We start from the raw sequence: 56,130 nt of genomic DNA on the forward strand, positions 1-56,130 counted from the left end.
CATGCTGCGGCTGCGAGAACGGTTCCGGCTGATACACGTGCTGCGGCTGCGCGATCGGTTCCGGCTGATAAGCTGGCTGCTGCATCGGAGACGGCTGCGGCTGGTACGCATGCTGCGGCGGTGTCACTGGTTCGGGCTGATAGACTGGCTGAGCGTCGTACCCTGGCAGTGGTTCAGCCCATGCCTGTGGAGCAGCGGTATCCTGCGCGGCCACTGCTACCGGATCGGCAATGCTATGGCCGTTCAACAGCGGATCGTATGGGTCAAAATCGCCAGGGCGTGCCGCGCTGACTCCGGAGAACAGAACGTCATCGGCATTGGCCGGACGCGCTGCGCTGGAACCAGAAAAGAGCACATCATCAGCGGCAACAGGCGCACCGCTGGCGCTATACTGAATCTCATCTTCCGCATCATCCATCCGCTTACCGGAGAACAGAGCGGCATCAGTTTTACGCCCCATCGGGTTAGCGAATTTTTCGGCCAGGCGCTGGCGGCGGGCTAAGGCGCTGCGTAGAATCCGCGCGCGTCGAGAACCTTGCGGCCTGGCGGGTTCATCATCGTCATATTCTTCTTCATCATCTTCATATTCCCCTTCATCAACCCAGGTGTCGTCACGACGGGTACGGTTGCTGGCAAACGTGAGAACAGAGAGAATCACACCGCCGATTTTTTCGGCAATGCTGACCCAGGACCAGCCGGTAAACAACGTCAATCCGGCCGCCCAGATGCAGAGCAGCGCGATTGTGCCGCCGCTGCTGTGCAGCAGAGGTTGCAGGGTGGTGCTCAGCAGACTGCCGATCACCCCGCCGGAGGCAAAGTACCAGATATCATCAGCGTTGATAGCCGCCAGCCCACAGGACGTGAGAATCAGCGCCAGCGCACCGATCAAACGCAGCGAGACGGCGAAATAATCGATGTACTCGTCGTTTTCCTGATGACGCCAGGCAAACCAGCAGCCGCCGATAATAATGACCGGAATGGTGTAAGCCATTACGCCAAAAATGAAAAATAGCGTATCGGCTAGCCATGCTCCGGGCGTACCGCCTATGTTATGAATAGGCTCGTGCCACGCCGTTTGCGACCAGCTAGGATCCGAGGGATTAAAGCTGAGTAAGGCCGCCATCAACCAGATGGCAAAAAGGGAGCAAAGAATGAGTAATGCCTCAAGGAGACGGCGCCCGCTACTCAGCTTTGTGAACTTGACTTCTTTGTCTTCGGTGTATTCCTGGCTCAAGAAAGGCTCTCCAGGTATCAGGCTGTTTCCTGCCTTCAGCTAAAACGGACAACAGTGCCGGGTCTCCCCGGCACTGTTGCTGTATGGATTAACAGGAGTGTAATCAAACTACGTCGATTTTGCACCTGTTCCGTGTTAGCGCGTCTTAATTACCAGACGATTACTTTGCTTGACTTCTTCCATTACCACATAGGTACGGGTGTCGTTTACGCCCGGCAGGCGCAGCAAGGTCTCGCCCAGTAGTTTACGATACGCAGACATATCCGGCACACGGGTTTTCAACAGGTAATCGAAATCCCCGGAAACCAGATGACACTCTTGAATTTCTTCAAGTTTTTGCACAGCGGAGTTAAATTGCTCAAACACATCCGGCGCGCCACGATTCAGAGTAATCTCAACAAATACCAGAAGTGATGCATCCAGATAATGCGGGTTGAGCAGCGCTGTATAGCCCTGAATAAAACCCTGTCTTTCCAGTCGACGCACGCGCTCAAGGCAAGGCGTCGGAGAAAGTCCCACCCGTTTAGAAAGCTCGACGTTGGAAATACGCCCGTCTTTTTGCAATTCATTCAAAATATTACGATCAATGCGGTCGAGATCTTTGCCAGGGCGCTTCTTGCTATCTACCATTATTATTGTCTCTCTGTATTCCTTCCCTACTCCTGTTCCGACTCTGAGCCTTCACTGCCAGAGTCCATCCTGTCATTACCCTTACGACGATGGGTAACCCAGGGGTACGTGAGAAGCCCGTTGCCTGACGGCAGTCACCGACATCACGCATGGCGTCTGTCCACACCATGCGTAGATTTCGCTAACCCGGATAAAAATGGCATTTGCGTGCATTAAAATTCGCCACACGCTAAACACTGCTTTTCTTCTTCCATGAATGTTTTCGCAAAAGCACAGGGGATTGTCAAAGCAAAACATCGATTTTTAGTACAAGATGCCAGATATTCATTATCCTCCCCCGTTGATTCTCATGTTTTCCTCTTATAATTGTCCCCCTGACAGTAGAATTAGTTATATTCTTCGTTCGTTAAATCGCCAATTAATCGGCAGCTTCTATTACACATATCGTTAACAAAACTGCCACACTCTTTTTTTACGTCCACAAATTCCCTACAATCCAGCGCATGTATGCTAATAAATTACGAGGATCTCATGGGCACGGCCAAACACAGTAAACTGCTTATTCTTGGTTCTGGACCTGCGGGATATACCGCTGCGGTCTACGCAGCGCGCGCAAATCTGCAGCCGGTACTGATTACCGGAATGGAAAAAGGCGGTCAACTGACCACCACCACTGAAGTGGAAAACTGGCCAGGCGATCCTAACGATCTGACCGGACCGCTGCTGATGGAGCGCATGCACGAACATGCCACCAAGTTTGAGACCGAAATTATTTTCGATCATATCAACAGCGTCGATCTACAAAACCGTCCGTTCCGCCTGACCGGCGACAGCGGTGAATACACCTGTGACGCCCTGATTATCGCCACCGGCGCATCAGCGCGTTATCTGGGGCTTCCATCAGAAGAGGCATTTAAAGGCCGCGGCGTTTCTGCCTGCGCCACCTGCGACGGTTTCTTCTATCGTAACCAGAAAGTCGCCGTCATCGGCGGCGGCAATACGGCTGTTGAAGAGGCGCTGTATCTGTCCAACATCGCTTCCGAAGTCCATCTGATCCACCGTCGTGACGGCTTCCGCGCGGAAAAAATCCTCATCAAACGCCTGATGGATAAAGTGGAAAGCGGCAACATCGTGCTGCATACCAACCGCACCCTCGAAGAAGTAACCGGCGATCAGATGGGCGTGAGCGGCCTGCGCTTGCGCGATACGCAGAATGCTGACAATGTTGAATCCCTGGACGTTGCCGGGCTGTTCGTTGCTATCGGGCATAGCCCGAACACGGCGATTTTTGCCGGTCAACTGGAGCTGGAAAACGGCTACATTAAAGTTCAGTCCGGCATCCACGGCAACGCCACCCAGACCAGCATTCCTGGCGTCTTCGCTGCGGGTGACGTGATGGACCATATCTATCGTCAGGCGATTACCTCTGCCGGAACAGGCTGTATGGCTGCGCTGGATGCAGAGCGTTATCTGGATGGTTTAGCCGACGCTTGCAAATAATCTTTACAAGTCAGTAACAAAGGTAAAGAAGGCGACGAAAAGTCGCCTTTATTTTTGCCCCGTTGTAACATTGCCGTGCCCAAAAAACTCATAACTACACCTGCTAAGCGCGCAATGAATAAAACCCGTCAACAAGAGTTAACCCGTTGGTTAAAAGATCAAAGCATTATCTCCCGTCGCTGGTTGATGATTTCCCGTCTCCTGGGCGTCGTTAGCGGCCTGCTCATCGTTGCTCAGGCCTGGTTCCTGGCGCGGATCCTTCATCGCATGATTATGGAAAATATTCCCGCCACGGCGCTGCTGCTGCCTTTTGTGTTACTGGTGCTGGTCTTTGTGCTGCGCGCCTGGGTTGTCTGGTTGCGTGAAAGAGTGGGTTTTCAGGCGGGCCAGCATATCCGCGTTGAGATTCGCCGCCAGGTTCTGGATCGCTTACAGCAGGCGGGGCCTGCCTGGATACAGGGGAAACCCGCAGGCAGCTGGGCCACGCTGATCCTTGAGCAGATCGACGATATGCATGACTACTATGCTCGCTATTTACCGCAGATGACGCTGGCGGCCAGCATTCCCTTACTGATCGTCATCACTATTTTCCCCATCAACTGGGCCGCAGCGCTGATTCTGTTGGGCACAGCGCCGCTTATTCCTCTGTTTATGGCGCTGGTTGGCATGGGAGCGGCCGATGCCAACCGACGTAACTTTCTCGCTCTGGCGCGCTTAAGCGGCCATTTTCTCGACCGCCTGCGCGGTATGGAGACGCTGAGAATTTTTCATCGCGGTCAAGCAGAGACGGAAAACATACGCGAGGCTTCTCAGGATTTCCGTCAGCGAACAATGGAAGTGCTGCGTCTGGCGTTTCTCTCCTCCGGCGTGCTGGAATTTTTCACCTCGCTCTCGATTGCGCTGGTAGCCGTTTACTTTGGCTTTTCCTATCTGGGAGAGCTCAACTTTGGCCACTACGGCGCCGGTGTGACGTTGATGGCCGGTTTCCTCGCGCTGATTCTGGCCCCCGAGTTTTTCCAGCCGCTGCGCGATTTAGGCACCTTTTATCATGCAAAAGCGCAGGCTATTGGCGCCGCTGATAGCCTGAAGACCTTTATGGAAACGCCGCTGGCGCAGCCAGAACGTGGGGAAAAAGTATTAAGCGATAATGAAATGATTAGCATCGAAGCCCGCGACCTGCTGATCAAATCCCCTGAGGGTAAAGTGCTGGCCGGGCCGCTGAATTTTTCCCTACGCGCTGGCGAGCGCGTGGTGCTGGTTGGGCAAAGTGGCTCCGGCAAAAGCTCGCTACTGAATACGCTAACGGGTTTTCTTCCCTACGAGGGCTCGCTCAAGGTCAATGGCGTTGAGTTAAAGAGTCTGGATGCCGACCGCTGGCGCCGTCTCCTGAGCTGGGTAGGGCAAAATCCGCAGCTGCCGGCGGCAACGCTGCGTGACAACGTCCTGCTGGCCTGCCCTGATGCCACCGAAGCACAGCTACAGCTTGCGCTGGATAAAGCGTGGGTCAGCGAGTTCCTCTCCCTTCTGCCGCAGGGTATTAACACGCCTGTCGGCGATCAGGCCGGTCGCCTGTCGGTCGGGCAGGCTCAGCGTGTCGCCGTCGCGCGGGCGCTGTTGGTACCCTGCCGCCTGCTGCTGCTGGACGAACCCGCAGCCAGCCTGGATGCCCATAGTGAGCAGCGCGTGATGCAGGCGCTGACCAATGCATCAACGCAGCAAACCACGCTAATGGTTACCCACCAGCTGGAAGGCCTTGCGAACTGGGATGCAATCTGGGTGATGCAGGATGGTCAAATTGTTGAACAAGGCAGTTATTCGCAACTGGCGACCGCAGGCGGCCCTTTTGCAACCCTGCTTGCTCATCGTCAGGAGGAGATTTAAATGCGCGCATTATGGCCTTACCTGGCGCTGTACAAACGACACAAATGGCTGCTGCTGCTCGGTATCGTGCTGGCGATCGTTACGCTGCTGGCCAGCATTGGCTTATTAACGTTATCCGGCTGGTTCCTGTCGGCATCGGCCGTTGTTGGCGTAGCGGGCATCTACAGCTTTAACTATATGTTGCCAGCCGCGGGCGTACGCGGCGCGGCGATCATTCGCACCGCTGGCCGTTATTTTGAGCGTCTGGTCAGCCATGACGCAACCTTTCGCGTCCTGCAGCATCTGCGGGTATTTACCTTCAGCAAACTGCTACCGCTCTCCCCCGCCGGGCTGGCGCGTTTTCGTCAGGGTGAACTGCTTAACCGGGTGGTTGCAGATGTCGATACCCTGGATCATCTCTATCTGCGCGTCATATCGCCGCTGGTAGGCGCGCTGGTGGTAATTCTCGTCGTCACCGTGGGGCTGAGCGTACTGGACGTTACTCTGGCTCTGACCCTGGGCGGTATTATGCTACTTACCCTGCTGGTGATGCCGCCGCTGTTCTATCGCGCCGGTAAGCCCGCCGGTGAAAGCATGACTCATTTCCGCGGGCAGTATCGCCAGCAGTTGACCTCATGGCTGCAGGGGCAGGCGGAGCTGATGCTGTTCAACGCCAGCGATCGTTACCGGCAGCAAATGGTAAAAACCGAAGCGCATTGGCTGGATGCGCAGCGTCGCCAGGCGGAACTGACGGCCCTCTCCCAGGCGCTGATGCTGCTGATTGGCGGAGTGGCGGTTATTACTATGCTGTGGCTCGCCTCAGCAGGCGTTGGCGGCGATACTCAACCGGGCGCGCTGATCGCGTTGTTTGTCTTCTGCGCGCTGGCGGCGTTTGAAGCGCTGGCGCCGGTAACCGGCGCATTTCAGCATCTGGGGCAGGTGATCGCTTCCGCAAAGCGCATCACGCAAATTACCGAACAAGAGCCGGAAGTCGCCTTCACTCAGGGCGAAGGCCAAAAGCTGGATCGCGTTTCGTTAAGCTTAAATCAGGTTACCTTCAGCTATCCGCAGCAGCCCTCCTCTGCGCTGGAGAAAATTTCATTGCAGATCGAGGCCGGAGAGCATATCGCCATCCTGGGACGAACAGGCTGCGGTAAATCGACGCTGTTACAGCTGCTGACCCGTGCCTGGGATCTGGCGGAGGGAGAGATATTACTCAATGATCAGCCGCTGACGCAGCTTAACGAAGCGACGTTGCGCCAGGCGATGAGCGTCGTGCCGCAGCGCGTACATCTGTTCAGCGCGACCCTGCGCGACAACCTGCTGCTGGCTTCCCCGGGGGCCAGCGATGCCCGGCTTGCAGAAACGCTTGAACGCGTCGGTTTAGCCAGGTTGCTGGAAGATAGCGGCCTGAATAGCTGGCTGGGAGAAGGTGGTCGTCAGCTTTCCGGCGGCGAGCTGCGCAGGCTGGCTATCGCTCGCGCCCTGCTTCACGATGCGCCGCTGATGCTGCTGGACGAACCTACTGAAGGCCTTGATGCGACGACCGAAAGCCAAATACTTGATTTACTTGCTGAAGTTATGCGTGAAAAAACCGTGCTGATGGTAACTCATCGTCTGCGTGGGCTGGCGCGGTTTAATCAGATAATAGTCATGGACAACGGAAAGATTATTGAGCAAGGTAGTCACGCAGAATTGCTGGCTGAACAGGGGCGTTACTACCAGTTTAAGCAGCGTCTGTAGGCTACTATTGAATCATTGCCTGATGCGTTGAGGTAAAAATGCGGCTGGTTCAGCTCTCTCATCATTCCATCGCCTTCCCCTCCCCGGAAGGCGCTTTGCGCGAACCTAATGGTCTGTTAGCGCTGGGCGGCGATCTTAGCCCGGCGCGGTTACTGATGGCCTATCAGCGCGGTATTTTTCCATGGTTTTCGCCCGGTGACCCAATTCTCTGGTGGTCCCCCGACCCGCGAGCGGTACTGTGGCCGGAGAAATTCCATCTCAGCCGCAGTATGAAGCGTTTTCATCAGCGCTCCCCGTATCGCGTAACGTTGAATCACGCCTTCGGTCAGGTTATTGAAGGCTGCGCCGATCATCGTGATGAAGGAACATGGATAACGCAGGGTATTGTTCAGGCATACCATCAGCTACATGAGCTGGGGCACGCTCATTCTGTTGAAGTGTGGCAGGGAGAGGAATTAGTGGGTGGCATGTACGGTGTTGCACAGGGGGCGCTGTTTTGCGGAGAATCAATGTTCAGCCGAGCCGAAAATGCCTCCAAAACCGCACTGCTGGTCTTTAGCCAGGCGTTTATGCACGATGGTGGAAAATTAATCGATTGCCAGGTGCTAAACAAGCATACGGCTTCGTTGGGCGCAGTGGAAATTCCTCGCCGCGATTATCTCGACTATCTCTCCGTACTGCGGACGTATCGTCTGCCGGAGCGGTTCTGGGTGCCAAGGGTGCTATTTGCAGGAGAAGCATAAATGTTTTCAGCACATTTTTTGTCGGGATGTTATAATTGCGCGGTAGAGTAGCTTCTGCCCGTTGCCCCGCCGCCGTTTGGGAATAATAAGAGTCAGATAACGCCCATCGTTCTGTCACTCCCCCTTTACGTTTGCGCCTGTCGCCCGGTTTATCCGCGTGAATTACGGGCAATGCGCCAAAACTACTTCGGCGATTTGACGTAAAACTTTACATACTTGCTGAACTTCGGCATTATCTTGCCGGTTCAAAACTACGGTAGTGATACCCCAGAGGACTAGATGGCCAAAGAAGACAATATTGAAATGCAGGGCACCGTACTTGATACGCTGCCTAACACTATGTTCCGCGTAGAACTGGAAAACGGTCACGTGGTAACTGCGCATATTTCCGGTAAAATGCGTAAAAACTACATCCGCATTCTGACGGGCGACAAAGTGACTGTTGAGCTGACCCCGTACGACCTGAGCAAAGGCCGCATTGTCTTCCGTAGTCGCTGATCGTTTTCGCGCTTAACGCGCCAGATGCTGAAGGCCGGGATAATTCCCGGTCTTTTCATTTCTTTTATTCTCACGCCGCTTCCCTCTTCGGCTTTGACGGCCCTGTCTCTGCGCCCGTAAAATAATAGCTGGATTGTCCTGGCGAGAAAGGATACCCAAATGAGCGCCCTGCAAATTATCTATCCCAACGATATGCTTCATCCGTCACAACCTGACGAGATGTTTTTAGCTGAGTACACTTATGCCTGCCAAAGCAGTATTACCTGCCTGTTACTCTCATCAGAGGCTGCGGCGCTGGGCGACTACCGCTTTTCATCCAGTTTTTCAGCCAATATGCCGGTACTGTGGCGCGGATGGATGCTGCACCCGGATGAGTACGAAAGTTTATCCCGAGCGGTGGAAAAGCGAGGCGCTCGCTTATTAACGTCATGCCAGCAATATCTTCAATGCCACCATTTGCCGGGCTGGTATGAAAGTTGTCGGGATCTCACGCCAGAAACCATCGTGACTAGCGAAGATGCTGACTTTGCTGCCCTCACTAATGAATATGGTTGGCCTGCTTATTTTGTGAAGGACTATGTAAAGTCGCTCACAACCTCCCGCGGCTCAATCGCTCGCAATGCGCAAGAAATTGATGAAATCATCACATTGCTTAAACAGTTTCGCGGTGAAATTGAAGGAGGAGTTTGCCTGAGACGCGTGGAGAAATTTGATACATCCAGCGAAAGGCGATTCTTTGTTCTCGATGGCAAAGTTCATGCCGCAAACGGCGATATTCCTGCCAGGGTTAGCGAAATCGCCGTACGTATAAACAGCCCTTTTTACTCTATAGATGTTATCAATGATGAAGCTGGTGCTTTGAGGCTCGTCGAGATCGGTGACGGCCAGGTATCGGATATCAAAGAGTGGTCCGTTGAGCGTTTTGTGAAAATGCTGAGTGACTATGCGGTAAGTCAGGAAATTTAAGGATGGAATGCTGCATTTATGGCAGTGAACTGGGCAAACCGCACCCCATCATATTGTTATTATTGAAATTAAACAATAAACCTCCTCTGCCATATTATTTTTAACCGGTTTTTTATTTCTTTAAAATCAATATGTTAAAAAAGCGAATAAGAGGATTCAGAAGAAAGGCATAAAAAAACCGGCCCTGAGGCCGGTTTTGACGTTTCACGCAAGCGACTTAATGTGCCGCTTCCGGTTTGTGCTTTTGCGCACTCTGGAAGGCATAGGTCAGCGCGTTTTTCTCTTTGTCCAGCTCAACGATCACCTGACCGCCGTCAACCAGTGAGCCAAACAGCAGCTCGTTAGCCAGCGGTTTTTTCAGGTTGTCCTGAATCACCCTCGCCATCGGACGCGCGCCCATGGCCCGGTCGTAGCCTTTCTCGGCCAGCCAATCGCGGGCTTCCTGGCTTACTTCCAAAGAGACGCCTTTCTGATCCAGCTGGACCTGCAGCTCAACGATAAACTTATCCACCACCTGGTGGATAACCGTCGTGGACAGGTGATCGAACCAGATAATGTTGTCGAGGCGGTTACGGAACTCCGGCGTAAAGATCTTTTTGATCTCATCCATCGCATCCGGACTGTTGTCCTGATGGATAAGGCCAATCGATTTACGCTCGGTTTCACGCACGCCGGCGTTGGTGGTCATCACCAGCACCACGTTGCGGAAATCCGCTTTGCGGCCGTTGTTATCGGTCAGCGTACCGTTATCCATTACCTGCAACAGCAGGTTAAAGACGTCCGGATGCGCTTTTTCAATTTCATCGAGCAGCAGTACCGCGTGCGGATGCTTAATAACCGCATCGGTCAGCAGCCCGCCCTGATCGAAACCGACGTAACCCGGAGGCGCGCCAATTAAGCGGCTGACGGTATGACGTTCCATATATTCGGACATATCAAAACGCAGCAGCTCAATACCCAGCGACTTCGCCAGCTGTACAGTAACCTCGGTTTTACCCACCCCGGTAGGCCCGGCAAACAGGAAAGAGCCGACAGGTTTGTGCTCATGGCCAAGCCCGGCGCGCGCCATCTTGATCGCTTCGGTTAAGGCCTCAATCGCTTTATCCTGGCCAAAGACCAGCATTTTCAGGCGATCGCCAAGGTTCTTCAGCGTATCGCGGTCGCTGCGGGAAACGCTCTTCTCAGGAATACGCGCAATTCGCGCCACCACGGACTCAATATCCGCCACGTTGACCGTTTTCTTACGTTTGCTCACCGGCATCAAGCGCGCGCGCGCCCCGGCTTCGTCAATCACGTCAATCGCCTTATCCGGCAGATGACGATCGTTAATGTATTTCACCGCCAGTTCCACCGCCGCACGTACCGCTTTCGCGGTGTAACGCACGTCGTGGTGCGCTTCATACTTCGGCTTCAGACCGTTAATAATCTGCACCGTCTCTTCCACGGAAGGTTCGGTGATATCAATTTTCTGGAAACGACGCGCCAGCGCACGATCTTTCTCAAAGATGTTGCTGAACTCCTGGTAGGTCGTCGAACCGATAACCCGAATTTTACCGCTGGAAAGCAGCGGCTTAATCAGGTTAGCGGCATCGACCTGCCCGCCGGAAGCCGCGCCCGCACCAATGATGGTGTGGATCTCATCAATGAACAGAATACTGTTGGTATCCTGCTCCAGCTGCTTAAGCAGCGCTTTAAAGCGTTTTTCAAAATCGCCGCGGTATTTAGTGCCTGCCAGCAGCGAGCCAATATCCAGTGAATAGATAGTGCAGTCGGCCATCACTTCCGGTACGTCGCCCTGCACGATACGCCAGGCGAGACCTTCGGCAATTGCGGTCTTACCGACGCCGGATTCCCCCACCAGCAGCGGGTTGTTCTTGCGACGGCGGCACAGAACCTGAATAGCACGTTCCAGCTCTTTCTCGCGGCCGATCAGCGGATCGATACCGCCTACGCGGGCAAGCTGGTTGAGGTTGGTGGTGAAGTTTTCCATACGATCCTCCCCGCCTGCTTGCTCTTCACTGCTGCCAGGCTGGCTTCCGCTGTTATCGGAAGACTGGCTCGGCTCGTCTTTGCGCGTACCGTGAGAGATGAAGTTCACCACATCAAGTCGGCTGACTTCATGTTTACGCAGCAGGTATGCCGCCTGAGACTCCTGTTCGCTGAAAATCGCGACCAGAACGTTGGCGCCGGTCACTTCGCTTCGACCGGATGACTGGACGTGGAAAACAGCACGTTGCAGCACGCGCTGGAAGCTCAGCGTCGGCTGAGTGTCGCGCTCTTCTTCCGTTGCAGGCAGTACGGGTGTGGTCTGTTCGATGAAGGCTTCAAGTTCCTGACGCAGCGCGACCAGGTCCACTGAACACGCTTCAAGCGCTTCGCGGGCCGAAGGGTTGCTAAGCAGCGCCAGCAACAAGTGCTCGACGGTCATGAACTCATGACGGTGCTCGCGCGCTCTGGCGAAAGCCATGTTTAAACTGAGTTCCAGTTCTTGATTGAGCATAGGCACCTCCCCCAAGTTTATTGCCTGCATTCAGGCTTTTTCTAGCGTACACAACAACGGATGTTCGTTCTCCCTCGCGTATTGGTTCACCATCGATACTTTGGTTTCCGCGACTTCAGCGGTAAACACCCCGCAAATCGCTTTACCTTGATAGTGAACCGTCAGCATCAGTTGCGTTGCACGTTCAACATCATAAGAAAAGAATTTTTGTAACACGTCAATAACAAACTCCATTGGAGTGTAGTCATCATTGACTAATATCACTTTATACATAGATGGCGGTTTTAGCGCATCTTTAACTTCGTCCTCGATTAGCTGATCGAAGTCCAACCAGTCTCTCTTACTCATCGTCAGTGTTCATCATCGGTTGCTGTTGCCAACAGGCGGTGGCCTGTCGATGACCAGAGGCTATGCACATCACAAATCTACAATAGATCATAGATAATTATCATCTATTACTTCCATCCGCGATGTCTGTCACATTCCCCGGCAATAGCGTTAACTGCTTCAAATTTTGACGCATTTTTCACCGTCCCCGGTCGTCAATCGCTTGACGCATTTCCTGATTTCTCTAAATTGTAGTGGCGAGAGTTGGCGAGCAAATGAACAACTCGTCACTCCACTACCGGTTCATTCCATCTTACTTATAAGATTTACGAAGGATGTCGAAGTATGGAAATGGGTACTGTTAAGTGGTTCAACAATGCCAAAGGGTTCGGTTTTATCTGCCCTGAGGGCGGCGGCGAAGACATTTTCGCCCATTACTCGACCATCCAGATGGATGGTTACAGAACGCTAAAAGCCGGACAAGCGGTTCGGTTTGATGTTCACCAGGGGCCAAAAGGTAATCACGCCAGCGTGATCGTCCCTGTTGAAGCGGAAGAAACAGAAACAGCCGCATAACTCTTTTGCTTCATTGTGTACATCCTGCCAGTAAAATGCCAGTCCTTCTGACTGGCATTTTTTTATCGCTACTCCCGTGCCAGGGCGTCGACCGGGTCCAGACGAGCCGCATTGCGCGCCGGGAGCCAGCCAAACAACACTCCGGTCAGCGTCGAGCATAAAAATGCGGTCAGCAGCGCCAGCGGCGAAAAGCCGATTTCCCAGCCGGGCAAAAACAGCTGCAGCACGAAGGCAATCAGCAACGAAAGCGTCACGCCCAGCGCCCCGCCGACCAGGCAAACCAGCACCGCCTCAATCAAAAACTGCTGCAGTACGTCGCTGGCCCGCGCCCCGACAGCCATACGGATACCGATCTCTCGCGTGCGTTCGGTAACAGAGACCAGCATAATATTCATCACGCCAATCCCGCCGACCACCAGCGCAATCACCGCCACCAGGGTCAGAAACAGCTGTAGTGTATGTGTGGTCCGTTCCGCCGTTTTCAAGATGCTGTCCATATTCCAGGTGAAAACATCTTTCTTACCGTGGCGCAGTTCCAGGAGACGTAACAGCTGCTGCTCGGCAAGCGCGCTGTCGTAACCTTCATTGACCCGGACGGTGATGGAGTTCAGCCACGACTGCCCCATAACCCGGCCGGCCATCGTGGTATAGGGTAACCAGACGCGCAGAATTTTGCTGCTGCCAAACATCGACTGTTTTTCATCAGCGACGCCGATGACCGTCGCGGGCATGTTGCCGACAAGAATCACTTCGCCAACGACCCGCGCTTTGTGCGGAAATAGCTGTCGACGCGCGTTGCTATCGAGCACCACCACCTGCGCGCGGCTATTTAGCTGGAGTTCGTTGAAGGTGTTGCCTTCGCTAAAAGTCATACCGTAAACGTTAAAGTACTGCGCCCCCACGCCCTCAGCGCTAGCGGCAACGTCGATATTATCCGCCCGCAGACGCAGGCTTTTGGAGACCGCAGGGGTCGCCGAGCTGACCCAGGGCTGTTTCTGAATAGCAAGCAGATCGTCGTACTTCAGCGACTGCTGATAGCGGGGATCGTCATCGCCGAAATCCTTACCGGGATAAACATCAATGGTATTGGTGCCTATGGCGCGGATATCGGCCAGCACCATTTGCTTCGCGGCATCGCCCACCACCACAATCGACACCACCGATGCAATGCCGATAATTATCCCGAGCATCGTCAGCAGCGTGCGCATTTTATTCGCCGCCATGGCGCGCCAGGCCATGACTAGCGCCTCGCGAAAACCGCTACTGAACTGACGCCATGCCGACGGTTCGGCCGCCGTGCGCTGGCGCAGCGCGCCGCCTTGCGCGGAGCTCAACACGGGCGGGTTACGCACGATCTCACCGTCGTGTATCTCAATGACCCGCTCAGCCTGAGCCGCCACCTGCGGGTCATGGGTGACGATAATGACCGTATGTCCCTGCGCTTTCAGCTGGTGAAGGATCCCCATGACCTCTTCGCCGGAGCGGCTGTCCAGCGCACCGGTAGGCTCATCCGCCAGAATCACTTCCCCGCCGTTCATCAGGGCGCGGGCGATACTCACCCGCTGCTGTTGGCCGCCGGAGAGCTGTGAAGGTTGATATTCTGCCCGGTCGCCAAGCCCCAGTCGTACCAGCAGCTCATGGGCGCGGGCCAGCCGCGCTTTGCGCTCCGCTCCGGCATAGACCGCCGGCACTTCCACGTTCTGCGCCGCGGTGAGATGCGATAGCAGATGATAGCGCTGAAAAATAAAACCGAAATGTTCCCGCCGCAGGCGCGCCAGCTCATCGCCGTTGAGACGTGCCACGTCGGTTCCGGCAACCCGATAGGTGCCGCTGGTGGGTTTATCCAGACAGCCGAGAATATTCATCAGCGTGGATTTCCCTGAGCCGGAGGCCCCGACAATAGCCACCATCTCGCCGGCGGCAATGCTCAACGTAATACCTTTCAGCACCTCAACGTTGCCATCACCGGAGGGGTAGCTGCGGCGAATATCACGCAGTTCAAGTAACGCCGTCATTTCGCTGCTCCGGCCGCACCTTCGCCGATAATGACTTCATCCCCCTCTTCCAGCCCTTTCACCACCGCCACATCGATGTCATTCCGCGCACCGATAACGATTTCACGCTCTTTAACTTCACCGGTACGTAGCAGACGCACGTGATAGCGGTTATCGCCGATGGCCTCTCCCAGCGCGCTCAGCGGGATGGTGATGACGTTTTTGACTTCCGAAAGCTGAATATGCACCTGGGCGGTCATCTCCAGGCGCAGGATGCCCTGCGGGTTCGGTACCTCAAAGCGGGCGTAGTAGAAGATGGCGTCGTTAACCTTTTCAGGCGTCGGTAGAATATCCTTCAGCGTCCCTTCATAGCGCGTCAGGGGATCGCCCAACACCGTAAACCAGGCCTTTTGCCCCGGCTTGAGATGGATGACGTCCGCTTCCGAAACCTGCGCCTTCACCAGCATGGTGCTGAGATCGGCAAGGGTCAAAATATTCGGCGCCTGCTGGGCGGCAATCACCGTCTGCCCCTGCAGGGTGGTGATTTGCGTCACTTCCCCGGACATCGGCGCCAGAATTTTGGTGTAGTCGAGGTTGGTTTTAGCCGTATCCAGGGTGGCCTGATTGCGTTTGACCTGCGCTTCAATCGTGCCGATTTGTGCCTCTTTCACCGCCAGGTCGGTTGCGGCGGTGTCCAGGTCCTGCCGGGAGACCAGCTGACGCTGCGCCAGCTGCTGCTGGCGAGCTAAAGTCGCCGCAGAGAGTTTACGCTCCGCGCGCGCCTGGTTGAGCTGCGCCCGCAGCTCCATCAGCGTCGCTTCAACTTCCTTAATCTGGTTTTCCGCCTGCTCCGGGTCAATAACCCCCAGCAGCTGGTCTTTTTTCACTTTGTCGCCAATCTCGACGCGCAGCGTTTTGAGCTGTCCGCTCACCTGCGCCCCGACATCCACTTTTTTTAACGCATCCAGCTTACCGGTCGCCAGCACGCTCTGCTGCAGGTCCCCTTTACGTACCACCAGCGTCTGATATTGCGGCAGCGGCGCATTCAGTATTCGCCATCCCCAGACGGCGAGGGCCAGCACGACAATCGCCAGCAGCCACCAAATTTTCCTGCGCTTTCCATTTAATTTCATAACCATTCCTGATGTTTTAATCCGCAGAACCGGCGTCAATTCTATCTAAATGCGGTAACAGAATAACGTTCATTTTTAGCTGCGCTTAATTTTTGTTTAACTGAGGTTGAGTGACGTGCAGATGCAGACGCGCCGGAATCGCTCCCGGCACGAAGAGATAAACGTTTGTCGCCGCTAATCCGCCCGCCCGCGCGCCAGCCATAGCACGCGAGAAAACATTTTTTTCAACAGCGTCGGAATGGCGTCAACGCCGCGACGTCCGGCCTCCATCGCCACTTCAATCGCCAGGTCTGGCTTAGACGAGCGATGAATCGCTTTGGTGATCACCCGCCGCATATTCATAGGAATATTCATCGGCAGCTGCGCGACCCGATGATAAACATCATCGAATCCCTGACGATACATAAAATGTTCCATATCCATCGCCGGTAGCGCGGTGAGATGGTCTCGCTCCAGCATTTTATCGTCATTCAACAAACTGCGAACGGTGGCGGCGTATTTCTTCCCGGCTTCATCGCCATCCACCAGCACGTGCCACTCAATGCCCATTCGCCGGGCGAACTTAATCAGCGGTTTTAAACCCGACTGGGCAAACTCGATCACCTTCACCCCTTCCGCATCAAAGTGATGGCCGCACTGGCGGGCCAGTTCGTTGATAACCCAGGTTTCCGTCTCGCCTTCCACCAGCAGCCAGCAGCGGGCAAACAGCGATGAAGCGCGGTTAAAACGAATATGAAATGCGATGCGTCGACTGTCTTCTGCATTCATTCCACCAGGCCCCAGCCGCCAGGCCGACACTCGTGACGATTCACGCACCAGTCGGCACACATGCTCGACGGGCGTTAGCGACAGCAGCTCGCCGGAGTTCGTCGTCGTCACCCGCTGCAGCGGCAGCAAATTGAGCAAATGCCAGGCCACGGATAGCATAATGGGGTGCAGTCGGGTTTCCGGATCCTCAATTAACAGCAGCGGCCGCGCATCGCGATCGAGTCTGACGTTCCCTTTCGCCTGCAACAACGTGGAAAAGAGTCCCAATAAAATCACCCGATGGCTACGGCCGCCGGGTTTGTCGATCATACGGTTGATGATGTCCAGATAGCGCCAGCTGCGCTGTTCATCATGTGAATGGCGGCGCATCAGGCGGTGACGAGATTGCGCGCTGCTCTGCTCGGCAAAATAGTGCTCCAACAGCTGCACCATGGCCGACAGCCCCTGCCTGATTTGCCCGTCGGTTAAATTTTGCGGATGGTGCACCAGCTCGCGGGAGAGAAAATCGAGCTGGCGGGCGGTAATTTCGATCTGCGGCGAATGCGGCACGGTACCGTTATGGATCCGCCGCATAAAACGGGCATCGCGCAGGCGCAGCACCGGCATCAGCCGCACCAGGTGACGGGCGAGCTCATCAATATCTTCAAGCTCCAGCGCTTCCCCTTCGCCGTTAATAAAGCTGCGCAGAGTCATCACGCTATCATCATCGGCAAGCTCCCCCTCCAGGCGGTAGAACACTCGCTGATAGCCATCGTCGCAGGGTACCCAGCATTTGCTGAGCGGCCGATAGCGGCGGACCCGATGGCGGCCCGGTTCATTTTCACGGAAGGTCAGAATAATATGCAAATGACGTTCGCGCCCCTGAATATCCCCGGGTGGAAACCAAAAATCTTCCCGAACAAAATGATAGAGATCGAACTCAGGCGACAGGAGCAGCGTCAGGGCATCCAGCAGGCTGGATTTACCCCATGCATTTTCGCCAATCAGCACGTTATTTTGCTCCAGCATCAACGATAACCGGTTGATGCCGCGAAAGCCTACTATTTCGACGCGCTCAAGATGCATATCCCCTCCGCTCGGTGGCTACTTTCTCCTTCAGTTATCAGCAGTATAGCGAGGTGGGGAGGAACATGACACACCCGCTACTCCGCGCTGCAGGATAAATCTTAAGCGTATGTATCCGCACGGTGACTATTCAGTTTGCAAATTACTTACCGGGTTGCCAGTTTTTTAATTTGTTCTGTTCTACACTTCAACTCGGTAGACATTACTGAAGGAATCACATCACCTTGCCCTAAATCAAGTTACCTCGATTTATATTGCTAGTGCGACAATGTTGAACGTCCATAAAATAGCGGCGCTTTATTTTTATCGTCGTTATTTATATCGATAAATAAAGACCGGCGCGGTTTTCCGCGCTCGTAACATTATTTTATTGAGGTGGTTATGTTTAGAAAATTAGCAGCAGAATGCTTTGGTACATTCTGGCTGGTGTTTGGTGGTTGCGGCAGCGCCGTTCTGGCGGCGGCCTTCCCGGAATTAGGTATTGGTTTTGCCGGCGTCGCGTTAGCATTCGGCTTAACGGTATTAACCATGGCGTTTGCCGTCGGTCATATTTCCGGCGGCCACTTTAACCCGGCAGTCACTTTAGGCCTGTGGGCCGGCGGTCGTTTCCCGGCTAAAGAGGTGATTGGCTATATTATCGCCCAGGTTGTCGGCGGTATTATTGCCGCCGCTATTCTGTATATCGTCGCCAGCGGTAAAGCGGGCTTTGACGCCGCCGCCAGCGGGTTCGCGTCGAACGGTTACGGCGAACACTCACCGGGCGGTTTCTCCATGCTCTCCGCAATTGTGATTGAGATTGTCCTGACCTGCGGCTTCCTGTTGGTCATCCACGGCGCCACCGATAAAAACGCTCCGGCGGGCTTCGCCCCTATCGCCATTGGCCTGGCGCTGACCCTTATTCACCTGATCAGCATTCCGGTCACCAACACTTCTGTCAACCCGGCTCGTAGCACCGCGGTAGCGATTTTCCAGGGCGGCTGGGCGCTACAGCAGCTGTGGCTATTCTGGGTGATGCCGATTATCGGCGGTATTCTCGGCGGCGTGCTCTACCGTACTCTGCTGGAAAAACGCAGTTAAGCACCCTCGCTTCTCTGAAGGCCCGGTTTCCCGGGCCTTTCTTTTTTTCGACTACTTTACTCAGTCCGGCGATTTGGGTAGTGTCAGGGACGCTATTTTCACTCTGCAAGGACCACGTCGTTCATGTTTTCGGGACTATTAATCATTCTGCTGCCGTTAATCGCAGGCTACCTTATTCCTCTCCATCGGCCGTCAGCCCTTAAACTTATCGCACGACTTCTGAGCTGGATCGTTTACGTTATTCTCTTTTTTATGGGAATTAGCCTGGCGTTCCTCGACAATCTGGCCAGCAACCTGTTGTCGATACTTCATTACGCAGCGGTCAGCGTCGTCATTATCCTGCTGTGTAATATTGCGGCTCTGATGTGGCTTGAGCAGAAAATGCCCTGGCAAAATCATCATCGCCAGGAAAAATTACCCTCGCGTCTGGCAATGGCGCTGGAATCCCTTCAGCTATGCGGCGTAGTCCTTATTGGTTTTCTTATTGGCCTGAGCGGCCTGCCTTTTTTACAACACGCCACCGAGGCCAGTGAATATACGCTGATTTTCCTGCTGTTCCTGATCGGTATTCAGCTGCGTAATAATGGCATGACCCTGCGGCAAATCGTTCTGAATCGCCGCGGAATGATGGTTGCGGTGGTGGTGATGGTGAGCTCACTGCTGGGCGGAATCATTAATGCCTTTATTCTCGACCTGCCGCTAAAAACCGGCCTGGCCATGGCCTCCGGCTTTGGCTGGTATTCGCTTTCCGGCATCCTGTTAACAGAATCCTATGGCCCGGTGATTGGTAGCGCCGCCTTCTTTAACGATCTGGCACGAGAGCTGCTGGCGATTATGCTGATCCCGGGGCTGGTACGCCGCAGCCGTTCAACGGCGCTAGGCCTGTGCGGCGCAACATCGATGGATTTTACGCTGCCGGTGCTGCAGCGCTCAGGCGGCGTGGAGATCGTGCCGGCAGCTATTGTTCATGGCTTCATTCTCAGCCTGCTGGTACCCATCCTGATGGCCTTTTTCTCCGCTTAATACCTCTCAGGCGGTAGCCCTCTGCCGCCAATTTTGCGCTAAATCAATCTCCCTGTAAGTTGTATCAGAAATACCTTTTCTCCTCACGCGCTCGGGCATAACCTTAAACATGTATATTAAATATAACTTTAAAAGGTGTGACCATGTTTTGTGTGCAATGTGAACAAACCATCCGTACTCCGGCGGGAAACGGCTGCTCTTACGCGCAGGGTATGTGCGGGAAAACGGCCGAAACGTCCGATCTGCAGGATCTGCTGATTGCCTCTCTGCAGGGCCTCTCCGCCTGGGCGCTTAAAGCTCGTGAATATGGCATCATCGACCACGACGTCGATAGCTTTGCGCCGCGCGCTTTTTTCTCTACGCTGACTAACGTTAACTTCGACTCCCCGCGTATCGTTGGCTATGCGCGTCAGGCTATCGCCATGCGTGAAGCGCTTAAAGCCCAGTGCCTGAGCATTGATGCCCACGCGACGGTTAACAATCCGATGGCCGCTGTGCAACTGGCTAGCGACGATCTGGGCGACCTGCAGCGTCAGGCGGCGGAATTTACTCCGAACAAAGACAAAGCGGCCATCGGCGAGAACATTCTCGGCCTGCGCCTGCTGTGCCTGTACGGCCTGAAAGGCGCTGCGGCCTATATGGAGCACGCGCACGTTTTGGGCCAGTACGATAACGACATCTACGCCCAGTACCATAAAATCATGGCATGGCTGGGTACCTGGCCTGCCGATATGAACGCTCTGCTGGAGTGCTCAATGGAAATCGGCCAGATGAACTTCAAAGTCATGAGCATTCTGGACGCCGGTGAGACCACCAAATACGGTCATCCGACCCCAACCCAGGTCAACGTTAAAGCGACCGAGGGCAAGTGCATCCTGATCTCCGGCCATGACCTGAAAGATCTCTATAACCTGCTGGAGAAGACCGAAGGCACCGGCGTTAACGTCTACACCCACGGGGAAATGCTGCCGGCGCACGGCTATCCGGAGCTGCGTAAATTCAAACACCTGATTGGGAACTACGGCAGCGGCTGGCAGAACCAGCAGGTGGAGTTCGCCCGTTTCCCGGGGCCGATCGTCATGACCTCTAACTGCATCATCGACCCAACCGTCGGCGCCTATGACGATCGTATCTGGACCCGTAGCATCGTTGGCTGGCCGGGCGTGAACCATCTGGAAGGCGAAGATTTCGCCCCGGTTATCGCCCAGGCGCAGCAGATGGCAGGCTTCCCGTACAGCGAGATCCCGCATCTCATCACCGTAGGTTTCGGCCGTCAGACCCTTCTGGGCGCTGCTGATACCCTTATCGATCTGGTGAGCCGGGAAAAACTGCGCCACATCTTCCTGGTTGGCGGCTGCGACGGCGCGCGGGGCGAGCGTAATTACTTCACCGATTTTGCCACCAGCGTACCGGACGACTGCCTGATCCTGACCCTGGCCTGCGGTAAATACCGCTTCAATAAACTCGATTTCGGCGATATTGAAGGCCTGCCGCGTCTGGTCGATGCCGGTCAGTGCAACGACGCTTACTCGGCGATTATCCTGGCGGTGACCCTGGCGGAAAAACTGGGCTGCGGCGTCAATGATCTGCCGCTATCGCTGGTGCTTTCCTGGTTCGAGCAGAAAGCGATTGTCATTCTGCTGACCCTGCTCTCACTGGGCGTGAAAAACATCGTAACCGGCCCGACCGCGCCAGGCTTCTTCACCCCGGATCTGCTGGCCGTGCTCAATGAGAAATTCGGTCTGCGCTCTGTGACCACCGTAGAAGAAGACATGAAGCAACTGCTGAGCGCGTAAGGAGCTATCCATGACCATGCCAACCTCACAATGCCCGTGGCGGATGCAGGTGCATCACATCCATCAGGAAACGCCGGATGTGTGGACCATTTCATTGCTCTGCCATGACTATTATCCGTACCGTGCCGGGCAGTACGCGCTGGTGAGCGTGCGTAATTCGGCAGAGACCCTGCGCGCTTACACTATTTCGTCCACGCCGGGCGTCAGCGAATATATTACGTTGACCGTTCGCCGTATTGACGATGGCGCGGGATCACAGTGGCTCACCCGCGACGTAAAGCGCGGCGACTATATCTGGCTGTCCGACGCGATGGGGGATTTCACCTGCGATGATAAAGCGGACGATAAGTTCCTGATGCTGGCCGCAGGCTGCGGCGTCACGCCGATCATGTCGATGCGCCGCTGGCTGGCAAAATATCGCCCGCAGGCTGATGTGCAAGTGATTTTTAACATTCGTTCGCCGCAGGATGTGATTTTCGCTGAGGAGTGGCGTCAGTATCCGGTGACCCTGGTGGCGGAAAATAACGCTACCCACGGTTTCGTGGCAGGACGTTTAACGACTGAACTACTGCAAAGCGTGCCGGATCTGGCATCGCGCACCGTGATGACCTGCGGTCCGGCGCCGTATATGGATCTCGTCGAGCAGGAAGTGAAAGCGCTGGGCGCGACGCGCTTCTTTAAAGAGCAGTTCTTTACGCCAGTCGCCGTCGCGGCCACCAGCGGTCTGAAGTTCACCAAACTGCAGCCGGCGAAAACGTTTTATGCCCCGGTCGGCACCACGCTGCTCAAAGCGCTGGAAAGCAATAAGGTGCCGGTTACCGTCGCCTGCCGCGCGGGCGTTTGCGGCTGCTGCAAAACGAAAGTGGTTTCCGGTGAATATACCGTCAGCAGCACCATGACGTTAACCGATGCGGAAATCGCTGAAGGCTACGTGCTGGCCTGCTCCTGCCAGCCGCAGGGAGATTTGGTACTGGCTTAATGTTGTTGCTGGCCATGCTACGCGGTAATCGTCGGGTAGCATGGCTCTTACTGATCTGCCGGAACGGCAGTGAACCAATTCAAAAATGCCGATACGATCGGTCATCCTTTCTAAGCTGCCTGTACGGCAGTGAACAAGCCGTGGTTTCGCTCTGGCAACAGACGGCAATTTCTAAGCTGCCTGTGCGGCAGTGAACACTAGCCCGGCGCACCTGCCTTATTGTTTTATCATGCAATAATCAATAAAAGGCCCTTTTACCTTTTTTTAGGCAAGAATAAAAATATTAAAAAAATCATTTTCTTAAAATAACACCCCAAAAAAAAGGGTCTGAAAAACGAGCGGCGACACCCCGCCAAACAGGATGTGGCCAGGGTGAGGCAGAAAACACTGGTGCACTTACCGCCAGGCCGAGTTTCCACCAATGGAATAGCGCCCTGCCCCGAGGAAGGCAATCGCCAGCGCGCCAACAAAGAAATAGACCAGACTCTCAATCGCCCACGCGCCTACCGCATCCAGCGCGAAGGTTTTACCCGTCCCGACCATCAGCCAGGCCACAACCATCGTGAATGCCAGCACCAGCGCCGCAGGGCGCGTCAGGATCCCCACAATCAGCAGACATGGCGCAACCACTTCTCCAGCTAAAACCCCATAAGCGATAAAGCCCGGCAGACCTTTCGCCACCAGCATGCTGCTGATGCCCCCCACGCCATCGAATAGCTTGTGTAATCCGTGAAACAGCATCAGGCCGCCAACGGCAAGTCGTAACAAAAGTTTGCCAAAATCATCATGCGACAGCAGTTTATTAACACCATTTAACAGAGATTTAACCATTTGAAATGATTCCTGTTTACCACCGAAGGTGAACACAGCGTATGCGCAATGTCCGACGAATAAAAGCAGCTGAAAATGAGGGGCAAACGGCGGGCGTAATGGTCATTTTCATCTAAGCTTGTAAGCGTTATCACTTAAGGAGATGGAAAACCATGAAACAGACCGTGGCGGCATACATTGCCAAAACTCTAGAACAGGCTGGCGTTAAACGTATTTGGGGCGTGACTGGGGATTCTCTTAATGGCTTAAGCGACAGCCTGAACCGCATGGGGACCATCGACTGGATGCCCACGCGCCATGAAGAAGTTGCCGCCTTCGCCGCCGGAGCGGAAGCGCAGCTTACCGGCGAACTGGCGGTGTGCGCCGGTTCCTGCGGGCCGGGCAACCTGCATCTGATTAACGGTCTTTTCGACTGCCACCGCAACCATGTTCCGGTGCTGGCCATCGCCGCCCATATTCCTTCCAGCGAAATCGGCAGCGGTTACTTTCAGGAAACGCATCCGCAGGAGCTGTTTCGCGAATGCAGCCACTACTGCGAACTGGTCTCCTCGCCGGAGCAGATCCCGCAGGTGCTGGCCATCGCTATGCGCAAAGCGGTGATTAACCGCGGCGTCTCGGTAGTGGTGCTCCCCGGCGACGTTGCGCTAAAACCCGCGCCGGAAAGCGCCAGCAGCCACTGGTACCACGCCCCGCTGCCGCAGGTGACGCCGGCAGAAGAAGAACTGAAAAAACTGGCCCAGCTGCTGCGCTATTCGAGCAATATCGCGCTGATGTGCGGCAGCGGCTGCGCCGGAGCGCATAAAGAGCTGGTAGAGTTCGCCGCGAAGCTGAAAGCGCCTATCGTTCACGCGCTGCGCGGCAAAGAGCACGTTGAATACGATAACCCTTATGATGTTGGGATGACCGGGCTGATAGGCTTCTCCTCCGGTTTCCATACCATGATGAACGCTGACACCCTGGTGCTGCTCGGCACCCAGTTCCCCTATCGCGCCTTCTACCCGACGGACGCAAAAATTATTCAGATCGATATCAACCCCGGCAGTATCGGCGCGCACAGTAAAGTGGACATGGCGCTGATCGGCGATATCAAATCCACCCTCAGCGCGCTGCTGCCGCATCTGGAAGAGAAAACCGACCGCAAGTTCCTCGACAAAGCCCTGGAACACTATCGCGACGCGCGCAAGGGGCTCGATGACCTGGCGAAGCCAAGCGATAAAACCCTTCATCCGCAGTATCTGGCGCAGCGGATCAGCCACTTTGCCGACGACGACGCCATTTTTACCTGTGACGTCGGAACGCCAACCGTGTGGGCTGCGCGCTATTTACAGATGAACGGCAAGCGCCGCCTGATCGGATCGTTCAACCACGGTTCGATGGCTAACGCCATGCCGCAGGCCATCGGCGCGAAGGCCACCGCCCCCGACCGTCAGGTCGTGGCAATGTGCGGCGACGGCGGCTTTAGTATGCTGATGGGGGATTTTCTCTCGCTGGCGCAAATGAAGCTGCCGGTCAAGATCGTTATCTTCAATAACAGCGTCCTGGGCTTTGTCGCGATGGAGATGAAGGCCGGCGGCTATCTGACAGACGGCACCGAGCTGCATGCGACCAACTTTGCCCGCATCGCCGAGGCCTGCGGCATTAAGGGCATCCGTGTCGAAAAAGCGGCTGACGTAGACCAGGCGTTGCAAACCGCCTTCAGTACCGACGGCCCGGTCCTGGTGGATGTGGTGGTCGCCAGTGAAGAACTGGCGATGCCGCCGCAGATCAAACTGGAGCAGGCCAAAGGTTTCAGCCTTTACATGCTGCGCGCGATTATTAGCGGCCGCGGCGATGAGGTTATCGAACTGGCGAAAACTAACTGGCTAAGGTAAAAATATCCTTTTCAATTCATACGCAAAAACATTCGTGTCGCATTAAGGCGGCAAGCCCGAAAATCCCCGGAAGCAGAAATAACGATGTGACCGGGGTTTGAGGGTGCAGCCAACGCAGAGGCAGCGCGAAGGATGAAGTGTATAAGGATATGTCATGATAGATTTACGCAGTGATACCGTCACCCGCCCGGGCCGCGCCATGCGGGAAGCGATGATGGCCGCCCCGGTCGGGGATGACGTGTATGGCGATGACCCGACCGTTAACGAACTCCAGCGCTTTGCCGCCGACCTGGCGGGCAAAGAGGCCGCTATCTTCTTGCCGACCGGCACTCAGGCCAACCTGGTCGCGCTGCTCAGCCACTGCCAGCGCGGCGAAGAGTATATTGTCGGCCAGGGCGCGCATAATTATCTCTACGAAGCCGGCGGCGCGGCGGTGCTCGGCAGTATCCAGCCGCAGCCTATCGACGCCGCAGCTGACGGTTCCCTGCCGCTCGATAAAGTCGCAGCCAAAATCAAACCGGACGATATCCATTTCGCCCCTACCCGGCTACTGTCGCTGGAAAACACCCACAACGGCAAAGTGCTGCCGCGTGAATATCTTAAAGATGCCTGGGAGTTTACGCGTCAGCGCGGCCTGGGGCTGCACGTCGACGGGGCGCGTATCTTTAACGCCGTCGTGGAATACGGCTGCGCGCTGGGTGAGATCACCCGCTACTGCGACTCTTTCACCATCTGTCTGTCTAAAGGTCTCGGCGCGCCGGTAGGCTCGCTGCTGGTGGGGAGCGAAGCGTATATTCGCCGCGCCATCCGCTGGCGGAAAATGGTCGGCGGCGGGATGCGTCAGGCCGGGATTCTGGCCGCGGCGGGCCTGTATGCTTTGCAGAACAACGTCGAGCGTTTAAAAGAGGATCATGATAACGCCGCATGGATGGCAGAACAGCTGCGCGCCGCCGGCGCGGATGTGATGCGTCATGACACCATGCTGTTTGTTCGCGTCGGTGAAGCGCGCGCCGCCGCCCTGGGCGAGTATCTGCGCGAACGCGGAGTGCTGATCAACGCCTCGCCCATCGTGCGCCTGGTGACGCATATTGACGTGAACCGTCAGCAGCTTGCCGAGGTGGTTAGCCACTGGCAGACATTTTTAAATCGCTAAGGAGTCCGGCGTGTCGCAGCGAATTCTGGTGCTTGGCGCCAGCGGTTATATCGGCCAGCATCTGGTGACAAGGCTCAGCGAGCAGGGCTTCACCGTGCTGGCGGCGGCACGCCAGATCGACAGACTCAAGAAGCAGCATCTCCCCGGCGTCGAGTGCTATTCGCTCGATTTAAACCAGCCTGACGCGCTACCCGCCCTGCTGGCGCAGGTTGACACCGTTTATTATCTGGTACACGGGATGGGCGAAGGCGGCGACTTTATCCGCCACGAGCGGCAGGTCGCCCTTAACGTCCGCGACGCGCTGCGCAAGACGCCGGTGAACGAAGTCATTTTTCTCAGTTCGTTACAGGTTGCAGAAGAGGAGCAATCCGATCATCTGCGCGCCCGCCAGATCACCGGCGATCTGCTGCGCGAATCGGGCGTACCGGTAGCGGAAGTTCGCGCCGGCATTATCGTCGGCGCCGGTTCCGCCGCGTTCGAAGTGATGCGCGATATGGTTTACAACCTGCCGGTACTGACGCCGCCGCGCTGGGTGCGCTCGCGCACCACGCCGATTGCGCTGGAAAACTTACTCTATTATCTGCTGCAGCTGCTGAACCATCCTGCGGCAGAGCATCGCATTTTTGAAGCCGCCGGGCCGGAAATTTTGAGCTATCAGCAGCAGTTTATCCGCTTTATGGCAGTCAGCGGCAAACGTCGGCCGTTGATCCCCATTCCTTTTCCGACCCGTTGGATTTCGGTGTGGTTTCTCAACATCATTACTTCAGTGCCGTCAACCACGGCCAGGGCGCTAATTCAGGGGCTAAAGCACGATCTGATCGCCGACGACCGCGCCCTGCGGGCGCTCATCCCGCAACCTCTCATCGCTTTTGATGAAGCGGTGCGCCGCACGCTAAAGGAAGAGGAGCAACTGGTGAACTCCAGCGACTGGGGCTACGATGCGCAGGCCTTTGCCCGCTGGCGCCCAGAGTACGGTTACTACCCGAAACAGGCGGGCTGCACCGTTAACACTTCCGCCAGCCTTGCTGCGCTGTGGAAGGTGGTCAACCAAATTGGCGGCAAAGAGGGCTATTTCTTCGGCAACGCTCTGTGGAAAACTCGCGGAGCGATGGATCTGCTGGTCGGTCACCGGCTGGCAAAAGGTCGCCCGGAAAATGAATATCTGCAGACCGGCGATGCGGTGGACAGCTGGAAGGTGATTATCGTCGAGCCGGAAAAGCAGTTGACGCTGTTATTCGGCATGAAAGCGCCCGGCCTTGGCCGCCTGAGCTTTACCCTGCGCGATAAAGGCGACCATCGCGAACTGGACGTCCGCGCCTGGTGGCACCCGCACGGTATGCCGGGACTCTGCTACTGGTTGCTGATGATCCCGGCGCATCTGTTTATTTTTCGCGGTATGGCCCGACGCATCGCGCACCTGGCGGAGCAAATCACCATCAAATAGAGTATAGGTACAGAATTCTTTCATGATTCTCATTGCATCGTAGTCAGAATCACGGAAAAATGCGCACGAAATTATTTTGTTAAACAGTGGATCGATATGAAGGTACTGGTTACCGGTGCGACCAGCGGATTAGGCCGCAACGCGGTGGAATATCTGCGTAACAGGGGCATTAGCGTCAGAGCGACCGGGCGCAACGAAGCGATGGGCAAGCTTCTGAGCAAAATGGGCGCAGAGTTCGTCCCTGCGGACTTAACCGAGCTGGTCTCTTCGCAGGCCAAAGTGATGCTCGCCGGTATCGATACCCTGTGGCACTGTTCCAGCTTTACTTCACCCTGGGGCACTCAGCAGGCTTTCGATTTAGCCAACGTCCGCGCAACCCGTCGCCTCGGCGAATGGGCGGTTGCCTGGGGCGTACGCAACTTCGTACATATCTCCTCACCGTCGCTCTATTTTGATTACCACCATCATCGCGATGTTCAGGAAGATTTTCGTCCGCAGCGTTTCGCCAACGAATTCGCCCGCAGCAAGGCGGCAAGCGAAGACGTGATCCATCTTCTGGCGCAAGCCAACCCGAATACCCGCTTCACGATCCTGCGTCCGCAAAGCCTGTTTGGCCCGCATGATAAAGTGTTTATTCCGCGTCTGGCGCAGATGATGCAGCACTATGGCAGCGTTCTGTTACCGCGCGGCGGCAGCGCGCTGGTGGACATGACCTATTATGAAAACGCGGTGCACGCGATGTGGCTCGCCAGCCAGCCACAGTGCGACCTTCTGCCCTCGGCCCGGGCGTACAACATCACTAACGGCGAACCGCAAACCTTGCACAGCATCGTGTTGAAACTCATCGATGAGCTGGGGATTAAGTGCCGCATCCGATCGGTTCCCTATCCTATGCTGGATATTATCGCCCGCAGCATGGAGCGCTTTGGCAATAAGTCAGCTAAAGAGCCCGCCTTTACCCACTACGGTGTCTCCAAGCTGAACTTCGATTTTACCCTTGATATCTCTCGCGCTCAGCAGGAGCTGGGCTATCAGCCGGTGGTGAACATGGATGAAGGGATTATCCGCACCGCCGCGTGGTTGAAGGACCACGGCAAGCTGCACTATTAACCGCGCCCGTACTTTTCCAGCAGCGCTTCAGCAATCGCCAGCGTTTGCGCATCGGCAACGCCGTCCCAGCGCGCGGGGCGGAAGTGCATCTGGAAAGCCATAATCACCCGCTTTTGCTGCGCTGGGGTCATTTCCGGCGTCACCTGATAGCCGTAGCGCGCCAGGACGTCCAGCAGCTCGGCAGTGTCTACCGGCTCGTATGACGGACGCCCCTGCAGATAAAACGCCACGCGCCGGGCATCCGGCCATGCGCCAACCCCCTGCTCCGCCAGCCTGTGCCACGGGAACAGCGGCCCCGGATCGTCTTTGCGCTGCGGGGCAATGTCGGCATGCGCGACTACGTTCTGCGGCAGGATCTGATAGCGAGCGATGATGTCCTTCGCCAACGGGATCAGGGCGTCAATCTGCGCCGGATTAAACGGCGTAAAGCTTTTCACCCCCGCCGTTTTTTGCCAGCCGCGATTCTCCAGCTCAATGCCAATCGAGGTATCGTTAATGCGCGTGCTGCCGCGCCAGAAGCTGACCCCCGCATGCCAGGCCAGATCCTCTTCCGGCACCAGCTGCCAGATCCGCGGTTTGCCTCCGTGCAGCGGCGGTTTCTCCGGGATCAGATAGTGAGAGCTCACCTGATTATCCGTCAGCGTCGCTAAGGAAACGTCGAAATCATCGGCGGTATAGTGGATCACCAGCACTTTGATGCGCGGATAAGCGGCCTGCGCCGGATGGCGCGTATCCAGCTGATAGCCATCGCGATCGATAATACCTTTTTCGCTGGCGCAGCCCGCCAGCAGCAGCGCCAGCAGTACGCCTGCCCGGCATCGTTTCATCGGCGGGTCTTCACCGCGGTGCCGCTGACGCTGACCATCAGCATACTGCTGTCTTTTCCCACGGTTTCGTAGTCAATATCAATCCCGACCACCGCATTGGCGCCCAGCGCCTTCGCCTGCTCGCTCAGCTCTTCAAACGCAATTTCGCGGGCCTTGCGCAGCTCTTTTTCATAGGCGCCGGAACGACCGCCGACGATATCGCGAATGCTGGCGAAAAAATCGCGGAATACGTTGGCGCCGAGAATCGCTTCCCCGGTGACGACGCCGCAGTATTCAATGATGGGCTGACCTTCAAGGGTCGGAGTAGTGGAAAATTGCATGATGAAACTCCTTCTTTAGCGTTCAATGCGTTAGCTCTAAGGGTCAAGCACAATCCCTATCTGATACACTATGCTTGAAAAGATATTCTAACGTAGTGAGCTCATAAGGAAATCATCATGCGCTACAAAGTTCTTGCACTCGTCCTCCCCTGCGCGCTGGCGCTCAGCGCCTGTACTACCGTCACGCCTGCCTACAAAGATAACGGCACCCGTAGCGGCCCCTGCATCGAAGGCGGCCCGGATGACGTGGCGCAGAAGTTTTATGACTACCAGCTGCAGAATCGCAATAGCGATTTAACCGCGCTGCGTCCGTACCTGAGCGACGGTCTGGCAAAACTGCTGAACGACGCGCGTCAGGATCCGTCGAACAACGCCCTGCTGCAGTCTAATCTGTTCTCCAGCAGCAGTACCCCGGCCGACAGCGCCGAGGTCGCCAGCGCCTCCACGATCCCCAACCGCGATGCGCGCAACATTCCGCTGCGCGTGGAGCTAAAACAGGGCACCCAAAGCTGGAAGGATGAAGTGCTGATGATTCAGGAAGGCCAGTGCTGGGCGGTAGATGACGTCCGCTACCTCGGCAATAACGGCCATGCGCCGGCAGGCACCCTGCGTCAAAGTCTGGAAAAACGCTAACCGGCCGCTGGCACCTGGCAAAGAATCCCCGGTCTCCTTCAAGGCGCAGACCGGGGGCCGGTAGAGGCGAGGCTCATGGCTGAGCCGGGTAACAAAGCCAACGCTTCTGCGGCCTGAAGTATGACGGGTATAACCCGGTAAAATGTCGGTAATTACTCTGGTATTGCCGACATTTACTTCCCCCGCCTCCACGAAGCCATATTTTGTGCTAACTTTAAATGTAAACGTGGTTTACATTTAACTTTTAACGCATAAATATTGCATAACTATTCTGCCAAAGGTACTATTTGCGGCCTCAATTGCTATTTGTATCAGACTGCCCAGATGAGCATTAAATTAAACGGCATTAATTGCTTCTACGGCGCGCACCAGGCGCTGTTCGACATCACGCTGGATTGCCCGCAGGGGGAAACGCTGGTGCTGCTCGGCCCAAGCGGTGCCGGAAAAAGCTCGCTGCTGCGCGTTCTTAACCTGCTGGAGATGCCGCGTTCCGGCACGCTGAACATCGCCGGGAACCATTTCGACTTTACCAAAGCGCCTTCTGACAAAGCTATCCGCGAGCTGCGCCAGAACGTCGGTATGGTGTTCCAACAGTACAATCTGTGGCCGCATCTGACCGTGCAGCAAAACCTGATTGAAGCGCCTTGCCGCGTGCTCGGTTTAAGCAAAGATCAGGCTTTAGCGCGCGCAGAAAAGCTGCTCGAACGTCTGCGCCTGAAACCCTATAGCGATCGCTACCCGCTGCATCTTTCCGGCGGCCAGCAGCAGCGTGTCGCCATTGCCCGCGCCCTGATGATGGAACCGCAGGTTCTGCTGTTTGATGAACCTACGGCGGCGCTCGATCCAGAAATCACCGCCCAGATCGTCAGTATTATCCGCGAACTGGCTGAAACCGGCATTACGCAGGTCATCGTCACCCACGAAGTGGAAGTGGCGCGTAAAACGGCAAGCCGCGTGGTGTATATGGAAAACGGCCATATCGTTGAACAAGGTGATGCCGGCTGCTTCGCGCATCCGCAGACCGACGCGTTTAAAAACTATCTTTCACATTGATGTTTTCGGGGAAATGACGATGAAAAAAGTACTGATTGCCGCTCTTCTTGCGGGCATGAGCCTCTCCGCTACCGCTGCCCAGACCATTCGTTTCGCCACCGAGGCCTCTTACCCTCCGTTTGAATCGATCGACGCTAATAACAAAATTGTCGGCTTTGACGTCGATCTGGCGAACGCGCTGTGTAAAGAGATTGATGCGACCTGCACCTTTACCAATCAGGCTTTCGACAGCCTGATTCCCAGCCTGAAGTTCCGCCGTTTCGACGCGGTAATGGCCGGGATGGATATCACCCCTGAGCGTGAAAAGCAGGTGCTGTTCACGACCCCGTACTATGAAAACTCTGCGCTGTTTGTCGGCCAGCAGGGTAAATTCACCAGCATCGATCAGCTGAAAGGCAAAAAAGTCGGCGTGCAGAACGGCACCACTCACCAGAAATTCATCACCGACAAACATCCGGAAATCACTACCGTTCCTTACGACAGCTACCAGAATGCGAAGCTGGACCTGCAGAACGGCCGTATTGACGCCGTGTTTGGCGATACCGCAGTGGTGACAGAATGGCTGAAGAGCAATCCGAAGCTGGGAGCAGTCGGCGACAAAGTTACCGATAAAGACTACTTCGGCACCGGTCTCGGCATTGCGCTGCGCCAGGGCAATACCGAGCTGCAGCAGAAATTTAACGCTGCGCTGGAAAAAGTGAAGAGCGATGGGACTTACCAGTCTATCTATAACAAATGGTTCCAGAAGTAACGCTGAATGAACGAATTTTTTCCATTAGCAAGCGCCGCCGGGATGACCGTCGGCCTTGCCGTTTGCGCCCTGATCATCGGTCTGGTGCTGGCGATGCTGTTTGCCGTCCTCGAGTCGGTGAAGCTGCGTCCGGTCGCCTGGCTCGCAACCGGCATTGTCACCCTTTTGCGCGGACTACCGGAAATCCTGGTAGTTCTGTTTATCTATTTTGGTTCCTCTCAGCTGCTGCTGACCCTTTCTGACGGCTTTACTATTAATCTCGGCATTGTGCAGATCCCGGTACAGATGCAGATTGAAAATTTTGACGTCAGCCCGTTCCTGTGTGGGGCTATCGCGCTTTCTCTGCTGTATGCCGCTTACGCATCGCAAACGCTGCGCGGGGCGCTTAAAGCCGTTCCGCAGGGGCAATGGGAATCCGGTCAGGCGCTGGGATTATCAAAAGCCGCTATTTTCTTCCGCCTGGTGATGCCGCAGATGTGGCGCCACGCGCTGCCGGGCCTCGGCAACCAGTGGCTGGTGCTGCTGAAGGATACCGCACTGGTGAGCCTCATTAGCGTCAACGATCTGATGCTGCAAACCAAAAGTATCGCTACCCGAACCCAGGAGCCGTTTAACTGGTATATCATCGCGGCAGCAATCTATCTGGTCATCACCCTGTTGAGTCAGTACATTCTGAAACGTATTGATCAGCGAGCGACGCGCTTCGAACGGAGACCAGGCTGATGCTTGATTACTTACCCGAACTGCTAAAAGGGCTGCATACCAGCCTGACGCTGACCGCGGCCTCGATCGTCGTGGCGCTGATTTTGTCGCTAATCTTCACCATCATCCTGACGTTAAAAACCCCGGGGCTGGTGTGGGTCGTGCGCGGCTATATCACGCTGTTTACCGGCACGCCGCTGCTGGTGCAGATCTTCCTGATTTACTACGGCCCGGGCCAGTTTCCGTCGCTGCAGGAGTATCCGCTGCTCTGGCATCTGATTTCCGAGCCCTGGCTCTGCGCGCTGATTGCCCTTTCTCTTAACAGCGCCGCTTATACCACCCAGCTGTTCTATGGCGCAATCCGCGCCATTCCGGACGGCCAGTGGCAATCCTGCGGCGCGCTGGGGATGAGTAAGAAGGATACGCTGGCGATCCTGCTGCCGTACGCTTTTAAACGCGCCCTCTCCTCCTACTCCAATGAAGTGGTGCTGGTGTTTAAGAGCACGTCCCTGGCCTACACCATTACCCTGATGGAAGTAATGGGCCACAGCCAGCTGCTCTATGGACGCACCTATGATGTAATGGTGTTCGGCGCCGCAGGCATCGTTTATCTGGTGGTCAATGGCCTGCTGACGCTACTGATGCGTCTGGTGGAACATAAAGCGCTGGCCTTTGAGCGACGCAATTAAAAACGCATATCCAGCCAAATCAAGACGGGTAGTTCACTGAATTACCCGTCTTTTTTTATTCAAACCAAAATAAATATCCATATTTATTGAATATAAATTCATTTAGTGGCATTGTTACTGCCAGCCGCTGACACGGCACAACAACATAAGATTGACCGACGGGAGTTCCACGATGAAAAAGTTAGTTCTGGCCGCACTGCTTAGTTCTTTCGCCTTTGGCGCCGCTGCCGCAGAAAAAATCAGCTTTGGCGTTTCTGCAACTTACCCACCGTTTGAATCGATGGACGCCAATAACCAAATCGCCGGTTTCGACATCGACCTGGCCAACGCGCTGTGCAAACAGATGCAGGCCGAGTGTACTTTTACCAACCATGCCTTCGACAGCCTGATCCCGGCGCTCAAATTCAAGAAATATGATGCGGTCATCTCCGGCATGGACATTACCCCGGAGCGTAGCAAGCAGGTGGCGTTTACCGACCCGTACTACGCTAACTCCGCGCTGGTTATCTCGAAGAAAGATGCTTTCCACTCTTTCGCCGATCTGAAAGGCAAGCGCATCGGGATGGAAAACGGCACCACGCACCAGAAATACCTCCAGGATAAACATCCGGAAGTGAAAACCGTGGCTTACGATAGCTACCAGAATGCGTTCATCGACCTGAAAAATGGCCGTATTGATGGGGTGTTTGGCGATACCGCCGTGGTCAACGAATGGCTGAAAACCAACCCGCAGCTGGGCGCGGCAACGCCGAAAGTCACCGACGCGCAGTACTTCGGTACCGGCCTCGGCATTGCGGTACGCCCGGATAACAAAGCGCTGCTGGAAAAACTGAACGCCGCGCTGAAGGCGATTAAAGCTGACGGTACCTACGATAAAATCAGCAAGCAGTGGTTCCCGGAGTAAACCCTCCCGGAGGCGGCGCTTGACGCGCCTGTCCGGGCTACCGGCCCGCAGACAGCCGTGGCCCCGTAGCCCGGGCTACCGTTGAGCAGACAGCGCTAAACCTGTATCCCGAGCAACCAATCCGCCACCTTAAACCGGCAGGGTAAACTGGAAACAGGCTCCTGCCGGCGCTTCAAGCAGGCGAATATCGCCGCCGTGCAGCTGCAGCATCCGCCGGACAATCATTAATCCCAACCCTCCTCTCGATGCGCTTTGCGCGCCAGGTTCCAGCACCGAAGGTCGTTCAAACAAGGTTGCCCGCAGCTCGCCGGCGATGCCCGGCCCGCTATCGGCCACCTCGACGATAATCTCTGGCCCTGCCCGCCGAGCCGCCAGGCGAATAACCCCCCCCTCCGGCGTATGACGAATGGCGTTATCGAGCAAATTGGTCAACACCCGTTCAATCATTGAGAGATCGGCGGTGACCGGCGGTAATCCGGCAGCCAGCTCCAGCTGCAAACCGATATTGCGCGTCGCGACGGGCAGATCGAATTTTTGCGCCACATCCTGCACCAGCTCGGCCAGCACGAACGTTTCCGGCTGCGGCTTAATCCCACCGTGCTCCAGGCGGGCCAGCTCAAACAGCTGCTGAGAAAGATGGCGCACTTTATTGCCCTGGCGCAGCGCGATATTCAAATACTGCTTGTTCTCTTCCATCGTCAGGCGATCGGCCTTCAGGCTTAACGTTTCCAGATATCCCAGCAAGGAGGTGAGCGGCGTGCGTAAATCATGGGAGATATTGGCAACGAACTCCCGCCGCTGACGGTCGCTATCGGCCAGACGATCCCACTGCCCGGCAATCTGGCGGGCCAGTTCAATAAAGCGGTTATGCAGTACGGCGACTTCGTTTCCCGGATTCGCCTCCGGGGTTTGCGCCGCCAGCGCCTTAATCGCATGGATGCTGTCCTGCTCATTCGTAGCCACCAGCGCGGTGAGCTGACGCACCGGGCGCGTGACCCACCGCCAGGCGAGCAGTCCCGCCAGCAGGCCGAGAGCGGCCACCAGCAGCAGAGTCCACAGCAGCAGGCTGGACAGTGTTTTCAGCCAGGCGCTTGCCGCCAGTTCATTAAAGGTTTCGCCCTGCAGAATGATATAGAGATAGCCGCGTAGCTGACCGTCCTGGCGCAGCGGCGCCACGCTAAATACTTTTTGTTTATCAAGGCTGCGCGGATCGTCGCCGTATACCGGCCACGCGCCGCCGGAAAGGAACGTCTGCACCGGCGCCAGATCGATGCGCTGACGTTTGATATGACCGGGCGGCGCAGCGTCGGCCAGCAGCTCGCCGTCGGGCGAAAGCAGATACAGTTCCACGCTGGGGTTGAAGGTCATCAGCCGGTCGAAAAGCGGTTTCAGCATCCGGCGGTCAACCTGCCCCTGAGCGTCCAGCAGCGGCTCGCGAGCGGCGATTTGCTGCGCCAGCCCGGCGGAAAGACGCTGGACCATCACGTTGCCGTACTGCGCGCTGCTGTAGAGCTGGATCAGGCAAACGGCTAACGCACAAAGCAGCAGTAACGAGGTAAACACCAGCGCCAGGCGCTGGCTGAGGCTGAGACGGCGGATCATGGCTGCGCCTCTTTGCGCTCCACGGCAAATTTATAGCCTTTACCCCAGACGGTCAAAATGATGTCCGGCTCCGCCGGGTCACGCTCAATTTTGGTGCGCAGACGGTTGATATGGGTATTGACCGTATGCTCATAGCCGTCGTGCTGATAGCCCCACACCCGATCGAGCAGCTCAAGACGGGAAAAGACCTCCCCGGGGTGACGAGCAAAATAGTATAAAAGATCGAACTCGCGCGGGGTGAGATCCACCATCTCGCCGCGCAGCTTAACGTCGCGGGATAGAGGATCGATGCTCAAGCCGTGGCTATTGATACGCCCGGCATCCATTAACAAATTTTGCCCCATCGCCTCCTGGCGACGGAACACCGCTTTGACCCGGGCGGTCAGTTCGAGAATCGAAAAGGGTTTGGCCAGATAATCATCCGCTCCTATCTCCAGCCCCTGTACCCGCTGGGTTTCGCTGGCGCGAGCGCTGATAATGATAACCGGCAGATAGCGGGTTTGCTGACGAATGTGCCGACAAATTTCCAGACCGTCTACGCCCGGCAGCATCAGGTCGAGGATCACCGCATCCCAAAGCTCTTTTTCCAGCAGGCGCAGGGCCTGGGCTCCGTCCGCCACGTGGACAATCTGATAGCCCTCATCCAGCAGATTCAGGCGCAGCAGCGCGGCGATATCTTCATCATCTTCAACCAACAGAATTTTTTTTGCCACCGGCAGCACTCCGCTATTCTTACGTTCTGATAAGCCAAGCTTACCCGATCTTTGCCGGCTGAAGAGTTCACATTTTGTTTATACTTCGCGAACCAGCAGGGTCAACACCTCATAGTGGGCGGTATGCGGGAACATATCGAATAGCTGGACGCGCGCGATGCGGTAGCCATTCAACCGGGCGATATCTTTCGCCATCGTGCGGGCGTTGCAGCTGGAGTAGATAATAAAATCCGGCGCCATACGGTTTAAATAGTCGCACAGTCCGTCGCCGATACCCCGACGCGGCGGGTTCACCAGTACCAGATCGGGAATTTCGCCTTCGCCGGTAGCAAACTGCGTGGAATCGAGCGCCTGGAAATGCAGATTCTGCAGTCCGAGCTGCGCCGCCGATTGTCTGGCGCAGGCGATGGCCTCAGCGGCAATCTCAATCCCGGTCAGGCGCATCTCCGGCGTGGCGCAGTGCAGACCAAAGCCGCCAACGCCGCAAAAGAGATCCCACATATGATTAACCGGTAGCTGGCGCACCCAGTCGCGAGCGGTGGCATACAGCCGGCTGGCCACCGCCGGGTTGGTCTGAAAGAAGCTTTGCGGGCGGATCCATAGCGGCACGCCGTTAAAGTTTTCCGCCAGCGCCTGCTGGTCGGTGAGGAAAATTTCCCGCTCTCCTTCCATGATGGCCATATGCACCGGCTGAATATTGGCGGTAATCACCTGCAGCTGCGGCAGCAGCGCCTGAAGCTCCGGCAGCGCGGCGCGCAGCTGGGCAAGCTTGGTCTCCGAACGCAGGACAAAGCGCAGCATCATACCGCCGTCGAACCGGCTTTCGGTCAGCAGAATGTACTTCAGCTCTCCGCGCCTGCGGGCAACGTTATAGGGCGTGAGCCCGGCGCGAGCGATAAACGGCTTGAGCGCAGCGAAGACGGGCGCGAAGCTTTGCGGATAAAGCGGGCAGTCGGTCAGGTCTTCCGGGGCGCCATCACGGTGCAGCATTCCGAGCAGCGGGCGCTCTACGCTACCGCTGACCACCATTTTCGCTTTGTTGCGAAACCCGCTTTCCGGGCCGCAAACCGGCGCGCACCATTCAGCGACGGGCGCATCGGCGAGAAGCGTGCGCAAATCGGCCATTTTATCGGCGAGCTGTTGCGATACCGGCAGTTCCAGCCACTGGCAGGAGCGACAGCGGCCCGCGTCATAGAGTGCGCAGTGCATAACAAGACCTTCAAAAAAACAGGGGCGGGGATTGTATCACCGTTACTGTAAACGGAAAAAGCGTCGGCACGGGGCCGGAACAAACAGCATGGCCAGCACCAGTAGATCCGGCAGCTTTTGCAGCACCAGAGAACGAAATATTTCGCGCTTCGATTCACCGGCAATGCTAAACAGCTCAGGATAACCGTAGCCCAAAGAAGCGGCCCACAGGTAGCCAATCACGATAATCTGCGTCAACAGGAACAGCCAACGCGCCCAGTTGCGCCCTTTTACCAGCGAAAACGCGCACCAGATTTCAATAAATACCAGCACCAGACTTGAGAGAAACACCAGGGTGAGCGCCCACGTCTGCACGCTGCGATGGACAAAATCCGCGATTCCCTGAACGCCAAGCTGGTTGAGGATCATCAGCAAATCCAGGCCGCGGATTAAAATAATGGCGAAGGCCGCCACCTGCACCAGCGCAGGAACGTTAAGACGAGCATGAGACGAACGCGTTTTAGTAAACAATCCCAACGTAAAGTCTTCCATGAAAACGGCGCCACAAATGCGGCGCCGATGTTAACTCTATTGCAGATTTTAGGTGGTTCAGCCGCTTCTTGCACGCTGGATATCGCGCACCCGCTGCTTTTCCGCGCGGGCCATCAAATACCAGGCGATAAAACCAACAATGCCGACCACGCCGAGGATTAACGTTGCCAGGGCATTAATCTCCGGGTTAACCCCCATGCGCACGCTGGAGAAGACCAGCATCGGCAGCGTCGTCGCCCCCGGCCCGGAAACAAAGCTGGCAATAACCAGGTCGTCGAGCGACAACGTAAAGGCCAGCAGCCAACCGGAGACCACCGCCGGCATAATCATCGGCAGCGTAATGACGAAAAAGACCTTCAGCGGCGCGGCGCCCAGATCCATCGCCGCCTCTTCAATAGAGTGGTCCAGCTCACGCAGGCGCGATGAAATGACCACCGCGACGTACGCGGTACAGAAGGTCACGTGCGCCAGCCAGATGGTCAGCATGCCGCGATCTGACGGCCAGCCAATTGAATGCCCCAGCGCGACAAACAGCAGCAGCAGCGACAGGCCGGTAATCACATCGGGCATCACCAGCGGCGCGGTGATCATAAAAGCAAAGCCGTTTGAACCGCGGAAGCGGCCAAAACGCACCATCACCACTGCGGCAATGGTACCGAGGATCGCCGCCGCCGTCGCGGCGCAGGCGGCAATGGTCAGGCTTAAGCCTACCGCGCTCATCATCGCATCGTCATGAAACAGCTCGCGATACCAGCGCGTCGACCATCCGGCCCATACCGTCACCAGCTTTGAGCTGTTGAACGAGTAAATCACCAGCATCAGCATCGGCGCATACAGAAAGGTAAAGCCAAGCAGCAAAATGACGATTCGCCACGGCGAACGGACTACCGGTAAATTATTCATCCGTGTTCCCCCACCTGTTTTTGCTGATGCTTGTGGAACCACATGATCGGTACGATCAGCAACAGCAGCATCACGATCGCTACCGCCGAAGCCACCGGCCAGTCGCGGTTGTTAAAGAACTCCTGCCACAGCACGCGGCCAATCATAATACTGTCCGGGCCGCCCAGCAGTTCCGGGATAACGAACTCCCCTACCGCCGGAATAAACACCAGCATCGACCCGGCAATAATCCCGCCTTTGGTGAGCGGGACGATCACCTGGAAGAAGGTCTTCAGCGGCCGGGCGCCCAGATCCAGCGACGCCTCAACCAGCGAGTAATCGATGCGCGTGAGGGCGGTATAAATCGGTAGCACCATAAACGGCAGATAGGCGTAAACAATACCGATATAGACCGCCAGGTTGGTGTGCAGGATCTCCAGAGGCTGGTCGATAACCCCCAGCCACAGCAGGAAGTTGTTCAGCACGCCGTTGCTTTTCAGCAGCCCCATCCAGGCATAGACGCGGATCAGGAACGACGTCCATGACGGCAGAATGACCAGCAGCAGCAGGATATTCCGGGTCGATGGCTTACTATGCGCCACCGCCCACGCCAGCGGATAACCCAGCAGCAGACAGCAGAACGTCGAGATCCCTGCCACCTGGAGCGACTGCAGATACGCCTCAAAATAGAGAGGATCGTCGGTAAGCTGCAGGAAATTACCGAGATTCAGCGTTAACGTTAGCTGGCCGTCGGCCCACTCCAGCAGATCGGTGTAGGGCGGGATCGCCCGCGCCATCTCCGCCAGGCTGATTTTAAAGACGATCAGAAATGGCAGCAGGAACAGCAGGATCAGCCATATGTACGGCAGCGCAATCACCAGCTTGCGTCCGTGGGCCATCTGCAGCCGCGCCAGCCACAGCGCGAAACCGCCCGGTTTGTTTACGCCTGACGGGGGTTCTAATGTACTCATAGCCCTCTCCTCACACCGTCAGCACGACGCAGCTATCGGCGTCCCAGCATAAACGGACTTCATCGCCCCAGGTTGGCGCACCTTTGCGGTAACGGTGCTCGTTCTGCAGCTGAGCGCTGAGCATCTGCCCGCTTTTCAGGCGCACATGGTAGATAGACAGGTCACCGAGATAGGCAATATAGATAACCTCACCTACCGCGAAGTTATAGCCATCCGCCGGTGGGTCCTCGCAGAGCATAATTTTTTCCGGGCGCAGAGCCACCCACACCGGGACGTTATCGACGACGGAGGCATCGGGATCGACCTTCAGCGGATGCGTCAGGCCCGGGGAATCCAGCACCAGGCCATCTTCCTGGCGCTCTTTTACCAGCCCTTCAAAGACGTTAACCGAGCCGATAAACTCCGCGCTGTAGCGGGTAGTTGGGTGCTCGTAAATTTCCTCCGGCTCGCCGATCTGTACGAACTTGCCGCGGTTCATAATGGCGATACGCCCCGCCATGGTCATCGCCTCTTCCTGATCGTGGGTCACCATCACGCAGGTGACGCCGACGCGCTCAAGAATATCGACCACTTCCAGCTGCATCCTGTCGCGCAGCTTCTTATCCAGCGCGCCCATCGGCTCGTCAAGCAGCAGCAGTTTCGGTCTTTTCGCCAGGCTGCGGGCCAGCGCCACGCGTTGACGCTGACCGCCGGAGAGCTGATGCGGTTTACGCTTTGCGAACTCCTGCATATGCACCAGCGCCAGCATCTCCTGCACCCGACTGGTGATTTCAGCCTTAGGCAATTTGTCCTGCTTGAGGCCAAAGGCGATGTTCTGCTCCACCGTCATATGGGGAAAGAGCGCATAGGACTGAAACATCATGTTAATCGGCCGCTGATACGGCGGAACCCGCGCCAGATCGACGCCATCCAGGACAATCTGCCCGGCGGTAGGCTGTTCGAATCCCGCCAGCATGCGCAGCAGGGTTGACTTGCCGCAGCCGGATGCGCCCAGCAGGGCAAAAATTTCGCCTTTATAAATGGTGAGATTGACATCATCGACGGCGTGCTGGCCATCGAAGGACTTCGTTAAATTACGGATTTCGAGCAGCGGGGTCAGCGCTTTGGGGGTTTTCGCCTGCGGGCTAGGAATTACATCATTCACGGGGTGTTCTCCGGCAGAAATCAAATCATGGTGCAGGCGCACCATAACGGTGCGCCTGTTGCCGGCAGCGCGACGCTGATCCGGCCTACAACTCACGGAGAATTACTTACCGCTTTTCACCTTCGTCCATGCGCGAGTACGCACGCGATCGATTTTCGGATCCTGGACTTTCAGGGTGAACAGCTTGGCGAAAACGTCAGCCGGCGGGTAGATGGCCGGATTGCTGCGGATCGCTTCGCTGACCAGCGGCGTAGATGCTTTGTTGCCGTTAGCGTAATAGACATGATCGCTAATATGCGCGATAACGTCCGGACGCATCAGATAGTTCAGGAATTGATAAGCCTCTTCTTTGTTTTTCGCATCTGCCGGCATAGCGAAGACGTCAAAGAACGCCAGCGCGCCCTCTTTCGGGATAAAGTAGGAAACGTTGACCCCGTTCTTCGCTTCTTTCGCCCGGTTAGCCGCCTGCCATACGTCGCCCGCCCAGCCGATCGCGACGCAGATATCGCCGTTCGCCAGGTCGTTGATGTACTGCGAAGAGTGGAAGTAGCGAATATTCGGACGCAGCTTCAGCAGCAGGTCGGTTGCCGGGCCAGTGTAGTCATCGGCTTTGGTGCTATTAGGATCTTTGCCGAGGTAGTTCAGCACGGTGGCGAAAATCTCTTCCGGGGCATCAAGGAAGGAGACGCCGCAGCTTTTCAGTTTCTCCAGATTTTCCGGCTTCATCACCAGATCCCAGCTGTCCAGCGGCGCATCTTTGCCCAACACGGCTTTCACTTTATCGATGTTATAGCCTATGCCGGTTGTCGCCCACAGGTAGGGAATCGCGTATTTATTGTCCGGGTCGTGCTTCGCGACCAGTTTCAGCACTTCCGGATCGAGATTTTTCCAGTTGGGGAGCTTGCTCTTATCCAGCGGCTGGAACACCCCTGCCGCCAGCTGGCGCTCGAGGAAGCTGGCCGACGGCACCACCAGGTCAAATCCGGTGCTGCCCGCCATAAGCTTACCCTCCAGCACTTCATTGGAGTCAAAAACGTCATACACCACTTTAATACCGGTCTCTTTTTCAAAATTCGCCACCGTATCCGGGGCAATATAATCAGACCAGTTATATACATGCAGGTTTTTTTGTTCGGCTGCGAGCGAACCGGCAGAGACGGCCATCAGCGCACCCGTAACCAGACCTGTTAACCATTTTTTACCAAAGGCGGTCATATCTCTTATTCCTTCTCAATGCCCGTTAACAAGCGGGCTGAATATACGCACTTGTTCGCATGCAATAATCATGCATATTTTTTCAATGCCTAAGAAAAGGAGAGAGGACCTCTCCCGGAATGGTTGCCCGCAACTGGAAGCAGCGTCAGAATAACTGTAGCCAGAATAAGAGGCTATAGCCCAGGAGAAAAAACGGCTTTTATCAATTTTTTATGCAATAAGGGTCTATGTGATAAGCCGAAAACGGCGGAATGGCGGTGAAAAATTCTTTACAGGAAGGTTAACAACAGAATAATCGCGGGTAATACGCAGCCACCATGGCAGTGACTGCGCTATTTTTCGCCAGCCTCAGTGAAGAAAATGGTACTGAATATTCTCAGCTATCGGCTCTTCTTCCTCAGACTTATACAGCACCTGGTTAGCACTGGCTTCAAGGATGACCATCGATATCTGTTCTTCGCTCTGGCGGAAAAACCATGCAAACTGATCGATCGTCACACCGACGCCGACGGTCAACGCCTGGCAAACCACCAGTTTCGGCAGATTATCATCCTGAATATCGAGGAAAGCTTTCACCGTCAACGAGCTGGCGTTAATCGCAGAAAGATCGGCGGAAAGCGGCAGGAGCGCGGAGGGTTTCACCTCTGCCAGCGCGGAGAAAAGCACCACGTTATCAACCAGGTCAAGTTTGGCATCAAAAATGCCTTCGAAATTTTGCATATGCGGCAGGTGCAGTGCCTGGCAGGAATCACACTCAAAAAAGCTGATGCCCAATTCGTCGAGCCATTGACGTAACGTATCAAGACCCGGAACGACCAGTGAATCCATATGACCTGTGACCTCTTACTGTGAAAAATGCGACGCCATAGCTTACGCAAAAAAAGCGCCGTATTCCATTACGGTGTCGCGAAAGGCAGCTATCCCCCCATTTTCAGACAAAATCCGGGCGTCGCTTGTCGTTCAATCCAGGCGATCATCTTGCCGGCAATATCGACGCCGGTGGTGGTTTCAACCCCCTCCAGCCCCGGAGAAGCGTTCACTTCCATCACCAGCGGTCCGCGCGTGGCGCGCAGTATATCCACGCCCGCCACGTCCAGCCCGAGCGTTTGCGCCGCCTTAATGGCCATTTCACGCTCCTGCTCGCTGATAAGCGCCACCGAGGCTACGCCGCCGCGATGCAGGTTGGAGCGAAAATCGCCCTCCTTGGCCCGCCGCTCAATCGCCGCGACCACTTCATTACCCACCACGAGGCAGCGCACGTCCCGGCCTTTCGCCTCGGCGATATACTCCTGAACCAGAATATGCGCATTCAGGCCGCGAAAAGCGTCAATGACGCTCTCTGCCGCCTGGCGCGTTTCGGCCAGCACAACGCCGATCCCCTGCGTCCCCTCCACCAGCTTGACCACCAGCGGCGCGCCGCCAACCATGGCGATCAGATCGCTGGTGTCGTCCGGCGAGTGGGCAATACCGGTGAGCGGCAGGTCGATGCCCTGGCGCGCCAGCAGCTGGAGCGAACGCAGCTTGTCGCGGGCGCGCGTGATGGCTACCGATTCATTCAGCGGATAGCTGCCGAGCAGCTCAAACTGACGCAGCGCCGCGGTGCCGTAGTAGGTGATCGCCGTGCCGATACGCGGGATCACGGCGTCAAAATGCGGGAGCTGGCGGCCTTTATAGTGAATTGACGAGGCCACCGGGCTGACGTTCATATAGCAGGAAAGCGGATCGAGGATTTCCACCTGATGACCGCGTTTTTGCGCGGCTTCGCGCAGGCGTCGACATGAATAAAGCGTTCCATCCCGGGATAATATGGCAATTTTCACCCTGCACCTCTGCGAAAAGACCCGCTCTGGCGGGCCTCTGAGTAGCAAACAACGTTTTAAATTAGCGCTGACCTGCGGAATTTCCTTGCGTCAGACCGGGTGCAGTTTACACGCAATCAGCGCGTAGCCCATCCCTGCTTATGCAGATATTCCAGAATAAATGGCCGGCTTTCTTTGACGATAGTCCGGCGGATATGGTCGCTCCAGGTATCGCGACGCGTGTTGCTGCCGCGAGAGAGATAATAGTGCGCCAACTGCTCGTCATATTCAGCAAGGACCGTCTCATCCAGCGGCTGATAGTGATTTTCATGAACCAGCATCGCCGACGGCATGCGCGGTTTCACTTCCGGATTATCGTCAGGCCAGCCAAGGCACAGGCCAAACAGCGGCATTACGTGCTGTGGGAGCTTCAGCAGCTGGGTCACCGCATCAATATTGTTACGCAGCCCGCCGATATAGACGCCGCCCAGGCCAAGAGATTCCGCCGCCACCAGCGCATTCTGCGCCATAATCGCGGTGTCGACGCAGCCCAGCAGGAGCTGTTCGGCGAGCCCCAGCTGAGCGTCCGGGCAGATTTGCAGATTGCGGTTAAAATCAGGGCAGAATACCCAGAATTCCGCAGCCTGCGCCACGTGCTGCTGTCCGCCGCTCAGCGGCACCAGCTGTTGACGTATTTCCGGGTCGGTAACGCGAATAATTGAGGTACATTGTAAAAAACTGGAGCTGGAGGCTCCCTGCGCGCTGGCGATAATTGCGGCGCGCTGTTCTTCGCTGATCGGCGCGTCGGTAAAATGGCGAATAGAACGGTGGCTACGCAGCAGCTCAATGGTCGGCGTCATCTCGTTTTTCTCTGTCAGGCAATGATGAAGGGGAATTTTTCGTTTGCGTCAACTGCGGGGCAACAACTTTCGCCACACGCCAGATTAACGCCACGGCGGCCGGAAGCATCAGCAGGATCCCCGCGAAGATCATCAGCAGCGCCGCTGTCAGGCTGGAAAACGGCGCAGGCAGGCTGACGTACTGATTAAGCGAGAGCCAGGCCAGGGTCAACAGCACCATGCCGATAAACTCAACTACCAGAACGCTTTTGGGTAATGCTGCGGGCGATCGCATAACGCTCCTCCGGTCCAAAGCAATCACGCAACCGGGTAAAAAAGTCGCGTATCAGAGGGAGTATAGCGGTTTCATCAGCAGAATATTTAACAAACATAGCCTTAAGCCATCAAAGCAAAAGGCAGAACCTTCTTTTCCTCGTCGCCATAACGCGGCATGATACGCCCCATTCGCCATCCGGCTGAGGTTTAAGGAGAGAGAGTATGTTTACGGTAATTTTTGGTCGTCCAGGTTGCCCATATTGCGTTCGCGCCAAAGAACTGGCGGAAAAACTGAGCAACGAGCGCGATGATTTTAACTATCGCTACATTGATATCCACGCTGAAGGCATCAGCAAAGCCGATCTGGAGAAAACCGTGGGTAAACCGGTTGAAACCGTACCGCAGATTTTTGTCGATCAGAAGCACATTGGCGGCTGCACCGACTTTGAAGCCTGGGCGAAAGAGAATCTCGGTCTGTTTGCCTGAGACGACTCACTCCTCTGACGAGGGCTTGCGTCTGGTATCAAGCCAGGCGCAAATAAATAAAAAGCACAGCGCGCCCAGCGCGCACCAGAACACCGCGCTAAATAGCCACGCCAGTTCCTGCCAGAAAGATCGTTGAGTGACGAAGAATAACCGCATGACGACCAGACAAATAGGCGCAGCCAGCATAGCGCCGATAAGCGGACGCAGCACCCGCTGACCCGGGGAGAGGCAGCTTGCCGCCGCACCGGGTAGCAAAAAGAACAGCAGCCCGAGCTCAGGGTTACCGGTAGCCCGAAAGGCGCCTTTCATATGTAACAGCAGCGATAAGCAAACCACGATAAATAGAAAGAATCCACAGATAATACCGGCCCAAGCACGCTCAGATTTCACGACATCCTCCTGATTTTGCCTCTAACCAACTTCCACTTCGCCCAGTCAGATAAAGATTCTGGCAATCCATGCCAATAAAAGATCCCGTCAAGGTAATAACGATTGTTGCTAGCCGCAGCCCCCAGGAAAGATTAAACTATCGACTATATTTTGCTGGTTATAACGGGATGCCAGAATAGCGTTCGGGACAACGCGAACACTGGACCAACCTTAGACCAAATAACCATTTCCTTCAACAACTTACTAGTAAATGAGAAGTTGGCTTTCGTGAATATAAACGTCGCAGATTTGTTAAACGGGAATTACATCCTGTTATTGTTCGTTGTACTTGCACTGGGACTCTGCCTCGGGAAACTGCGTCTCGGGTCGGTACAACTTGGTAATTCCATTGGCGTTTTAGTGGTTTCCCTATTATTAGGGCAGCAGCATTTCAGTATTAACACTGACGCCCTCAATCTCGGCTTTATGCTGTTTATTTTTTGCGTCGGCGTAGAAGCGGGACCCAACTTTTTTTCTATTTTTTTTCGCGATGGGAAAAATTACCTGATGCTCGCGCTGGTGATGGTCGGCAGCGCAATGCTGATCGCCATGGGACTGGGTAAGCTCTTCGGCTGGGATATCGGCCTGACGGCCGGGATGCTCGCCGGCGCGATGACGTCTACTCCCGTGCTGGTCGGCGCCGGGGATACGCTTCGCCACTTCGGCATGCCCAGCGATCAGCTCGCCCTTTCGCTCGATCATCTGAGCCTCGGCTATGCGCTGACCTATCTGATTGGCCTGGTCAGCCTGATCGTCGGCGCCCGCTATATGCCGAAGCTGCAGCATCAGGATTTGCAGACCAGCGCCCAGCAAATCGCCCGCGAGCGCGGTCTCGATACCGACTCCCGGCGTAAGGTCTATTTGCCGGTGATCCGCGCCTACCGCGTCGGTCCGGAGCTGGTGGCGTGGGCTGATGGTAAAAATCTGCGCGAGCTGGGTATTTACCGCCAGACCGGCTGCTACATTGAGCGCATCCGCCGCAACGGCATTCTCGCGAACCCGGACGGCGATGCGGTGCTGCAGATGGGCGATGATATCGCCCTGGTGGGCTACCCGGATGCCCATGCCCGCCTCGACCCAAGCTTCCGTAACGGCAAAGAGGTCTTCGACCGCGATCTGCTCGATATGCGCATCGTCACCGAAGAGATCGTGGTCAAAAACCACAATGCCGTCGGCCGTCGCCTGGCGCAGCTGAAGCTGACCGACCACGGCTGCTTCTTAAACCGCGTCATTCGCAGCCAGATCGAAATGCCTATCGACGATAACGTGGTGCTCAACAAGGGCGATGTGCTGCAGGTCAGCGGCGACGCGCGTCGCGTTAAAACCGTCGCCGATCGTATCGGCTTCATCTCCATTCACAGTCAGGTGACCGACCTGCTCGCCTTCTGCGCCTTCTTTATCGTTGGCCTGATGATCGGCATGATCACCTTCCAGTTCAGTTCGTTCAGCTTCGGCATCGGTAACGCCGCCGGTCTGCTGTTTGCCGGCATTATGCTCGGCTTCCTGCGCGCCAACCATCCGACGTTCGGCTACATCCCTCAGGGCGCGCTGAATATGGTGAAAGAGTTCGGCCTGATGGTATTTATGGCCGGCGTGGGGCTCAGCGCGGGCGCCGGGATTAACAACGGCCTCGGCGCCGTCGGCGGTCAGATGCTGGCGGCGGGCCTGATCGTCAGCCTGGTACCGGTGGTTATCTGCTTCCTGTTCGGCGCGTACATCCTGCGCATGAACCGCGCGATGCTCTTCGGCGCCATGATGGGCGCCCGTACCTGCGCGCCGGCGATGGAAATTATCAGCGATACTGCCCGCAGCAATATTCCGGCGCTGGGATACGCGGGGACCTACGCCATCGCTAACGTATTGTTAACCCTGGCAGGTACGCTGATTGTCATCATCTGGCCGGGACTACAGTGAATTTTTTAAGAAAAAAAACGCGCATACGCAGAACTTTTTTTGCTGGCATCAGTCATAAGTAGTGCCACTGCTTTTCTTTGATGTCCCCATTTTGTGGAGCCCATCAACCCCGCCACTTAGGTTCAAGGTTGATGGGTTTTTTGTTTTCTGCGCCCCGCTCACTCTCCCGCCAGCCTTCCCACCATCAGTCGAATTGCTTCTCTGGATAGCGGCGCTCTGTCGGTCACGAAGTGCAGCGTCATACCCTCGATAAAGGCGTCAAGCCCGCGGGCCGTTGCTGGTTCAAACCACTGTTCCAGAGTCTGCTGGCTGCGCAGCATCCAGTTTTGCATGACTGCTTTTAAATTCGGCTGGCTGCTGCAAAAAGCATACAGCTGATACATCAGCTCCATATTGCGTGCGGTGGTCACCTGGGCGCTAAATATCAGCTCGGCAATCGCGTCACAGGCCTCTTCGCGGCTATGCACATCGGCAAAAAACAGCTGATACTGCGCCGACATCTGGCCGGTAAACAGGCTGAACGCTTCTTCGACCAGCGCCTCGATACCGCTGAAATAGTAGGTCAGCGAGCCCAAAGGCACGCCCGCACAGGTGGCGATTTTCCGATGCGTGACCGCGTGGATGCCGTGTATCGCGATCGTGTCCAGCGTCGCCTGCAAAATCCGCTCCCGACGCTGCGGGTCGTTTGGTCGACGGGCCATCAGTGTTCCTCTCTCATTTAAATAGGCGCTTAATCCCTTAGCGGATGCTGGGCGCATTCCTCAGGCTGAATCGAATCATAGAGGTCAATAAAAAAACATTCTTCAGCAAGCAGCCTGGATGTACAAATGTACACAACCTTGCTACTGTTGTCTGCATCTCTCCACTCTCGGGCATTTACGGATGACAGCGCAAACCTCCCGCAGAGCCCTTCAGCTAAGGCTGTGGGCGCTCTTCATGTTCTTTTTTATCCCTGGATTACTCATGGCCTCATGGGCGACCCGCACGCCGGCGATTCGCGATCTGCTCGCGCTCTCGACGGCGGAAATGGGGATTGTATTATTTGGACTATCAATAGGTTCGATGAGCGGCATCCTCTGCTCAGCGTGGCTGGTCAATCGATTCGGCACCCGAAAAGTGATTCGTACCACCATGTCCTGCGCGGTGGTCGGCATGCTGGTCCTCAGCGCCGCGCTATGGTTTACCTCGGCGGTGCTGTTTGCTGTTGGCTTAGCCATCTTCGGCGCCAGCTTTGGTTCAGCGGAAGTGGCGATTAACGTTGAAGGCGCCGCCGTTGAACGCGAAATGAATAAAACCGTGCTGCCGATGATGCATGGTTTCTACAGCTTCGGCACGCTCGTCGGCGCCGGAATAGGCATGGCGGTCACCGGCTTCGGCCTGCCCGCCGCGCCGCACATTCTGCTGGCGGCGCTGGTGGCTGTCGCCCCCATCGCTATCGCCATTCGCGCAATTCCGGAAGGTACAGGCAAGAATGCAGCGGAAGCGGCGCGCCATGAAGGCAAAGGCCTGCCGATATGGCGAGATGCTCAGTTGCTGCTGATTGGCGTCATCGTCCTGGCCATGGCCTTTGCCGAAGGTTCCGCCAACGACTGGCTGCCGCTGCTGATGGTGGACGGCCACGGCTTCAGCCCGACTTCCGGGTCGCTGATTTACGCGGGCTTCACCCTCGGTATGACTCTCGGCCGTTTTACCGGCGGTTGGTTTATTGACCGCTACAGCCGGGTGACGGTGGTTCGCGCCAGCGCGGTCATGGGCGCGCTGGGCATTGGCCTGATTATTTTTGTCGATAACCCGTGGGTCGCCGGCCTCTCCGTACTATTATGGGGCCTCGGCGCATCGCTCGGCTTCCCGCTGACCATTTCCGCCGCCAGCGACACTGGCCCGGATGCACCGAAGCGCGTCAGCGTGGTGGCGATTACCGGCTACCTCGCCTTCCTCGTCGGGCCGCCGCTGCTGGGCTTCCTCGGCGAGCACTTCGGTCTGCGTAGCGCCATGATGGTAGTGCTGGCATTGGTGCTGGTCGCGGCCATCGTCGCCCGGGCGGTTGCGAAGCCACACTCTGAACCCGTGATGGAGAATAGTTAATGAGCATCAAATTGATTGCGGTAGACATGGATGGCACCTTTCTGAGCGATGCCAAAACCTATAACCGTCAGCGCTTCCTCGCCCAGTATCAGCGGATGCGCGAGCAGGGCATCCGCTTCGTCGTCGCCAGCGGCAACCAGTATTACCAGCTTATCTCCTTCTTCCCGGAGGTAGCGCACGAGATCGCCTTTGTCGCCGAAAACGGCGGCTGGGTGGTCAGCGCCGGAGAAGATGTATTTAACTGCCGGATGCCGCAGGAACATTTCAATACCGTCATCGATCATCTCCAGACGCTGACCAACATTGAAATCATCGCCTGCGGTAAGCGCAGCGCTTATACCCTCAACCAGTATAATGATGAGCTGAAAGCGGTCGCGGCAAAGTACTATCATCGCCTCGAACTGGTCGACGACTTTAATCATATTGCTGATGATGCGATTCTGAAATTTGGCCTCAACGTCCCGGACCAGCTGATCCCTGAGATACAGCCTAAGCTGCACGCCGCGCTTGGCGATATGGTAACCGCAGTCGCTACCGGCTACGGCAGCATTGACCTGATTATTCCTGGAGTACACAAAGCTAACGGCCTGCGCATCCTGCAGGAGCGCTGGGGGATCGACAATCATGAAGTGGTCGCCTTTGGCGATAGCGGCAACGATATTGAAATGCTGCAGCATGCCGGATTCGGTTACGCGATGGCCAACGCCGCCGCGCCGGTGAAGGCCGTTGCTGGCTATCGTGCGCCGCACAATAACGAAGAAGGCGTACTCCATATCATTGATAAAGTGCTTAATCGCGAAGCGCCGTTCGTCTGAGACAGCGCCTGCTGCGGCGCGTAACGTCGCAGCAGGTCATTGGAGAGTTACTGCGGTTCGAGGGAGCTGCCTACGCGTTTGTCCTTCAGGAAGTAGACCATCATCGCCAGCCAGAGCACCCCGCTAAGCAAATTCAGCAAACTGAAGAGTCCGCTGCCGCCAGACTCATAGGCGTGCTTGCTCACTTCAATACCCACGGTAAAGATCAGCATTTGCAGCATCCCCATCGCCGCCGATACCGTCCCCTTGCTCATTTCGCTGGCAAACAGCGTCAGGCGCACCAGCCCGGCGTTAGCAAGCCCAATGCCGAAGGCGTAAACGCTCAGCCCGGCGGTCATCCACAAATAAGCGTGCGTCGAGGCGACCGTAGCGACGGCGGAAATCAGCAGGCCAAGCATAATTGGCCAGCCGCCGAGGATAATCAACGAACGCACCGTTTTGCGGGAAGTCTGGCGCGCCAGCACCAGGTTACCGGCGATCAACGCGCCAAAGATTGGCACCTGCAGCAAGCCATATTCGTAGCTGGTCGCCTGCTCGCCGCTAATGATAATCACCGGCGACTGGGCTATCCACGCCAGCAGCGGCAGGCTGACAAAACCGGTGGCCAGCGCGCCGGCGACAAAGCGCAGGTTTTTCAGCACTTCACGATAATCACGCCCCAGCTCTTTGACCGAGAGTTTCTCGCCCATGCGGGTGGCGGTTTCCGGCATCGCCCGCTGTAGCCCGAAGAAGGCGATAGCGGCCAGTACGGCAAACAGGACAAACATCATCTCCCACGGCAAGATATGTACCCAGGCCGCGCCCACCAGCGGCCCAAGCAGCGGCGCAATCAGCGCGACGTTGGCCATTAAGGCGGTAATCTTGATGCATACCGCCTCTTCAAAAGACTCCTGTATCGCCGCATAGCCAACCGCGCCAATAAAGCACAGGCTGATACCCTGCAAAAAGCGCAGCAGCGTGAACTGCTCAATAGTTTGCGCCAGCAGCGTCGCCAGGCAGGTCACGATAAACCACACCACCCCGGTCAGCATGACCGGACGGCGGCCGATGCGGTCCGAAAGCGGGCCCAGCAGCCACTGTAAAAACATACCGCCGGCGAGATAGGCGGTCATGGAGGTCGGAACCCATTCATTGCCAACGCCAAACTCTTCCACGACCGAGAGCATGCCCGGCTGGATCATATCATTGCCGATATAGGTGGCGAATTCGTATAACACCAGGCACAGCGGAAAGAGCAGCGCCTGACGTCCGAGGCGTTTGCCTGAAAGTGAAGAATTGTGCATGAAATCTCTTATTTAAATAAAACCGCGCAAAGTTTAATGAAAGTCGTGCCGGGGAGATAGCGAATTGTGAGCGATGACGAAAAATATCGCCATTCTGCAACCTCTTCGCCACCAGCGAATAAAAAATCCCGCTGTATGTATTTCGTTTATGTTTCAATTAGATTACACACTATATACTCCTTTATTCAGTCTGTTAACGAAGATACATGCAAGATTTCACTCATAACAAACTGATAATTAAGAAAATACTGCTTTACCTTAGCGCCACCGTTTCTTAGGGTGGGCGGCTTGTTGATAACGGATTAAAGAGCCCGGACGTATGCTGGAAAATATTAACTACTCGCTGTTTGCATTACTCAATGCCACTCCCTCGTCCCCGTGGTGGGCGATAGAGATCGCGACGTTTATCGCCAAAGACCTGATTATTATTGTGCCATTATTGGTATTAGCCTTATGGCTTTGGGGTCCAAACCAGCGTCAGCTAGTATTTAAGGTGATGATGGCATTAGCCATTAGTCTTACGCTGTCATGGATATTCGGCGCGCTTTTTCCGCACGAACGGCCGTTCGCCGCCGGTATGGGTTATAACTTCCTGCACCACTCGCCCAACAACTCCTTCCCGAGCAATCACGGCACCATCTGCTTTACCTTTGCGCTGGCCTTTATGTTCTGGCACCGCCTGTGGTCGGGAGTCCTGCTTTTCGCCGTTGCCTGCGCAATTGCCTGGTCCAGGGTCTATCTCGGCGTTCACTGGCCGATGGATATGCTGGGCGGACTTCTCACCGCGATGAGCGCCTGTCTAAGCGCCCAGCTTTTGTGGCAAAGCGGCGGAAAGACCCTTTATCAGCATCTGCAGCGGCTGTACCGCCTGTTCTTTTCGCTACCGATTCGCAAAGGCTGGGTGCGCGAATAACCTGTTTCTCAGCCGCCGGTAAAATGCGGCAGAGCCCAACGCCTGCGCGTGACTAAACCTCTTTCGGCAGGTAAAATCGCCGCTGACGCCCTGTCGATGCAGGGCGCTTTAGCCTAGAGGGAATATGGAAACTCGTCGTGACGAACGCATCAGCCAGCTTATTCAGGCACTCAAGCGCAGTGATAAACTGCATCTAAAAGAAGCGGCCACCCTGCTTGGGGTGTCAGAGATGACTATTCGTCGCGACCTCAACGGCCACAGCGGCCCGGTCGTTTTGCTGGGCGGCTATATCGTTCTGGAGCCGCGCAGCGCGACGCACTATCTGCTAAGCGACCAGAAAACGCGCCTTGTTGATGAAAAACGCCGCGCCGCCCGCCATGCGGCAAAGCTGCTTGAGGCTCATCAGATGGCCTTTTTCGACTGCGGGACCACCACGCCGTGGATTATCGATGCCATCGACAACGCCCTGCCGTTTACCGGGGTCTGCTATTCGCTCAACACCTTCCTTTCCTTGCAGGAAAAGCCACAGTGCCGCGCGATTTTATGCGGCGGCGAGTTCCACGCCAGCAACGCCATTTTTAAACCGCTGAGCCTGCAGGATACGCTAAGCCATCTTTGCCCGGATATCGCGTTTTATTCCGCCGCGGGCGTCGATTGCGAGCAGGGAGCGACCTGCTTTAACCTCGAGGAGCTGCCGGTTAAACACTGGTCGATGAAAAGCGCGCGCTACCACGTGCTGGTCGTCGATCACAGTAAATTTGGCAAAGTTCGGCCGGCGCGGATGGGCGATTTATCGCAGTTTGACGTGATTGCCAGCGACGTGTGTCCGGATGACGAGCTGCTTACGCTGGCGAAAGAAGAACAAATTTCACTCCTTTACTAAAACCGCGCCCCGCAGGGCGCGGCCTGCATTTTACGAGAACCAGCCGCCGAACCAGCCGTGCAGTTTCATCAGCACGAAATCGATCATCCGGCTAAAGAACCCGCCTTCATTGACCGCTTCCATAACAATCAGCGGCCGCTGTTCAATGGTTTTATCATTCAGTTTAAAGTCGATGGTGCCGACAACCTGCCCTTTAGTCAGCGGTGCGGTCAGCTGCGTATCATTCAGGGTGTAGCTGGCCTTCAGGTTTTTCAGCTGGCCTTTCGGCAGCGTGATGGAACCGGCATCGCCCGCGCCAAGCTTCGCTTCACTGCTATCGCCAAACCAGACGCGCTGGGTAATGAAGGTGGCATCAGGTTTAATCGGCGTCACGGTTTCATAAAAGCGGAAGCCCCAGGTCAGCAATTTTTCAGATTCGTTAAATCGGATACGGTCAGTTTTGGTGCCGAGCACGACGGCAATCAGGCGCATGTCGTTTTGCGTCGCGGAAGAGACCAGATTGTAGCCCGCACCGGCGGTGGTTCCGGTTTTCACGCCGTCAGCGTTAAGGTTCGTGCTCCACAGCAGGCGGTTACGGTTCGGCTGACGGATTTTGTTGAAAGTGAACTCTTTTTCTTTGTGGATCGCATACTCTTCCGGCACATCATGGATCATCGCTTTGGTCAGCAGCGCCATATCGCGGGCGGTACTGAACTGACCCGGCGCATCAAGCCCGTGCACGGTCTTAAAGGTGGTATTGGTGAGGCCCATCTTCTGCGCATAGCCGTTCATCAGGCTGACAAAGGCGTCCTGGCTGCCCGCCACGTAGTCGGCAATCGCGATGCTGGCGTCGTTGCCGGACTGAATGATAACGCCCTTGTTAAGATCTTCCACCGACACCTGCATTCCAGGCTTGAGGAACATCACCGAGGAGCCGCGCAGCGCCGGGTTACCGGTGGCCCACGCATCGCGCCCGATGGTCACCATATCCGTAGACTTAATCTTACCCGCCTTTAGCGCCTGGCCGACAACGTAGCTGGTCATGATCTTGGTCAGGCTTGCCGGATCGAGTTTTTCATCGGCATTGCCTTCGCTGAGTACTTTGCCGCTGGCATAGTCCATCAGGATCCAGGCGCGCGCGTCAATGGATGGCGCATCGGGGAGTTGTTCCGCAGCCTGCACCGCAGGCGCGACGAGAAATAAAAGCGCGCAGCCTGCCGCGAGGCCGCGAAGGGAAAAAGCATCATGCGTCATAAGAGCCACCCAAGTATCCTTTCCAAACAAAAATATGCCGCCACACTCGTTCCGCGCCGCAGCAGCCGGTGAGTAAAGCGTACAAATGACCTTAAAGAAACAGCGAGTTGGTAAAGTTTTTAAAGTTTACGCAATAACCTCGCGCGGCGCTGCAAACAGCGCAATTTTTTTGATCGCGGTTGCCTAAATATTAACTTTATTATGGCAT

53 protein-coding genes and 1 pseudogene (1 of these 54 cut by a window edge) are annotated in these 56,130 nt (G+C 55.9%); 27 read left to right on the forward strand and 27 right to left on the reverse strand.

Features of this window, described 5'->3' with window-relative positions:
- Together HMPREF3178_RS31645 and lrp are read right to left on the reverse strand one after the other, a co-directional pair.
- Positions 1-1,234, reverse strand: a pseudogene (locus tag HMPREF3178_RS31645) (DNA translocase FtsK 4TM domain-containing protein); the annotation flags it as partial.
- A gap of 135 nt (positions 1,235-1,369) precedes the next feature.
- The gene (gene lrp / locus HMPREF3178_RS08500) at positions 1,370-1,864 is read right to left on the reverse strand and encodes a leucine-responsive transcriptional regulator Lrp (protein WP_002439523.1); all 495 of its coding nucleotides are present in this window, start codon (positions 1,862-1,864) and stop codon (positions 1,370-1,372) included.
- Positions 1,865-2,395: 531 nt separating this feature from the next.
- Between lrp and trxB the strand changes: the two genes are divergently transcribed.
- The 6 genes from trxB (at position 2,396) to HMPREF3178_RS08530 (ending at position 9,174) form a co-directional block, all read left to right on the forward strand.
- Positions 2,396-3,364: a thioredoxin-disulfide reductase gene (gene trxB, locus HMPREF3178_RS08505; protein WP_004100637.1), complete on the forward strand. Its 969-nt coding sequence runs from the start codon at positions 2,396-2,398 to the stop codon at positions 3,362-3,364.
- Positions 3,365-3,478: 114 nt separating this feature from the next.
- Positions 3,479-5,245, forward strand: a complete 1,767-nt coding sequence (gene cydD / locus HMPREF3178_RS08510; protein ID WP_017146207.1) for a heme ABC transporter permease/ATP-binding protein CydD — start codon at positions 3,479-3,481, stop codon at positions 5,243-5,245.
- Complete coding sequence (gene cydC / locus HMPREF3178_RS08515) at positions 5,246-6,967, forward strand: heme ABC transporter ATP-binding protein/permease CydC (RefSeq protein WP_017146208.1); 1,722 nt, start codon at positions 5,246-5,248, stop codon at positions 6,965-6,967. It begins immediately after the preceding gene.
- A 38-nt stretch (positions 6,968-7,005) separates the two neighbouring features.
- Positions 7,006-7,710, forward strand: a complete 705-nt coding sequence (aat, locus tag HMPREF3178_RS08520; RefSeq protein WP_004111858.1) for a leucyl/phenylalanyl-tRNA--protein transferase — start codon at positions 7,006-7,008, stop codon at positions 7,708-7,710.
- Between the two features lie 279 nt (positions 7,711-7,989).
- A complete protein-coding gene (gene infA, locus HMPREF3178_RS08525; protein WP_002211347.1) occupies positions 7,990-8,208 on the forward strand; it encodes a translation initiation factor IF-1 in 219 nt (72 codons plus the stop codon).
- Between the two features lie 159 nt (positions 8,209-8,367).
- A complete protein-coding gene (locus tag HMPREF3178_RS08530) occupies positions 8,368-9,174 on the forward strand; it encodes an ATP-grasp domain-containing protein (protein WP_017146209.1) in 807 nt (268 codons plus the stop codon).
- Between the two features lie 217 nt (positions 9,175-9,391).
- On the opposite strand, the gene clpA is transcribed toward HMPREF3178_RS08530, so the two are convergent.
- Both clpA and clpS read right to left on the reverse strand, forming a co-directional pair.
- Positions 9,392-11,674 (reverse strand): ATP-dependent Clp protease ATP-binding subunit ClpA, encoded by a 2,283-nt coding sequence (clpA, locus tag HMPREF3178_RS08535; RefSeq protein ID WP_004100629.1) that lies wholly within the window; start codon positions 11,672-11,674, stop codon positions 9,392-9,394.
- Positions 11,675-11,704: 30 nt separating this feature from the next.
- A complete protein-coding gene (clpS, locus tag HMPREF3178_RS08540) occupies positions 11,705-12,022 on the reverse strand; it encodes an ATP-dependent Clp protease adapter ClpS (protein ID WP_004100628.1) in 318 nt (105 codons plus the stop codon).
- 324 nt (positions 12,023-12,346) lie between these two features.
- On the opposite strand from clpS, the gene cspD reads away from it, so the two are divergent.
- Positions 12,347-12,577 (forward strand): cold shock-like protein CspD, encoded by a 231-nt coding sequence (gene cspD, locus HMPREF3178_RS08545; RefSeq protein ID WP_004100627.1) that lies wholly within the window; start codon positions 12,347-12,349, stop codon positions 12,575-12,577.
- A 68-nt stretch (positions 12,578-12,645) separates the two neighbouring features.
- Here cspD and macB read toward each other — a convergent pair whose 3' ends face one another.
- From macB to HMPREF3178_RS08560, 3 genes are all read right to left on the reverse strand, one after another.
- Positions 12,646-14,592, reverse strand: a complete 1,947-nt coding sequence (macB, locus tag HMPREF3178_RS08550) for a macrolide ABC transporter ATP-binding protein/permease MacB (protein ID WP_017146210.1) — start codon at positions 14,590-14,592, stop codon at positions 12,646-12,648.
- Positions 14,589-15,704 carry a macrolide transporter subunit MacA gene (gene macA, locus HMPREF3178_RS08555; RefSeq protein WP_017146211.1) on the reverse strand — a complete coding sequence of 372 codons (1,116 nt, stop codon included), beginning with the start codon at positions 15,702-15,704 and terminating at the stop codon, positions 14,589-14,591. Before macA ends, macB begins: the two co-directional genes overlap by 4 nt.
- 174 nt (positions 15,705-15,878) lie before the next feature.
- Positions 15,879-17,537, reverse strand: coding sequence for an ATP-dependent endonuclease (locus HMPREF3178_RS08560; protein ID WP_017146212.1), 1,659 nt, complete (start codon positions 17,535-17,537; stop codon positions 15,879-15,881).
- Between the two features lie 381 nt (positions 17,538-17,918).
- On the opposite strand from HMPREF3178_RS08560, the gene aqpZ reads away from it, so the two are divergent.
- The 4 genes from aqpZ (at position 17,919) to hcr (ending at position 22,412) form a co-directional block, all read left to right on the forward strand.
- Positions 17,919-18,614: an aquaporin Z gene (gene aqpZ / locus HMPREF3178_RS08565; protein ID WP_004100621.1), complete on the forward strand. Its 696-nt coding sequence runs from the start codon at positions 17,919-17,921 to the stop codon at positions 18,612-18,614.
- Positions 18,615-18,737: 123 nt separating this feature from the next.
- Positions 18,738-19,637, forward strand: coding sequence for a LysO family transporter (locus HMPREF3178_RS08570; protein WP_004100620.1), 900 nt, complete (start codon positions 18,738-18,740; stop codon positions 19,635-19,637).
- A 143-nt stretch (positions 19,638-19,780) separates the two neighbouring features.
- Positions 19,781-21,433 (forward strand): hydroxylamine reductase, encoded by a 1,653-nt coding sequence (gene hcp / locus HMPREF3178_RS08575; protein ID WP_017146213.1) that lies wholly within the window; start codon positions 19,781-19,783, stop codon positions 21,431-21,433.
- Positions 21,434-21,443: 10 nt separating this feature from the next.
- Positions 21,444-22,412 carry an NADH oxidoreductase gene (gene hcr / locus HMPREF3178_RS08580; protein ID WP_017146214.1) on the forward strand — a complete coding sequence of 323 codons (969 nt, stop codon included), beginning with the start codon at positions 21,444-21,446 and terminating at the stop codon, positions 22,410-22,412.
- 396 nt (positions 22,413-22,808) lie between these two features.
- Here hcr and HMPREF3178_RS08585 read toward each other — a convergent pair whose 3' ends face one another.
- Positions 22,809-23,243: a DoxX family protein gene (locus HMPREF3178_RS08585; protein WP_004100617.1), complete on the reverse strand. Its 435-nt coding sequence runs from the start codon at positions 23,241-23,243 to the stop codon at positions 22,809-22,811.
- 152 nt (positions 23,244-23,395) lie between these two features.
- On the opposite strand from HMPREF3178_RS08585, the gene poxB reads away from it, so the two are divergent.
- The 4 genes from poxB (at position 23,396) to HMPREF3178_RS08605 (ending at position 28,821) form a co-directional block, all read left to right on the forward strand.
- Positions 23,396-25,114 carry a ubiquinone-dependent pyruvate dehydrogenase gene (poxB, locus tag HMPREF3178_RS08590; protein ID WP_004100616.1) on the forward strand — a complete coding sequence of 573 codons (1,719 nt, stop codon included), beginning with the start codon at positions 23,396-23,398 and terminating at the stop codon, positions 25,112-25,114.
- Positions 25,115-25,268: 154 nt separating this feature from the next.
- Complete coding sequence (gene ltaE / locus HMPREF3178_RS08595) at positions 25,269-26,267, forward strand: low-specificity L-threonine aldolase (RefSeq protein WP_017146215.1); 999 nt, start codon at positions 25,269-25,271, stop codon at positions 26,265-26,267.
- 10 nt (positions 26,268-26,277) lie between these two features.
- A complete protein-coding gene (locus HMPREF3178_RS08600; protein ID WP_017146216.1) occupies positions 26,278-27,711 on the forward strand; it encodes a DUF2867 domain-containing protein in 1,434 nt (477 codons plus the stop codon).
- Positions 27,712-27,807: 96 nt separating this feature from the next.
- Positions 27,808-28,821 carry an NAD-dependent epimerase/dehydratase family protein gene (locus tag HMPREF3178_RS08605; RefSeq protein WP_004100611.1) on the forward strand — a complete coding sequence of 338 codons (1,014 nt, stop codon included), beginning with the start codon at positions 27,808-27,810 and terminating at the stop codon, positions 28,819-28,821.
- On the opposite strand, the gene HMPREF3178_RS08610 is transcribed toward HMPREF3178_RS08605, so the two are convergent.
- Entirely contained in the window at positions 28,818-29,648 is an 831-nt protein-coding gene (locus HMPREF3178_RS08610; RefSeq protein WP_016808078.1) for an N-acetylmuramoyl-L-alanine amidase, read from the reverse strand. The two genes, HMPREF3178_RS08605 and HMPREF3178_RS08610, sit on opposite strands and share 4 nt — an antisense overlap.
- Entirely contained in the window at positions 29,645-29,968 is a 324-nt protein-coding gene (locus tag HMPREF3178_RS08615) for a heavy metal-binding domain-containing protein (protein WP_004100606.1), read from the reverse strand. Before HMPREF3178_RS08615 ends, HMPREF3178_RS08610 begins: the two co-directional genes overlap by 4 nt.
- A 117-nt stretch (positions 29,969-30,085) precedes the next feature.
- On the opposite strand from HMPREF3178_RS08615, the gene HMPREF3178_RS08620 reads away from it, so the two are divergent.
- The 6 genes from HMPREF3178_RS08620 to artJ all read left to right on the forward strand — a co-directional run bounded on the left by HMPREF3178_RS08620 (position 30,086) and on the right by artJ (position 34,700).
- Positions 30,086-30,601, forward strand: coding sequence for a lipoprotein (locus HMPREF3178_RS08620; RefSeq protein ID WP_004100604.1), 516 nt, complete (start codon positions 30,086-30,088; stop codon positions 30,599-30,601).
- 324 nt (positions 30,602-30,925) lie between these two features.
- Entirely contained in the window at positions 30,926-31,654 is a 729-nt protein-coding gene (gene artP, locus HMPREF3178_RS08625; RefSeq protein WP_004100602.1) for an arginine ABC transporter ATP-binding protein ArtP, read from the forward strand.
- Between the two features lie 19 nt (positions 31,655-31,673).
- Positions 31,674-32,405 (forward strand): arginine ABC transporter substrate-binding protein ArtI, encoded by a 732-nt coding sequence (gene artI / locus HMPREF3178_RS08630; protein ID WP_004111833.1) that lies wholly within the window; start codon positions 31,674-31,676, stop codon positions 32,403-32,405.
- A gap of 6 nt (positions 32,406-32,411) precedes the next feature.
- A complete protein-coding gene (artQ, locus tag HMPREF3178_RS08635; RefSeq protein ID WP_004100599.1) occupies positions 32,412-33,128 on the forward strand; it encodes an arginine ABC transporter permease ArtQ in 717 nt (238 codons plus the stop codon).
- On the forward strand, positions 33,128-33,796 hold the full coding sequence (gene artM / locus HMPREF3178_RS08640) for an arginine ABC transporter permease ArtM (protein WP_004100597.1): 669 nt from the start codon (positions 33,128-33,130) through the stop codon (positions 33,794-33,796). The genes artQ and artM overlap by 1 nt, the downstream gene beginning before the upstream one ends.
- 172 nt (positions 33,797-33,968) lie before the next feature.
- Complete coding sequence (artJ, locus tag HMPREF3178_RS08645; protein ID WP_017146217.1) at positions 33,969-34,700, forward strand: arginine ABC transporter substrate-binding protein ArtJ; 732 nt, start codon at positions 33,969-33,971, stop codon at positions 34,698-34,700.
- Between the two features lie 129 nt (positions 34,701-34,829).
- Here the strand turns inward: artJ and HMPREF3178_RS08650 are convergent, their stop codons facing one another.
- The 12 genes from HMPREF3178_RS08650 to HMPREF3178_RS08705 all read right to left on the reverse strand — a co-directional run bounded on the left by HMPREF3178_RS08650 (position 34,830) and on the right by HMPREF3178_RS08705 (position 45,900).
- Complete coding sequence (locus HMPREF3178_RS08650; protein ID WP_004100593.1) at positions 34,830-36,302, reverse strand: sensor histidine kinase; 1,473 nt, start codon at positions 36,300-36,302, stop codon at positions 34,830-34,832.
- Positions 36,299-37,015, reverse strand: a complete 717-nt coding sequence (locus HMPREF3178_RS08655; RefSeq protein WP_029496848.1) for a response regulator transcription factor — start codon at positions 37,013-37,015, stop codon at positions 36,299-36,301. Before HMPREF3178_RS08655 ends, HMPREF3178_RS08650 begins: the two co-directional genes overlap by 4 nt.
- A 78-nt stretch (positions 37,016-37,093) precedes the next feature.
- Positions 37,094-38,224, reverse strand: a complete 1,131-nt coding sequence (gene rlmC, locus HMPREF3178_RS08660; RefSeq protein ID WP_017146219.1) for a 23S rRNA (uracil(747)-C(5))-methyltransferase RlmC — start codon at positions 38,222-38,224, stop codon at positions 37,094-37,096.
- Positions 38,225-38,266: 42 nt separating this feature from the next.
- The gene (locus HMPREF3178_RS08665; RefSeq protein WP_004100588.1) at positions 38,267-38,755 is read right to left on the reverse strand and encodes a YbjO family protein; all 489 of its coding nucleotides are present in this window, start codon (positions 38,753-38,755) and stop codon (positions 38,267-38,269) included.
- Between the two features lie 57 nt (positions 38,756-38,812).
- On the reverse strand, positions 38,813-39,658 hold the full coding sequence (gene potI / locus HMPREF3178_RS08670; protein WP_004100585.1) for a putrescine ABC transporter permease PotI: 846 nt from the start codon (positions 39,656-39,658) through the stop codon (positions 38,813-38,815).
- Complete coding sequence (potH, locus tag HMPREF3178_RS08675; RefSeq protein ID WP_004100583.1) at positions 39,655-40,608, reverse strand: putrescine ABC transporter permease PotH; 954 nt, start codon at positions 40,606-40,608, stop codon at positions 39,655-39,657. The genes potI and potH overlap by 4 nt, the downstream gene beginning before the upstream one ends.
- Before the next feature lie 10 nt (positions 40,609-40,618).
- Positions 40,619-41,752 carry a putrescine ABC transporter ATP-binding subunit PotG gene (potG, locus tag HMPREF3178_RS08680; protein ID WP_085955787.1) on the reverse strand — a complete coding sequence of 378 codons (1,134 nt, stop codon included), beginning with the start codon at positions 41,750-41,752 and terminating at the stop codon, positions 40,619-40,621.
- 102 nt (positions 41,753-41,854) lie between these two features.
- Positions 41,855-42,967: a spermidine/putrescine ABC transporter substrate-binding protein PotF gene (gene potF, locus HMPREF3178_RS08685; protein WP_017146221.1), complete on the reverse strand. Its 1,113-nt coding sequence runs from the start codon at positions 42,965-42,967 to the stop codon at positions 41,855-41,857.
- 348 nt (positions 42,968-43,315) lie between these two features.
- Positions 43,316-43,795: a type III secretion system chaperone family protein gene (locus HMPREF3178_RS08690; protein ID WP_004100577.1), complete on the reverse strand. Its 480-nt coding sequence runs from the start codon at positions 43,793-43,795 to the stop codon at positions 43,316-43,318.
- A gap of 89 nt (positions 43,796-43,884) precedes the next feature.
- Positions 43,885-44,787: a 30S ribosomal protein S6--L-glutamate ligase gene (gene rimK / locus HMPREF3178_RS08695; protein ID WP_004100575.1), complete on the reverse strand. Its 903-nt coding sequence runs from the start codon at positions 44,785-44,787 to the stop codon at positions 43,885-43,887.
- A gap of 116 nt (positions 44,788-44,903) precedes the next feature.
- Positions 44,904-45,626 (reverse strand): nitroreductase NfsA, encoded by a 723-nt coding sequence (gene nfsA, locus HMPREF3178_RS08700; protein WP_004111822.1) that lies wholly within the window; start codon positions 45,624-45,626, stop codon positions 44,904-44,906.
- Entirely contained in the window at positions 45,610-45,900 is a 291-nt protein-coding gene (locus HMPREF3178_RS08705; RefSeq protein ID WP_017146222.1) for a YbjC family protein, read from the reverse strand. The genes nfsA and HMPREF3178_RS08705 overlap by 17 nt, the downstream gene beginning before the upstream one ends.
- Positions 45,901-46,103: 203 nt before the next feature.
- On the opposite strand from HMPREF3178_RS08705, the gene HMPREF3178_RS08710 reads away from it, so the two are divergent.
- Positions 46,104-46,367 carry a GrxA family glutaredoxin gene (locus HMPREF3178_RS08710; protein WP_004100567.1) on the forward strand — a complete coding sequence of 88 codons (264 nt, stop codon included), beginning with the start codon at positions 46,104-46,106 and terminating at the stop codon, positions 46,365-46,367.
- A gap of 6 nt (positions 46,368-46,373) precedes the next feature.
- On the opposite strand, the gene ybjM is transcribed toward HMPREF3178_RS08710, so the two are convergent.
- Positions 46,374-46,757 (reverse strand): inner membrane protein YbjM, encoded by a 384-nt coding sequence (ybjM, locus tag HMPREF3178_RS08715; RefSeq protein ID WP_004100565.1) that lies wholly within the window; start codon positions 46,755-46,757, stop codon positions 46,374-46,376.
- 267 nt (positions 46,758-47,024) lie between these two features.
- Here ybjM and HMPREF3178_RS08720 point away from each other — a divergent pair, with 267 nt between their 5' ends.
- Positions 47,025-48,710: an aspartate:alanine antiporter gene (locus HMPREF3178_RS08720; RefSeq protein ID WP_004100564.1), complete on the forward strand. Its 1,686-nt coding sequence runs from the start codon at positions 47,025-47,027 to the stop codon at positions 48,708-48,710.
- Between the two features lie 158 nt (positions 48,711-48,868).
- Here the strand turns inward: HMPREF3178_RS08720 and HMPREF3178_RS08725 are convergent, their stop codons facing one another.
- A complete protein-coding gene (locus HMPREF3178_RS08725) occupies positions 48,869-49,411 on the reverse strand; it encodes a TetR/AcrR family transcriptional regulator (RefSeq protein WP_004100562.1) in 543 nt (180 codons plus the stop codon).
- Positions 49,412-49,592: 181 nt separating this feature from the next.
- Between HMPREF3178_RS08725 and HMPREF3178_RS08730 the strand changes: the two genes are divergently transcribed.
- Positions 49,593-50,795, forward strand: a complete 1,203-nt coding sequence (locus HMPREF3178_RS08730) for an MFS transporter (RefSeq protein WP_017146224.1) — start codon at positions 49,593-49,595, stop codon at positions 50,793-50,795.
- Entirely contained in the window at positions 50,795-51,610 is an 816-nt protein-coding gene (locus HMPREF3178_RS08735; protein ID WP_017146225.1) for a Cof-type HAD-IIB family hydrolase, read from the forward strand. Before HMPREF3178_RS08730 ends, HMPREF3178_RS08735 begins: the two co-directional genes overlap by 1 nt.
- A 47-nt stretch (positions 51,611-51,657) precedes the next feature.
- Here HMPREF3178_RS08735 and HMPREF3178_RS08740 read toward each other — a convergent pair whose 3' ends face one another.
- The gene (locus HMPREF3178_RS08740; protein ID WP_017146226.1) at positions 51,658-52,893 is read right to left on the reverse strand and encodes an MFS transporter; all 1,236 of its coding nucleotides are present in this window, start codon (positions 52,891-52,893) and stop codon (positions 51,658-51,660) included.
- 319 nt (positions 52,894-53,212) lie between these two features.
- On the opposite strand from HMPREF3178_RS08740, the gene ybjG reads away from it, so the two are divergent.
- Together ybjG and deoR are read left to right on the forward strand one after the other, a co-directional pair.
- Entirely contained in the window at positions 53,213-53,806 is a 594-nt protein-coding gene (gene ybjG / locus HMPREF3178_RS08745; RefSeq protein ID WP_004100554.1) for an undecaprenyl-diphosphate phosphatase, read from the forward strand.
- A 124-nt stretch (positions 53,807-53,930) separates the two neighbouring features.
- Complete coding sequence (deoR, locus tag HMPREF3178_RS08750; RefSeq protein WP_017146227.1) at positions 53,931-54,689, forward strand: DNA-binding transcriptional repressor DeoR; 759 nt, start codon at positions 53,931-53,933, stop codon at positions 54,687-54,689.
- A 30-nt stretch (positions 54,690-54,719) separates the two neighbouring features.
- On the opposite strand, the gene dacC is transcribed toward deoR, so the two are convergent.
- Both dacC and HMPREF3178_RS31255 read right to left on the reverse strand, forming a co-directional pair.
- Positions 54,720-55,922, reverse strand: a complete 1,203-nt coding sequence (gene dacC, locus HMPREF3178_RS08755; protein WP_016808089.1) for a serine-type D-Ala-D-Ala carboxypeptidase — start codon at positions 55,920-55,922, stop codon at positions 54,720-54,722.
- Positions 55,923-56,121: 199 nt separating this feature from the next.
- Positions 56,122-56,130: the 3' portion of a hypothetical protein gene (locus HMPREF3178_RS31255; RefSeq protein WP_175438954.1), read on the reverse strand. Its footprint extends 147 nt past the window's final position; only the last 9 of its 156 coding nucleotides appear in the window; its start codon lies beyond the right edge, outside the window; it ends in the stop codon at positions 56,122-56,124.

The sequence above is a fragment of the Klebsiella sp. HMSC09D12 genome, from assembly GCF_001808475.1.
Classification (GTDB): Bacteria; Pseudomonadota; Gammaproteobacteria; order Enterobacterales; family Enterobacteriaceae; genus Klebsiella; species Klebsiella oxytoca.

What these genes read in the sequence shown, in the direction of transcription:
- macA (WP_017146211.1), bottom strand. Translation starts at nt 15,704, where the DNA reads ATGAAATTAAATGGAAAGCGCAGGAAAATTTGGTGGCTGCTGGCGATT.
- nfsA (WP_004111822.1), bottom strand. Translation starts at nt 45,626, where the DNA reads ATGACGCCGACCATTGAGCTGCTGCGTAGCCACCGTTCTATTCGCCAT.
- dacC (WP_016808089.1), bottom strand. Translation starts at nt 55,922, where the DNA reads ATGACGCATGATGCTTTTTCCCTTCGCGGCCTCGCGGCAGGCTGCGCG.
- ybjG (WP_004100554.1), top strand. Translation starts at nt 53,213, where the DNA reads ATGCTGGAAAATATTAACTACTCGCTGTTTGCATTACTCAATGCCACT.
- artJ (WP_017146217.1), top strand. Translation starts at nt 33,969, where the DNA reads ATGAAAAAGTTAGTTCTGGCCGCACTGCTTAGTTCTTTCGCCTTTGGC.
- clpS (WP_004100628.1), bottom strand. Translation starts at nt 12,022, where the DNA reads ATGAGTAAGAGAGACTGGTTGGACTTCGATCAGCTAATCGAGGACGAA.
- HMPREF3178_RS08725 (WP_004100562.1), bottom strand. Translation starts at nt 49,411, where the DNA reads ATGGCCCGTCGACCAAACGACCCGCAGCGTCGGGAGCGGATTTTGCAG.
- HMPREF3178_RS08610 (WP_016808078.1), bottom strand. Translation starts at nt 29,648, where the DNA reads ATGAAACGATGCCGGGCAGGCGTACTGCTGGCGCTGCTGCTGGCGGGC.
- HMPREF3178_RS08730 (WP_017146224.1), top strand. Translation starts at nt 49,593, where the DNA reads ATGACAGCGCAAACCTCCCGCAGAGCCCTTCAGCTAAGGCTGTGGGCG.
- cydC (WP_017146208.1), top strand. Translation starts at nt 5,246, where the DNA reads ATGCGCGCATTATGGCCTTACCTGGCGCTGTACAAACGACACAAATGG.
- HMPREF3178_RS08710 (WP_004100567.1), top strand. Translation starts at nt 46,104, where the DNA reads ATGTTTACGGTAATTTTTGGTCGTCCAGGTTGCCCATATTGCGTTCGC.
- potI (WP_004100585.1), bottom strand. Translation starts at nt 39,658, where the DNA reads ATGAATAATTTACCGGTAGTCCGTTCGCCGTGGCGAATCGTCATTTTG.
- HMPREF3178_RS08650 (WP_004100593.1), bottom strand. Translation starts at nt 36,302, where the DNA reads ATGATCCGCCGTCTCAGCCTCAGCCAGCGCCTGGCGCTGGTGTTTACC.
- deoR (WP_017146227.1), top strand. Translation starts at nt 53,931, where the DNA reads ATGGAAACTCGTCGTGACGAACGCATCAGCCAGCTTATTCAGGCACTC.
- artM (WP_004100597.1), top strand. Translation starts at nt 33,128, where the DNA reads ATGCTTGATTACTTACCCGAACTGCTAAAAGGGCTGCATACCAGCCTG.
- HMPREF3178_RS08585 (WP_004100617.1), bottom strand. Translation starts at nt 23,243, where the DNA reads ATGGTTAAATCTCTGTTAAATGGTGTTAATAAACTGCTGTCGCATGAT.
- artQ (WP_004100599.1), top strand. Translation starts at nt 32,412, where the DNA reads ATGAACGAATTTTTTCCATTAGCAAGCGCCGCCGGGATGACCGTCGGC.
- HMPREF3178_RS08570 (WP_004100620.1), top strand. Translation starts at nt 18,738, where the DNA reads ATGTTTTCGGGACTATTAATCATTCTGCTGCCGTTAATCGCAGGCTAC.
- trxB (WP_004100637.1), top strand. Translation starts at nt 2,396, where the DNA reads ATGGGCACGGCCAAACACAGTAAACTGCTTATTCTTGGTTCTGGACCT.
- hcp (WP_017146213.1), top strand. Translation starts at nt 19,781, where the DNA reads ATGTTTTGTGTGCAATGTGAACAAACCATCCGTACTCCGGCGGGAAAC.
- lrp (WP_002439523.1), bottom strand. Translation starts at nt 1,864, where the DNA reads ATGGTAGATAGCAAGAAGCGCCCTGGCAAAGATCTCGACCGCATTGAT.
- artP (WP_004100602.1), top strand. Translation starts at nt 30,926, where the DNA reads ATGAGCATTAAATTAAACGGCATTAATTGCTTCTACGGCGCGCACCAG.
- HMPREF3178_RS08530 (WP_017146209.1), top strand. Translation starts at nt 8,368, where the DNA reads ATGAGCGCCCTGCAAATTATCTATCCCAACGATATGCTTCATCCGTCA.
- potF (WP_017146221.1), bottom strand. Translation starts at nt 42,967, where the DNA reads ATGACCGCCTTTGGTAAAAAATGGTTAACAGGTCTGGTTACGGGTGCG.
- HMPREF3178_RS08560 (WP_017146212.1), bottom strand. Translation starts at nt 17,537, where the DNA reads ATGCATCTTGAGCGCGTCGAAATAGTAGGCTTTCGCGGCATCAACCGG.
- aqpZ (WP_004100621.1), top strand. Translation starts at nt 17,919, where the DNA reads ATGTTTAGAAAATTAGCAGCAGAATGCTTTGGTACATTCTGGCTGGTG.
- infA (WP_002211347.1), top strand. Translation starts at nt 7,990, where the DNA reads ATGGCCAAAGAAGACAATATTGAAATGCAGGGCACCGTACTTGATACG.
- HMPREF3178_RS08605 (WP_004100611.1), top strand. Translation starts at nt 27,808, where the DNA reads ATGAAGGTACTGGTTACCGGTGCGACCAGCGGATTAGGCCGCAACGCG.
- rlmC (WP_017146219.1), bottom strand. Translation starts at nt 38,224, where the DNA reads ATGCACTGCGCACTCTATGACGCGGGCCGCTGTCGCTCCTGCCAGTGG.
- cydD (WP_017146207.1), top strand. Translation starts at nt 3,479, where the DNA reads ATGAATAAAACCCGTCAACAAGAGTTAACCCGTTGGTTAAAAGATCAA.
- ltaE (WP_017146215.1), top strand. Translation starts at nt 25,269, where the DNA reads ATGATAGATTTACGCAGTGATACCGTCACCCGCCCGGGCCGCGCCATG.
- aat (WP_004111858.1), top strand. Translation starts at nt 7,006, where the DNA reads ATGCGGCTGGTTCAGCTCTCTCATCATTCCATCGCCTTCCCCTCCCCG.
- HMPREF3178_RS08690 (WP_004100577.1), bottom strand. Translation starts at nt 43,795, where the DNA reads ATGGATTCACTGGTCGTTCCGGGTCTTGATACGTTACGTCAATGGCTC.
- poxB (WP_004100616.1), top strand. Translation starts at nt 23,396, where the DNA reads ATGAAACAGACCGTGGCGGCATACATTGCCAAAACTCTAGAACAGGCT.
- HMPREF3178_RS08615 (WP_004100606.1), bottom strand. Translation starts at nt 29,968, where the DNA reads ATGCAATTTTCCACTACTCCGACCCTTGAAGGTCAGCCCATCATTGAA.
- hcr (WP_017146214.1), top strand. Translation starts at nt 21,444, where the DNA reads ATGACCATGCCAACCTCACAATGCCCGTGGCGGATGCAGGTGCATCAC.
- HMPREF3178_RS08705 (WP_017146222.1), bottom strand. Translation starts at nt 45,900, where the DNA reads ATGCGATCGCCCGCAGCATTACCCAAAAGCGTTCTGGTAGTTGAGTTT.
- macB (WP_017146210.1), bottom strand. Translation starts at nt 14,592, where the DNA reads ATGACGGCGTTACTTGAACTGCGTGATATTCGCCGCAGCTACCCCTCC.
- clpA (WP_004100629.1), bottom strand. Translation starts at nt 11,674, where the DNA reads ATGCTCAATCAAGAACTGGAACTCAGTTTAAACATGGCTTTCGCCAGA.
- artI (WP_004111833.1), top strand. Translation starts at nt 31,674, where the DNA reads ATGAAAAAAGTACTGATTGCCGCTCTTCTTGCGGGCATGAGCCTCTCC.
- HMPREF3178_RS08620 (WP_004100604.1), top strand. Translation starts at nt 30,086, where the DNA reads ATGCGCTACAAAGTTCTTGCACTCGTCCTCCCCTGCGCGCTGGCGCTC.
- HMPREF3178_RS08665 (WP_004100588.1), bottom strand. Translation starts at nt 38,755, where the DNA reads ATGGAAGACTTTACGTTGGGATTGTTTACTAAAACGCGTTCGTCTCAT.
- HMPREF3178_RS08735 (WP_017146225.1), top strand. Translation starts at nt 50,795, where the DNA reads ATGAGCATCAAATTGATTGCGGTAGACATGGATGGCACCTTTCTGAGC.
- potH (WP_004100583.1), bottom strand. Translation starts at nt 40,608, where the DNA reads ATGAGTACATTAGAACCCCCGTCAGGCGTAAACAAACCGGGCGGTTTC.
- HMPREF3178_RS08740 (WP_017146226.1), bottom strand. Translation starts at nt 52,893, where the DNA reads ATGCACAATTCTTCACTTTCAGGCAAACGCCTCGGACGTCAGGCGCTG.
- cspD (WP_004100627.1), top strand. Translation starts at nt 12,347, where the DNA reads ATGGAAATGGGTACTGTTAAGTGGTTCAACAATGCCAAAGGGTTCGGT.